Source organism: Paenibacillus caseinilyticus, from assembly GCF_027533645.1.
GTDB classification, from domain to species: domain Bacteria; phylum Bacillota; class Bacilli; order Paenibacillales; family NBRC-103111; genus Paenibacillus_G; species Paenibacillus_G caseinilyticus.
This window is the reverse complement of the sequence record NZ_JAQAGY010000014.1, coordinates 112,836-170,506: the sequence shown is the minus strand read 5'-3', so window position 1 is coordinate 170,506 and position 57,671 is coordinate 112,836. Positions and strand designations below refer to the sequence as shown.

Below are 57,671 nucleotides of genomic sequence, written 5' to 3'. Positions count from 1 at the left end.
CGTGTATGTAGAATTTTTCCGGGGAAGCTCCCTGCTGATTCAATTGTTCTGGCTCTACTATGCGCTGCCTTTCGTCGGCATAGAACTGCCCAAACTGGCGGCTGCGGTTCTCGCGGTGGGCTTGAATTACGGTGCCTACGGCTCAGAGATCGTCCGCAGTTCGGTCCAGGCGGTGCCCCGTGGACAATGGGAGGCCGCCATCGCCCTCAATATGAGTATTCGGCACCGCTGGACCCGAATTATCTTGCCCCAAGCGGTACTGCAGATGCTGCCGTCTATGAGTAATCTATTGATTGAGCTGATCAAAGCCACCTCACTGGTCTACTTCATTACGCTGACCGACTTGACCTATCAGGCAATGGTACTGCGCAACAATTACATGGCCTGGACCCCGCAGATCTTATTCATGCTGCTCCTGCTTTATTTTGCCATGGCGTCTGTTGTATCCTACGGGGTCCGCAGGCTGGAGAGCCGGATGGCGGCAGGGAGGGGATAAGAAGATGTGGGATTGGAATTATGCCGTAAGTATACTGCCGGAACTGCTGAAGGCTCTGCGCATCACCATTCTGGCGACCTTCGGGGGCTTCATCGTCGCCTGCTTTGCTGGTCTGGTGCTTGTAATGCTGGTCCGCTCTCCATGGCGGTGGGTCTCCTTGCCGGCCCGGTTCGCGATGGAATTCATACGAAGCACGCCGCTGCTTGTACAGGTGTTCTTCCTGTATTACTCGCTGCCGGGTCTCACTTCGATCAGCTTCTCCGCCATAACGGTAGGGATCATGGGGCTTGGGATCCACTATGGCACTTATCTCTCTGAGGTATACCGGTCCGGGATCGAAGCGGTGCCCCGGGGACAGTGGGAGGCCGGAACCGCACTGAACTTTTCGCGATTCTCCATTTGGACACGCATCATTCTTCCCCAGGCGCTTCCTCCGGTCGTTCCGGTGATGGGCAATTATCTTATCGTGATGTTCAAGGAAACGCCTGTCCTCTCGGCCATTACCCTGGTTGAGCTGCTCAAAACAGCCAAAAACATCGTATCGGAATCGTACCGGGTCTTCGAGCCCTATACCCTGGTCGGCCTCCTCTTCCTTCTGATCTCTTACCCGGCATCCCTGCTGGTACAGCGGTTGGAGAGACGGATGAAGATGCAGCAGGCAGCTCCCGCACGTTTCAGCCTGCGTGTTATGAGGCAGGCATGGCAACGGAAGGAGGAAAGCCTATGAGTTTGCATACGGTTACAAACCAATCGGAGGAGGTCTCCCATGCGGAGAATCCGATGGTGAAGTATTCCAAGATCTGCAAAAGTTACGGGGAGCTTCAGGTGCTGTCGGATATCGACCTGGAGATGGCCCCGGGAGAAAAGCTGGCCCTGATCGGACCGAGCGGTTCGGGAAAGACCACGCTCGGCCGCATGCTGATGACGCTGGAGAAACCGACGAGCGGGACCATCGAGGTCGATGGGGAGGGTTTGTGGCACCGCATGGTGAGCGGCCGCCCGGTTCCTCCCACAGCCAAGCACCTGCACCGGCTGCGGAGCAAGATCGGCATGGTCTTCCAGCACTTTAACCTGTTTCCTCACATGACCGTTCTCGGCAATGTGATGGAGGCCCCGCGCCGGGTGCTCCGCATGCCTCACGCCGAAGCTGAGGCTCTGGCAGTAACCATGCTGGGCAAGGTGGGTCTGGCCGATAAGCTGGATGCTTACCCCTCACGCCTCTCGGGCGGTCAAAAACAGCGGGTGGCCATTGCCAGAGCCTTGGTGATGAAGCCCAAGGTCATGGTGTTCGATGAAGTGACCTCTGCGCTCGATCCAGAGCTGGTCGGGGAGGTGCTTGAGGTCATTAGGGAAATAGCCTCCGAGGGCGACATGGCCATGATGCTGATCACCCACGAGATGGACTTTGCCCGTGATGTTGCGGACCGCGTCCTGTTCTGCGCCGATGGAAGCGTTGTCGAACAGGGGCCGCCCCAATCGATCTTCGGCGATCCTCAAACCGAGCGCCTGCAGTCGTTCCTTCGGCGTTTTCGCTCCATGTAATCTACAGCAAGGGGGAAACTGTGTGAATCACCATACCGTAACCATTCGCCTTCGCATGCCGGTGAGGGAGGACGGCGCCGCCGTCTGGAAGCTGATCCGGGATGCCGGCACACTGGATCTCAACTCGGCCTACTGTTATCTGCTGCTGTCGGATCATTTCCGCAGCACCTGCCTGGTAGCAGAGGATGACAAAGGAATATGCGGATTCATCTCCGCCTTCCGGTGCCCTGACCGGCCCGATACCCTGTTCGTATGGCAGATTGCCGTGGCGCCTTCCCGGAGGAGAAGGGGGCTGGGCCGGAAGCTGCTGAAGACGCTGCTGTCCGGGGCAGCCTGCCGGGAGATCCGCTATGTGGAAGCCACCGTCGGGCCATCCAATCTGGCTTCACGCGGATTGTTCCTGCGTACAGCCCACGAATACGGGACCGAATGCCGGCTGTCCGCCGGCTATCCGGCATCCATGTTCCCGGCAGACAAAGCACACGAAGAGGAGCTGCTCATCCGCTTCGGCCCGCTGCCCAAGCAGAGTGAGCGGGAGCATGATGAGAAGCGCGATCTGATCCAAACCACAAGGGGGAGTTCACATTGAAAACCGAGACGATGGAAAGACCGGCCCTGCATGTGTTCGATACACTCGAGTCGGAAGTCCGCAGCTACTGCCGCAGCTTTACCACCGTGTTCACAACCGCGAAGAACGCGCTGCTGTATGACCGCAGCGGCCGGGAATATATTGATTTTTTTGCGGGGGCGGGCGCATTGAATTACGGTCATAACAACGAGCGGATCCGCGCCAAGCTGATCTCGTATCTGCTGAGAGACGGCGTCACCCATTCCCTAGATATGGCCACGGAAGCCAAGGAAACGTTCCTGCAGAAATTTCACGAAATTATCCTTAAGCCCCGGGGTCTCAGCTATAAGATCATGTTCCCCGGCCCGACAGGGACCAACGCGGTGGAGAGTGCACTTAAGATCGCGCGTAAAGTAACCGGCCGCAAGTCGGTTGTCTGCTTCACGAACGCGTTCCACGGCATGACGCTCGGGTCACTTGCCCTTACTGGGAACAAATTCAAGAGGGAAGGAGCCGGTGTCGAGCTCGGCGGTACGGTATTCATGCCGTATGACGGTTACTTCGGGTCCCAGCTGGACACGGTGGACTATCTGGCCAAGCTGCTGCAGGATCCGGGCAGCGGTGTCTCGCTGCCGGCAGCCGTGATTCTCGAGACGGTTCAGGGGGAAGGCGGATTGAATGCGGCCGGAACCGCCTGGATCCGGCGCATGGCGAAGCTGTGCGACCTGCACGGGATTCTGCTGATCATTGACGACATTCAGATGGGCTGCGGCCGAACGGGAACCTTCTTCAGCTTCGAGGAAGCGGGGATCGAGCCGGATGTGGTCTGCCTGTCCAAATCGATTGGAGGCTACGGGCTGCCGATGGCCCTGACCTTGATCAAACCCGAATATGACGCATGGATGCCCGGGGAGCACAACGGGACATTCCGGGGCAACAATCTGGCCTTCGTCGCAGCCGCCGAGGCGCTCGAGTACTGGCGCAGCGGGACGTTCGAAGATGAAATCAGGGAGAAAGAAGCGGAGATCCGCTCCGCCCTCGAACGGATCAAGGCACGTTTCCCGCAGCTTCAGGTACACATCCGGGGGAAGGGCTTGATCCAAGGGCTCGCCTTTGCCGAGGAGGGCTTGGCTGAGGCCCTGTGCGGAATTGTCTTCAAGCATGGGCTGATCATGGAGACGTCCGGTCCCCGCAGCGAAGTGGCCAAGCTGATGCCCCCGCTGACGATCGGGATGAAGGAGCTCGCGGAAGGACTGCAGATTCTCGAAACGGGCATGGAGGAGCTGAGCAAAGTTCAAGCTGAGAGGCTGCAGCTTAAATAACAAGGAGGAATGAAAATGATTGTGAAGCACTTGAAGGAATTACTTGGTTCGCCGGATGAAGTGGATGCGCCTACCTGGACCTCGCGCAGACTGCTGCTGCAGAAGGATGGCATGGGCTTCTCGATGCACGATACGCTGATCAAAGCAGGCACGGAGACGTTGATCTGGTACAAGCATCATGTCGAAGCGGTCTACTGCATCGAGGGAGAAGGCGAGATTGAAGTCCTAGGGGGACAGACCTATGCGATCCGCCCTGGAATGCTGTACGCCTTGAACGGCCACGAGAAGCATCTGCTTCGGGCCCGAACGGAGCTGCGGTTGATCTGCGTATTCAATCCCCCGCTGGTAGGGCTGGAGATTCATGATGAAGAAGGAACCTATCCTGCAGCACAACCAACTCTAACGCGATAAGGAGCTGACGATTCATGCCAAAAACCTCTACTGCGCAAACAAGCCAAGGGACATCCCAGGATCACTATCCTTCACGGATTCAAGACCCTCCTTCGATGAAGGATCGCGTGGATCCCGTGGTCTATACCCCTTGGACTCCCGAAGCCCCGCTCAGCAAGCAGCAGTCGGAATTCTATGAGCAGAACGGATATCTGCTGCTTCAAGGGTTCTTCTCCGAAAGCGAAGTGGCCGCTTACAAGAAAGAGCTGGAGCGGCTATGGACGGAAGGGAGAGAGGTGCGAAGGGATGAGATCATCCGGGAACCGAACAGCGACGAGATTCGTTCCATCTTTGCCGTTCATGACAGCAGTCCCGTCTTTCAGAGCTTATCCCTTCATCCCCGACTGACAGGCATCATGGAATACCTGCTCGGCAGCCGGGTCTATATCCATCAATCCCGGATTAACTTCAAGCCGGGCTTTACCGGGAAAGAATTCTATTGGCATTCGGACTTCGAGACGTGGCATGTGGAGGATGGAATGCCCCGAATGAGGGCGCTCAGCTGCTCGATTGCGCTTGAAGACAACTATGCCTTCAACGGACCTCTTATGGTCGTACCGGGCTCCCATAAGCAGTTCGTCTCCTGCGTCGGTCGTACGCCTGAGGGACACTATAAGAATTCGCTTCGCAAACAGGAATACGGCGTCCCCGATCAGGACAGCCTGACGGCGATGGTCCGTGAAGGAGGAATTGAGACGATGATGGGCAAAGCGGGGTCCATTATCCTGTTCGACTGCAATACGATGCACGGGTCGGCCAGCAATATTTCGCCCTATCCCCGAAGCAATGTATTCCTAGTCTATAACAGCGAGGAGAACCGGCTCGTCGAGCCCTTCTCCGGTCAGGCTCCAAGGCCGGGCTATATCGCAGCACGTCTTTAGTGGCGGAATAAACAATAAGAAGGCATATATAGTATGCTAGGCAACTAATTTTTGGAGGTCTGATTTCAGGCCTCTTTTTTATTTTAGAATACTGGTATTCTGAAGATGGCCATAAGGCACAAAGCAAATGCTAAAGAAAACAGCAGCCCCGCCAAGGTTTTGTTATGATGCAGCGGGATGGCCAGAAACATCGCGAAGTAAAACAATACAGACCAAAGTATGCTCCAGCCATATTGATAGGCGATGAGATCCTGCTTATGCCATATTAATTCCAACAAACTGAAAAATATAACCCAGCCCAGGTAATAAAGCAGCCGTTTCATGGGCTGGCGGGGGAAGTAAACGAGAAATAGCAGAACGGTGCATGGCTGTAAAACGACCGTATTCACAAAATCCACCGCCCTGTGACTAAGCGGGAACTCAGATTGGAATTCCCATGGTCGGTTATTGGCAAAGATTAGATTATATAAAGCATTCACAAGCGGAACAAATAGCATTGTCGGGTAATATTCGCGCCAGCGGCGGTAAGAACGGGATATCATGACGATCAGGAGAAGAGAGAAGTTGGATAGCAGCACCATAAATTTAATGTCCTCCGGCGTTTTACAGGATCCATTTCCATCTTTCCCATAAAGTGCTGCGTATACCCTTGTTAAAAGCAAATATACATCCTGTCGGAGTGAGGAGACAACAGCAATTGGAAGTTGAAACCGGGAGAAAGCTTGAGTTAAGATAATTAGTAAGCGTGACAACAATTGATGTGCGGACAGTCGAAAGGGAGGCTTCCAACATGGGTGAGGAGCGGAAGAAGCACTACAACCTATATTTCAGCGTCGGTTGGAACTATAAACAGGCCTACCAAGAAGTGCTGTACCTGCTCGCGGAACATAAAAGCATCTCATTCACACCGTTTATATTTAGTCAACCGGAGCAGGATGCCAATGGAAGCAATAAGGAACTGTACCGGGCCGTTAGGCAGAAGGTCGGATTGTGTGATACCGTTATCTTGTTAAGCGGATTATATTCCCATCCGATGTATAGCAAGTGGATCGCCACGGAAATTATATCTAACCAAAGGGGAGTTTAGGAGGCCTGTTATTGCGTTGAAACGCTGCGCGGTTCTGAAATCCTCCGAGGTGGTGGCCTGCCATGCGGATGCGGTTGTGGACTGGGATGCGGAGCTCCTGACTGAAGCCATCCGAAGGTTAGCCTAGGGTCCGAACAAAGAAAACGTTTAAAAATGCCTGTATCGGTCTGAGAGGAGAGTGCTGGGGTGGAACACAGCTCTATTGGCAGCCTGATTCTCGTCGTGCTCATCTCCTTCCTGATTCCCATCCTGTTGTATCAGCTCAGGCTTAAAGTGCTTCCGGTGGTTGTTGCAGAAATCGCTGCAGGTATTCTGATAGGGAAGAGCGGGCTGCAGTTGGTAGGAGAAAACGATTGGCTGGAGATTCTCTCCCTGCTCGGGTTCATTTACCTTATGTTTCTCAGCGGGTTGGAGATCGACTTTTCCTCCTTCAAACCCCGATCTCCCAAGACGTCCGGGTCACTGCAGCCCGTTGTTGTTGCAGTGATTGTGTTCTCGGGCATCTTCCTCACCTCGGGTGCCCTTTCCACCCTGCTGTATGCTGCGGGATTGGTGAATCAAGTAGGCATGACGACGCTCATTATCTGCACGATTTCGCTCGGTGTAGTTGTCCCCGTGCTCAAGGAACGGAGAATGCTGTCAACCCCGCTGGGGCAGATTCTGCTGCTCGTAACGGTGTTGGCGGATTTGTTCACGATGGTGCTTCTGGCCGTGTACGTCAGCGCACGTTCCCGCAATATGGTGGACATGCTCATGCTCTGTCTATTCTTTGTTATCGTTTTCGCAGTGTATTATAGCATTCGGAAGCTGGCCTCGGGCAAATGGGTCAAAAACCTGCAGGGGAGCAGCGTTCAATTCGGTACCCGGGGAATCTTCGCGCTGCTGCTGGCCATTGTATTTCTCTCTGAATCATTAGGTGTGGAGAATACACTGGGAGCCTTTCTGGCAGGGGTTATGGTCTCGTTAATGAGGCCCAGCGTTTCATTCACCCACCAACTCGAATCGTTCGGCTACGGCTTTCTCATACCGATCTTTTTTGTGATGGTCGGCGTAAAGCTGGATCTTGCTCCGCTGCTGTCGGACCGCCGGATATGGATCTTAATCCCTCTGCTGCTTGTGCTCATGTTTCTGGCGAAGCTGATTCCTATGTTTTATTTAAAGAAGTGGTTCACTTCACGGGAGACGGTGAGTGCCGCGCTTCTGCTGTCCTCAAAGCTGAGTCTCGTCATTGCCGCGGCCACACTGGCTTTAGAGCTGAACATGATCGATGAGCGCATGCATGGAGCGTTCATCTTATCGGCTATCCTGAGCTGCCTTCTCTTTCCGGTGCTGTTCAACCGGCTGACGCCGCAGCCTGAGGTTTCTGTTCCGTCGGTTTCGATCGTCGGGATGAATCATATCACCTTGCCTGCGGCTGCCGACCTGAGGAGGGACAAAATCTATGAAATCCGCTTGTTCAGCGCGAGCGGCCGCAGTCAGGAGATACCGGCGGGTGATACAGCTGAAGAACGGGTCAGCGGTATGGAACAGGAGGAAGCGGACCTGGCAGCTTTGAACTCTGCGGGCGTATTTCATTCGGAGATCCTTGTGTTCGCCACCTCACAGGATGAAGTAAACATGAGGCTGGGCATGTACGCCAGAAACCAGGGAGGGAAACGCATCATCGTCCGGATCGAATCTCCTCATAAACAGCAGGAAGCCTTATCCCAGGGGTTCGAGGTGTTCTCGACGCTGTTCGCTTCAAGAATGGTGCTGCGGGCGCAAATTGAGAATCCGGGCGCCCTTCAGTTCATAGCCGAACAGGAGCCTCTTGGAGAAGTGACCATCCAAAGGATGATGTATTCCGGCTGGCTGCTGAAAGACCTTCCGATGCCCCCGAATCTCCTGGTTCTTCGAATCTACCGGGGGCAATCGTACCTCATTCCCCACGCTCATACCGAAATCCTCTTTGGCGACCGTCTGTTGGTCAGCGGCGAGGGTGTAAGCGTGGAGCAATTCAGGCAGATGGTGTCCAGAGCCTAGCACTTTGCCTACGGAGTTGAAAAATAGAATGAAAGGTTTATAATGCTACTAAGTGGAGAAGAAAACATAGATCAGAGGAGCATACATGGATAAACACCCTTCTGAACAGCTGGCCATTGTTTTTTATCGGGTAAACCGGACCTTCCAGTATCTGATGTCCCAGCATTTGAAACCATATGATATCACTCCGGAACAATGGAACGTGCTCAAGCATCTGCAGGAAAAGGATGGACTATCGCAAAAAGACCTATCTTATATGGCGGATAAGGACAAGACCACGATTACCCGGATCATAAACAGTCTTGAACAGCACGGTGCGTTAAGGAGGCAGGTTAATCCAAATGACCGCCGTGCCTTTCAAATTTTCTTGACCGAACACGGAAGGGAGCTCATCAAGCGTATCCAGCCGATTCCCGACAAGGTGAACCGGCAGGCAAGCCGGCTGCTCTCCCATGAAGAGCTCGTTGCACTGAAACAAATGCTTTACGCTTTGCAAACTCAAATCACACAAGAAATTAATCTGCTTCACGTCGATGACGAAACTGAATAATGCGTCAACAGCAGGTGGGGATCCTGCTGTTCTTTTTATTCCACCAGGGGAAGGAGAGATACCTAAATCCGGGGTACAAAAAAAGCGAAGGATAAAGCGGGCTTCGGCAGTATGACGGTCTGCTGGCATTGAAACCTGCTGCATTAGTCTGCTAGCATACTAATATACTAGCAATACTAGGAGGAACTAAAGTTGCAGGAGATCAACACCCTCATTCAATATATTCGAGCAAGAATGACGGAACTCAGCCGGCTCGAATCGGAATATAAGAAGTAGAACAACACAAGCGGTCGTCTAAATGTAAAAACAAGAAAAAAAGAGCTGCAACAGCTGTTGGAGTTTCTTCTTTCGGAAAATGAATATTCTGAAGGGGGAGAGAGAAGCCGATAACGAGCCCATGCCCATCCTTATAAATTGATTCTCTAAACTTAAACCATTTTAATAATGACATATCAGCAATCCATTACCATTCTTTTCTTCACGGCCGACAAACCATGTAATCTTTTTTTCTTAGCCGCTTAACCGATATTGTTGACAACATTTAATGTTCAATATAAATTTGAGTAGGTTAGCAGCCACAATGTTTAACAATTAAATACTTGTCTAACACCGGAGGAGCCTGTCACCAAGGCTCCTCCTTGTCTTATTTCAGATATCGCAGAACCTTGGTAGGTTCTTTTTTTATATCAAGAAAGGGGAAGAAAAATGATTAATTAGGGAGAGATAACCAACGATTTCCTATGCTAACGAAGTACTCACGTTTTAATAAGTACACACCAACCAATATTGGCCAACTTGCGTTTCCCAAAATAAACAGAATCATGTGTGTTATAGAAAAGTACCACGCTAATTATAAATACAAGCAATAAATCTTAAGGTTATGACGGATTGTAATATGAAGTGCGACAGTTAGAAAAAACAAAGAGGCCCATGTATGGATTCGTGTAAAATGGAAGTCACCACAACACCATTTACAAGGAGAACCCTACATGAGCTACTCCCATCTTAGCATAATTGAGCGTGGACAACTAGAGACATTGTATCGGCTGGGCTGGTCGACCCGTGCCATTGGCCGACAGCTTGGGCGACATCATGCCACTATTGCCCGTGAACTTAAAAGGGGCTTCAGTGGTCAGGACTACGCAGCTGAGTCTGCACAGCAGGCGTATCGTGAGCGCAGAACAACCAGCGTCCCTGCAGGCAAGTTTACTTCTGAACTTGCTGAAGAAATTGAGGAGAAATTGAAGCAAACCTGGTCACCCGAGCAGATTGCTGAAAAGCGAAGGTGCGAGGGGGAAGCCTTTGTCTGCTACAAGACGATCTACAGATGGCTCTATGAGGGGCGACTTAAGGCAGATGTGAAGGTTCTCCGGCACAAGGGAAAACGGCATAAACCCATGGAAACACGGGGGCGGTTTCTTGTCGGTACTCCGATCTGTCAGCGGTCCAAAGAAATACGCAAACGCACGACATTTGGCCATTGGGAACTGGATACGGTAGTGTCCAGCCGAGGAAAGAGCCGGGCTTGCGCGGGCACTTTCCTCAAGCGTAAAACGCGTCTGTACATGGCCGTAAAGATGCCTGATCGCACGGCGCACTCCATGGAGGTCGCCTTTGGTGTAGTCGCCAGCCAGTACCCCCAGGGGACCTTTCAGACGGCGACAACCGATCGTGGAAAAGAGTTTGCCTGTTATGCAAACTTAGAGGGCATTCACAACATTAAGGTTTATTTCGCGGATCCCTATTCCTCTTGGCAACGAGGTTCCAATGAGAATGGTAATGGGCTTCTGCGTGAATTCTTCCCTAAGGGTTATGACTTTGCTGATGTATCGGATGAGGAGCTGGCTGAAGCTATTCGCCTTATCAATCATCGCCCCCGTAAATGTCTAGGCTGGAAATCTGCTCACGAAGCATTCATGGTCGCACTTAGCTTGACAATCCGTCTTATAAATAAGCCCATCTATATTGAGCTAGTATTCCCCATCCAGTTGATCCATCTAATAAATACAGCCTTTCATTAATTGATTATTTTAGTATTCCCGCCTTTTGGTAAAAAACAAACTCCTGCCATCTGCATGCCAGGAGTAGAAGTAAACAAAGTTTTAATTTTCTTGGGGCTGCTGCCCTTGAATTACTGAAGCAATCGATGTTTTGGGTTCAACGGGAGAACTGTAAGGAATGGAACTATTTCGCGAACGACGAATACAAATTAACGCAATGGCAGCTATGATGATAACAATCGCAAGCAGCTGAGAAATACGAATATTTTTACCTGCTTCCATTGCACCCCACCCGAAGAAGCTCATTGGGCTCCATATGGCTTTCAGGAACGATGCCAGCCACTGAGGACCTTCAAAGACAAGACTGTCTGTGCGAACGCCTTCTACATAGAACCGACCGATCGAATACCAGATGAAATAACTTGCAAAAAGCTCTCCTGTACGGAGAAATGACATTCGACGAATCCAAAGCAGTAGCAGAAGCCCGGTAAAACTCCACATGGATTCGTATAGAAATGTTGGGTGGTAATACTGACCGTTAATGTACATTTGGTTGACGATGAAGTTTGGAAGATGCAAGGTATTCCGCAAGAAACTCTCCGATACAGGACCACCATGCGCTTCTTGGTTCATAAAGTTTCCCCAGCGTCCGATCATCTGTCCGGTTATTAAACCAGGTGCGCAAAAATCAGCAATACGCCAAAAGTCATATCCTTTTCGCCGTGTATAAATGACAGAAGCAAGAATTGCACCTATTAATGCACCGTAAATGGCTATGCCCCCGTGCCATATTGCTAAAACCTCAGTTAAGTTATCTTTATAGTTGCTCCATTCAAATGCTACATAATATGCTCTTGCGCCAATTATTGCGGATGGAAGTCCGATTAAAAGTAAGTCCATAAAAAAATCAGATGAAATACCAAATCGTTTGCCTTCTCGCATCGCAAGCATTAAACCAAGCAGAGCACCAAAACCAATAATAATTCCATACCAATGGACCTGAATAGGTCCTATAGTAATAGCAATCGGGTTAAACATTATTACACTCTCACATCCCTGATACAATATTAAATGCTCTATATATTATAACAAAAAAATGTCCCCGGCGGTTACTCCGCAGCCATGAACCAACTTTTATGCCTGGAAGGATATTTAGGCCCTTCTTTTTACTTTGGATCCCCATATCCTTTGCTCATGTCCACATCCTGCACATTTGATTGTTATCTATTAGATTCTTTGTTTGTACATTTGTCATATCCACATTTCGGACACACTTGCAGTATATCTTTTCAAACCTTCATCTACTAATCCTATGAGAAAGCATTCATTGCTACGTTGAAACAAGCGATGAGCGAAGGCTTGGAGAAGCTGAACTGGCAAAGTATTTGCGCGGCGAGCGGCCAGACTTTATAATGCTCCCATAGGTTGAGACACGGGAGAGTGAAAAATAAGTTATAATGAAGCTATGGAAAAACGGAACCGATATACCTCGGAGTTTAAGACGAAGGTTGTCCTGGAGGTCCTCCGTGAGGAGCAGACCGTAAACGAGATCGCAGCAAAGTACGAATTGAGTCCGGTCATGATTAGCCGGTGGAAGGCGGAGTTCCTCGAGCGTGCTTCCACGGTATTCGAGAAGAAAACCCAAGAAGCTGAAAAACTGAAAAAGGAATACGAGAGCAAACAAGAGCATCTGGAAAAGCTGGTCGGTCAACTTACGGTTGAGGTCGATTGGCTCAAAAAAAAAATCTGGTCTCAAATGAATCGCTGGAAGCCCGTAAAGCCATGGTGGAGCGTGACTGTTCCGAGATTACCATCAAGCGCCAGGCAGACCTGCTCAGCGTGAACCGAACAAGTGTATACCGTTCAGGTAAGGAGCAACGGGAAAGCGAAGAGAATGTGCAGCTCATGCACCGAATCGATGAACTGTATATGAAGCACCCTTATTTCGGTTACCGGCGTATGACAAATGTGCTTCGGGATCAAGGTTTTGAGATCAATCGTAAGCGCATACGCCGCTTGATGCAGCTGATGGGGCTGGAAGCGATCTATCCAAAGCCGAACCTAAGCAAACGCCTCCATGCCAAGTATACACGTCCCTATCTGCTCCGCGGCTTAACGATTGACAGGCCCAATCACGTTTGGGGAATCGATATCACCTATATTCGAATGGGCAAGGGCTTTATGTACTTGTTTACCATCATCGATTGGTATAGCCGCAAGGTGATCGATTATGAGCTGTCCAGCACGCTCGAGAAGGGCTTTGTAATGACGTGCTTAAAACGTGCATTCAAGCGCTGTAAGCCTGAGATCATGAATAGTGACCAGGGCTCTCACTTTACCAACGCGGACTATTTGGAGCTGTTAGAAAAAGAAGAGGTAAAGGTCTCGATGGACGGCAAAGGCCGGGCAACGGACAACAGCCGCACGGAGCGTTACTTCCGATCGCTCAAGTATGAATGTATCTTCCTGAATGAATTTGAAAACCCTCGTGCGCTGCGCAAAGGGATAGCTCGCTATGTCCAATTTTACAATGAGGAGCGCCCTCACCAGTCTCTTAATGGGGCTAAGCCTGACCAACACTACATGCACAAGATAGAGCAGATCGCATCCTAATTCAATAGACTACGAGATTGGAGGACAAAACTTATTCCTCAATAATTCGTGTCTTGACAATGGGGAGCATTACACTTCGCCTACCTGAAAAGCTTGTTTCAGCACTTAAGAACGGATCTCGAAATCGAGGTTCCAAAGTCATCCAAGAGGCTGCCATACGTACCAACAAAGGAAGAACTTAAGCGTTTTTATGAAGTAGTCTGGAAGTCGAAAAATTTCCAAGACATGATGAATTGGTATCCGCGTAAGCGAACTAATCAACATTCGTCTGGCGGATATAGTTAGATGCTGAATACAGATTCCAAATAGTTCAACCACTCCTCAAGTTTACCGAGATGTAGTTGACAACGTACAAAATTCATTGTAAATTTGAGTAAGTTAGCACCCAAAATTTTTAATAACTAAATACTTGTCTAGTCTAATACCGGAGGAGCCTGTCACCAAGGCTCCTCCTTGTCTTATTTTAGATATCGCGGAACCTTGGTAGGTTCTTTTTTTATGCCCAGAAAGGGGAAGAAAAATGAATAATAGGGAAAGCTAACCATCGATCTCCCATGCGAACGAAGTTAATTGAACAATCTAAGGAGGACACAATGGAACAACAAGCGCTTTGGGCTATTGGAATCTTTTTGCTTACGTATGGAATGATTATTGCTGAAAAAATTCACCGAACAATTATTGCAATGCTCGGTGGAATCTTGATGGTTGTGCTCGGTATCGTTGACCAGGAATCCGCATTGCACCATATCGACTTCAATACCCTTGGGCTGCTCGTCGGAATGATGATTATCGTAAGCATCACCGCAGAAACAGGTCTGTTCAAATACATTGCCTTGATCGCGGCAAAGAAAGCGAAAGGGGACCCGACTAGAATTCTTCTTTCACTTGTATTAATTACGGCTTTCGGCTCGGCATTCCTGGACAACGTAACGACCGTGCTCCTAATGGTTCCCGTCACATTGAGCATCACGCGTCAGCTGCGAGTTAACCCTGTTCCTTTTCTAATCACACAAATTATTGCTTCGAATATTGGAGGTACGGCAACGCTAATCGGGGATCCGCCGAATATTATGATTGGGAGCGCGGTCAAGGAGCTCACTTTCATGGCGTTCATCAACAACCTGGCCCCGGTTGCTATCATCATTCTACTTGTAACTATGCCGATTTTCGTTCTCTTGTTTCGGAAACAAATCCAAACCACGGATGAACTCAAGCAGAGCATTATGCGCATTGACGAGAATGAGGTTATCACTGACCGTAAGCTGTTAATCAAGAGTCTTTCTGTACTTGGACTCACCATCCTTGGTTTCTTCCTTCATCAGCTGCTTCACTTGGAATCAGCTACTGTAGCCTTGGCCGGCGCATTCCTCCTGCTTCTCCTGACCGGAGAGCACGCAATGGAGGAGGCCTTAACTAAGGTGGAGTGGACAACGATCTTCTTCTTTGTGGGATTGTTCGTCCTGGTTTCCGGTTTGGTTGAAACAGGGGTCATCTCCAAACTTGCGGCACAGGCCATTGAATTGACCGGCGGGGATCCCGTGGCGACCTCCATGTTGATCCTATGGCTTAGTGCCATTGCTTCCGCATTTTTGGATAATATCCCCTTTGTGGCTACCATGATTCCGATGATACAGGAAATGGGCAATATGGGGATAGAGAACTTAGAGCCTTTATGGTGGAGCTTGGCTCTGGGGGCTTGTCTTGGAGGTAATGGTACCTTGATCGGGGCCAGCGCGAATCTCATTGTTGCCGGTATGTCTGGGAAGGAAGGGTATCCCATTCGATTTGTTACATTCATGAAGTACGGTTTTCCTCTGATGCTGCTTTCTATCCTGATTAGCACCGTTTACATGTATCTTCGCTATTTGCTTTAACTATTAGGAGGAGAAGTTTATGAAGCTCTCTTACGATTGGAACCCGAGTGTAATCGAGATCAAGATGGTCGAAGCTGTCATGAATGACTATGAATTTTCCATTACTATTCTGGAACCGTCCTTGTTTGATACGATGAAACAAATTCAGAAAATGTTTGAGGGAAACCATGTGCTGACCGATGTCTTTGTGTACACCTATGCTAACCATGAATACCGGGTTGTTGTCCGCAAGGATTACTATGGTGACTTTATTCTGCAGCTATTCAAATACGGCCTATTAACCAAGGTGGAATGGAAAGAGGAACCTCCCGTCTAGGGAGCCTCTCATTTAATCAATTACCTTTCCAGTTATCGAATGGATTCTCAGAACGGCCGGGCGTCCCTCCTTCTCATAATGGACAACATAGACCAGGGGGACGCCAGCCCTTTCGGGCAGGTAACATGCACCGACGTGCAGGGAGCCGGCGTTTCGAAGGTCCGGGGCAAATGCAGCTGCAATTCGTTTGGCTCCATCAACGGTTACTGCTGGATACATGGGTCTACCCAAACGTTTCTTTTCGAGCAAGGCATGCAGTGTTCCTTCAACCCTATGTATACGGCCTGATTGATCCATCTCAACAGCAATCCGATCCCCGCAAACAGGCTTCTTAAAGAATTCACGCTGCAACCATACGGTATATCCGCTCTCGTTTTGATCAATTCGCTGAATGATTAGATCTTCTCGTACCCGTTTCAACCCATATAGACTTTTTATCCGATTGAGGTATTCGTAAGCGATCCAACCGGGCGAGTGATTGGACGGGGAAGTAAGAACACCATACAGCAGGGAGGGAGATTGAGCCGAGGAGTTCCACTGAACAGTAAGCGTATGGTTGCTCTCAGTTCTTATGCGCTGCAGCAAAGCCTCTGATTCCCGAGAGATTTGGGGTACGCTTTCAATTGGCGTAAGACTGAACAATGAAACCGCGGCTGATAACAGGGTGATTTTAATATACAAGCAAACACCTCCTATCCTTATTATTCCAAATAACCACCTCATTTATTCTGTATAGGAAGTGAAGAGGACTTGAAGAGTAAGCCCGACCTGCACTCCGGACGCCAGAGCAAGATCTACAAAAGCCCTGAAGGTAAAAATATACTATTGCAACGGTATGAATCCTATCTTAATTCACTTCAAATTCCATTACATAGAGAGTACATACAGACTCGATATGGGCTTGTACACATGCTGAACACGGGTCGTCATAACGGCAAACCGCTCTTTATACTCCAAGGGGGCAACTGCATCAATCCCATGACGTTATCCTGGTTTGCGCCCTTACTGAAACATTACCGTGTCTATGCACCGGACACCATCGGACACCCTGGCTGCAGCGCAGAAAATCGAATTTCTGCGAATGATGAGAGCTTTGCTCACTGGATCATCGATCTTATGGACCATTATAAGATTCCCCGCAGTGCTTTTATAGGTCCCTCGTTTGGTGGAGGAATACTTCTGCGTCTAGCGGAGTCTAGACCCGAGAAAATAGCCTGTGCTGTCTTAGTATGCCCTGCAGGTTTTGGGATGGGCCCCATGCTGTCTATACTGCAGCAAATCGTGCTGCCGATGATCTGGTTCAAGCTCTCAGCTTCAGAAAAATCATTGAAGAAGCTGACGGATGCCATGTCAATGCAGAGTATGAAAGAACTGGATCGTCAAATCATTGGGGAAATCTTCACTCATATGAGACTGGAGAAGGGGATGCCTAGACAAACAGAAAGAATTAGACTTACGGGCTATCATGCCCCTACATTGATTTTTGCAGGCAAAAAGGATGTCTTCTTTCCAGGAGATCAAATTACAAAAAGAGCAAAAGAACTGATCCCTCAAGCGAATACTGTTATCTACAATGGGGGGCATTTCCCCTCGGAGAAACAACTTCAGAGCATGAATGAAGAGATCATTCAATTTCTTCACACAAATTATTAACCTGAATTTCGGAAGCCCATATCTCAATGATCTTGGTGCCATCTACGAGATTGAGCATGTAAGAACGTGTTGGATTATACAACCTTCACTCCAATTGCGCCACTCTCGTTTCAATTCGTTTCCAGGTATATCGGCCTGCGAAGTCTTTCATCAGTTTTAACTTGACGGATGGGCTGTGCCATATGAGGGTCGCCGCACAATGAAAGAATTCCAGACGGAACCGGGCAATGGTATATCCCCGGTGCACCGGATCTCAGCCGTCATGTTTTAAGCGTTCGAACAAATTGTATGTGAGCAGCTTAACCCGCAAATCCAGTTCATTAGATTTACTATCACACGTCGCGATCTGATCGATAGGGAAGCCTCGCTTACGCTTCCTTGATAAAATTCTCCATGCAGCAGCGTTGGTTATAAAAGCGCCACAGATCGAGGGGCTCCCATTCGAGATTCGTCACGGTATCCAATACAATACGGCTTTGTCCGTCTTCGAATCGTTGTGCCTTGCGGATGATCGCTACCCGGCGCGCTTTTTTCCAGGACGTCGCTTTGTAAATCAAGGTTAGGCCTTCGATGACCCATTCCTCGTCAACGTAACGGGTCCAATAGCGGCAGGCCTGAACTTCGCTTGCAAGCCGCTGGGGCCATTTCAATTTGCCGACATTAACCGATGTTCTTCTGTTCCCACAAGCTGTAGAAGTCCTCGCCGCCATGACGCGAATAAGGTAGACTTTTTCATGAGGTCGCCTCTTTTCGGTGTTTGTAGGAGTACAAACATTTTACCGAATTGGCGGCCTTTTTTCTACCATTTACTGGTTAATTAACACTCCTGAGCTGATACATAATTTTTTTTTTATTAATAAACACTAACGTAGCAAGAATGCATAAGCTAAGCTTGGCTTGCCTTGTGATTCGCCTATCCCCGCAGCAGACTCTACGGTGTGCCATATAGACCATTTAGCTGTGAATACGTTGCTATCCGCAGATAGTTGAAATGAAACGAAGGGAGGGGTAGGGGGCTTAATTGTTCTTCACCAGTGCAACCGAGTAGATCGTGTGGTGGTAAAATTAATAAATAATTTAAAAAGGAGTTAACTTAACCCCATGTTAAAAATTTTGATATTCATTGCTTTAGCCGTGTGTGTAGTTTCACTTTTCATTTCCATCATGGTTATAAAACGGCAACAAAATAAGATGCTCGATAAAGGAACAAGCTTAACCACAGTAAAACATCCTATCATAGCTAATCCCATACTTATTGTATATGTGCTATTTCCGATAGTACTAATTTTAGGTGGGGTTCTTTGGATGTACTATTATTAATTCACAAGGAGGTTGAGCTATGGAACGGAAAAAATATTATGTATCAGTTCAATCCAAAACCATAATGGAAAACCAAGGCGATGCTGCTTACGAGTTGGAAATTGAGGCAACAGAAGAACAGATCCTTCAACTTCTGGATTTGTTTGAAGAAGAGGAGGACTTTGAGCTAGATACCTTCATAAGGGCTCAAATTCCAGGGGTTCCCTATCATCACGATAGTGCAAACGACGGATATGATATCGTTCTAAAAGACATTTATCGAACAATACACAACTTGGGAACAGAGGAAACTAAACAGCATATAGAAAAGATGCAAATATTGAATTAAAGCTAAAACATGCTTCTTACCAATTATGCTGATTCGATCCGAACGGAGACTGGATCGGTGTCGGAGGACAAGAAAATTCATTAAGAGCCGCATATGTTGCGGTTCTTTCTTTTTAAGGATATATGTTCTTGTCAAAGCGTTATGACAAGAACACGCGTTCATTGCCGTATAGCTCAAAAATTCTCGGGTGGTCGTTCAACTATCCGCTTCAGCCTAACTATGGGATGAACTGAATAACTCTCCGGGATCTAAATTCCAGGGCAGGATATCTCCAATATGTCTATGATCAAATGACATTTCTAAGCGGAGATGCTTATGAATCCTGTTTTGAATTTGACTCAACGTTTGTACACTGGTTAAGTAGTATATCCTGAAAGTCTCGCTTTAAGGGTTATAAGAAAATATGCAAACTTCTGGGGGACAGCATGAAAGAAGTGCATGAATTAATTTCGATGGATGAGGTAGAAGTATTTCTTGATAAGAATAGGCTAAGCTCTTTATATATTTCCAGGCCGGACTGTTCTGTTTGCCATGCGCTATTACCGAAATTGCAAAGCTTACTAATGAACTATCCTAATATTCAATTGGGGCACATTAATGCAGACCAGACTGAAGAAGTGGCAGCTAAGTTCTTCGTGTTTTCAGTCCCAACCATTCTCTTTATGAATCATCAAAGGGAATATCTCCGAACAGACCGATTTGTCCGATTGAATGAATTGAGCGACAAAATCGGAGAACTCTATGACCACATTTTTGGCGACAATACCTGATACGTTAGATATTAAAACAACAAACCAGATCGAATTCTCAAGGTTAAAAAAGTCAACTCAGTCACATGAGGCTTCAGTCGGCATGATGAACTCAACCCGTCAAGTAGACAGTTCTGTTCTAAATATGAATATAACCATTACACGGCCTTAGTCCGGAACTCCATCGGGACTAGGTCGTTTATTTTTGCCTGTAATCTCTTCGCCCATTTAAGGTACCCCAGAATGATTGCGTAAGGCTGTTACCGACCATGTACCATAGGCACGTTAACCGAACACAGGCATATAATGCATCCTATAATCCTGAGAAGGGAATGACCTGCTATGTATAATGTTCCTAATACCTCTTATCCGTACTATGCCTATTATCTTAATAAACCAATGTATTATGCTGATTTTAGGGCTAGAAACCATGTATTTACACAATACATTCCTGTCCAACACACATTTTGGGATACTCCATGCATTAAAAATGAGACACTCGTTCGTTCTAGCCATGGAGGAACAGTAAAAGATTACGGAAACCAACCTTTTGTCGTAAATATTGACGCGGCTACGAAGCAAAACAATACTTACCGTACGGCTTTATGGTCTGGAAAACATTTGCAAGTGACTTTGATGAGTATTAATGTTGGAGATGACATTGGTTTAGAAGTTCATCCAACAACGGACCAGTTCATCCGGATTGAAGAGGGACAAGGACTTGTCCAAATGGGAGACAGTAAAGATATATTAGACTTTGAGGTAAAGGCATATGAGGACTTCGCCATTATGATCCCTGCAGGAAAATGGCACAATATAACCAATAGAGGATCTATACCGCTGAAAGTTTACGCTATATATGCTCCGCCTGAGCATCCCTTTGGCACCGTTCAAGTAACGAAGGCAGCTGCTATGGCATCTACAGAACATAATTAGGTTTATGGCGTTGAAGGAAAACATTCTGCCGGTCCGAACGGAGACGTTCAACAGGATCGGCATTTTTCATTTTAATCTGTAATTTACATCACAGTCTAGAGCCAGCGATCAGTGTAAGATAGCCCCATAAATACCCCACAGGGTATATAAGAAAGGGAGATTGCGATGAACAAGAAGATCCTTATTGTCGGTGGTGTTGCAGGAGGAGCTTCTCGCTGCAGCAAGGCTAAGAAGATTGGATGAGCATGCATCCTTCGCCAATTGCGGCCTTCCTTATTACATTGGAGAGACGATTACAGAACGTTCAAAACTGTTGGTACAGACTCCTGAAAGCATGAAGACGAGATTCAACCTTGACGTTCGTACAAGAAGTGAGGTTGTCAAAGTAGACACCAAGGCAAAGAAGATAACAGTCAACAGTCGCGATAAGGGTGTATATGAAGAAGCGTTCGATTACTTGATCATGTCCCCAGGCGCAAAGCCAATCAAGCCTCCAATACCAGGAATTGAAAGCAAGTTTATCTTCACGCTTCGTAATATTCCGGATACGGACCGTATTAAAGAGTATGTCGATCACAAAGACGTGCAAAGTGCCATCGTTATTGGAGGAGGCTTTGTCGGATATGCAAACGAATTGTGATGGGATTTATGCAGTTGGTGATGCAGTACAAACAACAGATTTGCGGGGGGTAAAAACTGCGGTGCCTTTGGCGCATGTTCTGTAATACTTGTGAGAATGGAGAACACTCCTTATCTTCGATTGGTGTTGACGAAGAAAATAAAATGCGTTATAGTATCAACATACCCATACGGGTATATGTATTAATAGTAAATAAGGTTACATCTTATAAATCATATTCAAGAAAGGGAAGTGGTCAAACTACAACAACTCTAATCTTTTTTTAGAGATGAGGAACAACCCATTTTTTTTACTCAAAATTATACCCCATTGGGTATATGGAATGTCAAATAATGAACAAACTACATGAATACCCAAGAAAGGAGTCCCTATGGATATCGGTTGGATTATTACGCTGTTCGTAATTGGTTTTATCGGTTCCTTAATTTCAGGAATGGTCGGTATCGGCGGATCCATTATCAAATATCCCATGCTGCTGTATATCCCGCCGGCATTAGGTTTTCTAGCCTTCACGGCTCAAGAAGTTTCGGCGATCAGCGCAGTACAAGTTTTTTTCGCAACATTAGCGGGAATGTACGCTTTCCGCAAAGGCGGCTACATTAATAAATCCTTGGTAATATCTATGGGTATCGCAATTGTTATCGGAAGCTTTGTTGGAGGATATGGTTCTAAATTCCTGCCGGACGAAGTAATCAATCTCGTATATGCCGTCCTTGCGCTTATTGCGGGCATTATGATGTTTCTGCCGAAGAAAGCCAACGAGGATACTGATTATACAAAGCTGCAGTTTAATAAGCCTCTCGCAGCCATACTGGCCGCCATTATCGGCATCCTTTCTGGAATTGTCGGCGCGGCGGGGGCATTTATCACGGTTCCGGTGATGTTGGTCATTCTAAAAATACCGACGCGTGTGGCCATTGCCTCATCGCTTGCTATTACCTTCATTTCATCGGTCGGTTCCACGGCTGGTAAGTTTATGGGGGGCCACATGCTTCTGATACCGTCCATCGTCATGGTCGTGGCCAGTACGATTGCTTCACCAATCGGGGCAAAAATTAGTAAGAAATTAAATACGAAAGTTCTTCAGTGGATATTGGCCGCTCTTATCGTGGCTACGGTCATCAAAATATGGATTGATATTTTAACCTAGTGGAGGAGATACCATGCGTGAACAATCACCTCATGAAGTGGCAGAAAGAATCAAAAAAGGAGAAAAAATCGAAATCTTGGATGTACGGGAACATGAAGAGTGGGAATCTGGTCATATTCCCGAAGCGAGGCATATTCCTTTGGGCGAGTTGGAAACCAGACATAGCGAGTTGAATAAGGAAGAAGAGATGGTTGTGGTTTGCCGCAGCGGAAACCGTAGCGGGATGGCTTGTGATTATCTCACAGCCTTGGGGTACAAAGTAGTAAATATGCCGGGCGGGATGTCGGTTTGGCCTGGGCAAATCAAATTGGGTAAATAATTATAACCTGGAAAGGATGGTGTAACATGAGCACCTTACAAGCAAATCAAACGTTGGAATGTGAAGGCTTGGCTTGTCCCATGCCTGTGGTTCGTACCAAAAAAGCAATAGAAGGGTTAAATACTGGTGAAGTTTTGGAGGTAAGAGCAACAGATAAGGGTTCCGTAGCCGATCTTCAAAGCTGGGCAAAGCGCACTGGGCATCAGTATATCGGATTAAAGGAAGAAGGCGAAGTGTTCCGTCATTTTATCCGTAAATCGGATCCGTCAGAAGTAAAAACCGAAACCCAATATCCTCATACAGCATCACTTGAAGAGATGAAGTCGAAAATAGCAAGCGGTGAGGAAATAAACATTTTGGACGTCCGTGAACCGGCTGAGTTTGCGTTCGGACGTCTGCCAGGAGCTAAATCCATTCCTGCAGGCGAATTGGAGCAGCGAATCCACGAGTTGAATCCGGATAAAGAATATTTCGTTGTATGCCGTACCGGCAGCCGCAGTGATATGGCATGTCAAACCTTAGCTGAAAAGGGCTTTACCAAAGTCAAGAATGTCCTGCCTGGAATGACGGAGTGGACAGGGGAAGTAGAAAAGGATTAATCAATCATTCAAAAAAATGGAGGAATAAAATCATGGCAAACAAACTCGCAATCATCGCAAGCAATGGCGGCTTATTCGATGCATATAAAGTATTCAATATCGCGACAGCGGCAGCTGCGACAGATGCGGAGGTAGCGATCTTCTTTACTTTTGAAGGCTTGAATTTGATCCATAAACAAGCTTACCAACAGCTCCAGATGCCTGCAGGTAAAGAGCATTTTGAGCAAGGCTTTAAAGCGGCTAATGTTCCTTCCATCCCTCAATTAGTGGAGATGGCTCAGGAAATGGGCGTCAAGATCATTGCCTGCCAAATGACGATGGATGTCATGAACTTAAAGAAAGAAGACTTCATTGAAGGTATTGATGTCGGCGGGGCTGTTACATTCCTTGATTTTGCTCAAGATGCCAATGTTACGCTCACATTCTAATAACAAGTGGGGGGGTTCCAAGATGACAACATACATGATTCAAAAGATAAATGCCAAAGAAGTAGCTAAAAAAGTTCTGAATAATCAAGAGTTATTTATCCTTGATGTGCGGAACGAGACGGATTTTATGGATTGGAAAATCGAAGGCCAAAGTGTTGAGGTTATCAACATCCCGTACTTTGACCTCATCGATGGAGTCGATCCGGCACTTGAACAAATTCCGGATGGAAAAGACGTGTTGGTGGTTTGCGCCAAAGAAGGCTCATCCAAATTTGTTGCTGAACAAATTGCCGAAGCAGGGAGAAGCAATGTGTCTTATCTTGAGGGCGGCATGAAATCATGGAGTGAGTACCTGGAACCCGTGAAGGTTGCCGACCTGTCCGGCGGAGGAGAGCTTTATCAATTTGTTCGTATTGGCAAAGGCTGTCTCTCCTATATGGTGCTCTCAAAAGGCGAAGCCGCCATTATCGATACGAATCGGATGATTGATCAGTATGAGAGCTTCCTCAAGGAAAAGAATGCGAAGCTTATTCACACCATTGATACACATCTTCATGCTGACCATATCTCTGGTGGGCGCGCATTAGCGGATAAATATGGTGCAACTTATCACTTGCCTCCAAAAGATGCGACGGAGGTTACATTCAGCTATGAACCATTGGAAGAGGGGAACAATATTTATGTCGGCAATGAAACCATTGTTGTTCAGCCTATCTATTCTCCTGGTCATACAATCGGTTCCACGTCCTTCATCATTGACAATAAGTTCCTCCTCTCCGGCGATATTCTATTTGTAGAATCCATCGGTCGTCCAGATTTGGCTGGCCTTGCTGAAGACTGGGTCGGTGATCTTCGTAAGACCCTCTACAGCCGCTATAAGTTTTTGTCTGAAGATCTGGTTGTTCTTCCAGCCCATTTCGGAAAAGTAACTGAGCTTGAAGCAGGCGGACTTGTATCCGGTCGTTTAGGTGATCTCTACAAGAATAACCCGGGCTTAAACATTCAGGATGAAAGTGAGTTCCGTAAGACTGTGACGGAAAATCTTCCTCCTCAGCCAAATGCATATCAAGAAATCCGTCAAACCAATATGGGCAAAATCAACCCCAATGAAGAGGAACAGCGCGAGATGGAAATTGGTCCGAACCGCTGTGCCGTTCACGATAAATAAGGAGGAATTCGAAATGGATAGTCATAAAGTATTGGATGCTAAAGGGTTAGCTTGTCCGATGCCTATTGTAAGGACAAAAAAGACAATTGATGAATTGGAATCCGGGCAGGTTTTAGAAGTACATGCGACAGATAAAGGGGCTAAGAATGATTTGGCAGCCTGGGCGAAAAGTACGGGGCATGAGCTAGTTCAAGATACGGAAGAAAATGGAGTTTATAAATTCTGGATTAAAAAGGCCTAACAGAAAAAGGAATGACATTACGTTGTCATTCCTTTTTTGAAAACACATCGTATTAGTCTAATTTCCTTGTATGGGTAGAGGGGGAGTCATGTGTCAATGGAAGAAAGTAAAACCCTTGACTCAAAATATATTCAGCAGCATCTCGCTAATGAAAGAACTTTTTTAGCTTGGGTACGCACAGGAATTGCAATTATTGGTTTGGGATTTTTAGCTGCTGGCGTGGTGTTTCGTTCTACTTCTCCGCAGCATATCGGGCATTGGATTGCAGCAGCCATTGGAATAGGAGCCGTGTTTCTTGGAGCTATTATTATGGCTTGTGCAACAAAGGAGTACTTGCATAAACAAAAAGGAATTAATAATGAAACATTTCTGTCCCCCAGGTTATCGGTGTGGATCACCTTTGCAAGCTTAGGTTTAGTAGATATCTTTTTACTGGCGTTAGTGATTATCTTGCTTTTTTACTGATGTTGAGGTGAGAAACTACTATGGAAGATCCGAGAGTAATAATCTTCGCCTCCTACGAAGAAATGGAATCTGTTTACGCACCGTTGAATACGGCTGTTACTGAGGCGACTACAGGCGCCAAAGTTATCTTAGCACTTTCGTGTAGAGGGGCTGCCTTGCTGAACTATGGCAGCTCGTCTGCCATTACCGTGCAAGAACAAATTCCTCTGTCATCAATTATGATACTCAAGCAGCTGGCGATTCAATATGGAGTAACTTTTGTTGTACCCTATTCTGATTGCAATGAAGAATACAAGGACATTCCCATCAAGAAAGTATCGCTGGATTGGATGGATAAGGTAGCAACAACGGCTAAGCTTGTTGTCAGGGTATAAAAAAGGAATAAAATTACACTTGATTAAATACCCCATGGGGTATAAAATAAGGACATACCCTTTGAACGAAGGAGGGCATGCGATTGAATTGGTTTCTGTATTCATTAGTGTTAGCACTCATGGTTTTCTCCTACAAGAGAATGAAGCCGGTAAAGGGCCTTAGGCCTATTCATAACGAAACACTTCTGTTTGAAAAAATGAAGAACCAAAAAGTGAAAGTGCTCGATGTCAGGGATCCTGTGGATTACTATAAACAGCATATCCCCGGTGCCATCAACATTTATGTAGGCAGGTTGCCGCATGTAAGGAAGAACGAGCTGAGCTCGGCCGACGAGATTGTTATCGTCTCTTCATCAGAATACAAAATTAAAAAGGCGGCAAGGAATCTTCTTAAATCAGGGTTTACAAATTTATCTAGCTATGTATGGGTGGACACTACTGGACATTAATGGTCCATTATTTTTTCAAATTAATAATACCTATACAGGTATATGTATCAAAAAATGAATGGGGAGATGTTCACGTGACACAGAAAGAAAAATCTACAATTGTACTCTTTAGTGGAGAATTGGATAAGGCGATCGCCGCCTTTATTATCGCCAACGGGGCTGCTGCCTACGACCACGAGGTAACGATATTCTTTACCTTCTGGGGCTTGAATGCTCTAAGAAAAGACGAACCGATTGCTGTAAAGAAAGGTTTCCTGGAAAGAATGTTCGGCAAAATGATGCCGCGCGGTGCGAATAAGCTTGGTCTGTCAAAGATGAACTTTGCCGGAATGGGTCCACAGATGATTAAGCACGTAATGAAGAAGCATAACGCGCTGAGCTTGCCTCAATTGATCGAATTGGCGCAAGAGCAAGGGGTTAAGCTTGTCGCTTGTACCATGACAATGGACCTTTTGGGTCTGCAAGAAGAAGAGCTGCTTGATGGGATCGAATATGCCGGTGTTGCTGCTTATCTTGGAGATGCATCTGAAGGGAAAGTAAACTTGTTTATTTAAGGCTAAACCTTTATTCACTCCTTTCTTATTGTTAGCTGCGAATATTCAAGGCTATAATATACCCATACACGTATAAGGAAAGGAAAGGGTGATTGAATTGATTTATGATGATGATGTGAAAAGAAGATTGAAGCGGATGGAAGGCCAAGTGCGGGGGGTTCTTAATATGATGGAGGAGAGCAAGAACTGCAAGGATGTTGTAAGTCAGCTCTCCGCGATTCGCAGCGCGGCTGATAAAGCCATCGCATATATAGTAGCCGTCAACTTGGAGCAGTGTATTCTAGAGCAAAAAGAAGCAGGAAAAGATACCAGCCAGGTAGTCAAAGAAGCCATGGAGCTCTTAGTGAAAAGCAGATAACGGCATGGGGAGAGTGGGAAGTGGACACGACATCCATTATTAAGATTGTATTGGTTATTGTGGCGGTATGGTTTCTATACAAAAGGTTAGCTCCGACAAAGGGATTACGGACGCGGACGTTAAGCTACAAAGACTTCGGACAAGAGCTTCAGAACCAGAAAAACCCGATTCTTATTGATGTTCGGGAGGCCGGAGAGTTCAATACAGGCTATATTCCTGGCGCAATCAATATTCCTTTGTCACGGCTGAAAAATAAAGTATCTGAAATTCCTAAAGATAAAAATGTCTACATGTACTGTCGAAGTGGGATGAGGAGTGAGTAAGCAGGCAGCCGCCATACTGAGTAAACAGGGTTATACGCAGATGGCTCATCTCCATGGCGGTATCATGGCGTGGCAGGGGAAAATAAAGAAATAATGAGAACCATCAGTTGATGAAACTGATGGTTTCTGTTTCTAAATTTCCCAACATAGTTATTCATACGATTGGAATACTAAATTAGGAATTCAACTTTTCTTTTGACGGGAAGATGGCTCTTGTCGGAGGACAAGAACATATATTCATTAAGGGCCGCATAAGTTGCGGTTTTTTCTTTTTAAGGATGTATGTTCTTGTCAAAAGTGCATGACAAGAACATACATCCTTAGCCGTAAATGACAAGAACATGTATTCATTGCCGTATAGTTTAAAATTCTCGGGTGGTCGTTCAACTAACGGGCAGGTTAGTTACAACAACGATGTTATACTTGGATTAGTTATTAAGTTCACCATAGCTGCAGCCGTGCTTCCAGTATCTTAGTCATCTGTTCGACCATCTCTTCTGGCGTATACGGCATGGATTCGACGATCCACCACTCAATCAACCCCGTAACGGAAATGGATAAGAATTGCGCCAGCACATCTCGATGGATACCCGTTTCCAGATTCATGTGGTTTACCACCACGGTAATATTTCCCCTAATGAACTGTGTCATACGATGTCTGAAAGTTGGAATGCCTTTGTTGGTTATCAACACACGGTAGATCGATGCATGCTCCTTCAGATACGTGAACGCACGAATCAGCAGCTCCCGGGATAGTTCAGTGGCTGATTCTTCCTCCTGTAAACAGCTGTCAACAAGCATCATCAGATACGTCTCCACGCTCTGTTCCATCAGGTCATATTTGTCTGTGAAATGCAAATAGACTGTTCCGCGGTTGACATTGGCCCGATCCGCAATCCCTTGAATGGTGATCTTCTCAAAATCCTGCTCCTCCAACAACCCGATGAAAGCATGCATAATCATTTGTCTTGATCGCTCGATGCGTCTATCCATGTTTTTCCCCTCATTCCTGAACACATCCAGCTTTCGTTGTTCATTTCTCAACAAAAGCAGTTTCGATTAACCATTGCGCTTGCTTTAGTTCCAATGATACCTTGATTGTAGTACACAGGCGTTATATATTCAACATCTGTTTATTACATGGGGAGGGGACTGCATTGAACATACTTGTGTTCGGAGCAGGTGTGCAGGGAAGCTATTTAGCGCACGTCCTAGTACAAGGCGGTCATGATGTGACCGTGTTGGCAAGAGGAAAGCGAGCGGAGGAATTGGAAGAGAAGGGAGTAGTCATCCGGCATTACGTTCAGCGCAAGACAACCTTCGATCCGGTTCGTGTGATTCGTACACTTGAGCCGGGTGACTTGTATGACTTGATCTTCGTCATGATGAAATACTCGGACTTTGGGGCTGTACTGCCGATCCTCGCAAACAACGAAAGCCGCAATATTATACTAGTTGGCAACAATATGGATACTTATTCTATGCAGGACTATTTGAAGGCTGGACGGTCACCCAAGCAGGTCGCTTTTGGATTCCAGACTACCGCAGGAACTCGTGTCGATGGGCAAGTCATTTGCATCCGTGGCGGCCACGGGCAGATGGTCATCGGGGGATTGAACAGCCCTATTCCGTTCCGCTCCCTGCTGGAGCAGGCATTCAAGCGAACCAAGTACAAGCTCAACTATCATAATCAGATCGATGCCTGGCTAAAAAATCACATGGTGTTAGTCGTGCCCATGACCATGTTCATTCTGTTCCATGGCTTCCAAATGAAACAGGTTGTTCGTGACGATAAGAGATTGCGTCAGTTGGTGGCGGCGATGGGGGAGGGCTTTCACGTACTGGATTCATTGGGTTATCCGCTGACCCCTGTGGGTCAAGCATCTTGGATTATCAGGTATCCACGCTTAGTTCGCTGGGCCCTAAAACTTTTCTTCTCACTCCCGATTAGTCGGCTGATTGATGGGACGGATGTGGAGCTTAATGCGTTGAATTACACATTCGCCGAGTTGAGGACCAGTTCGAATGTGCCTACGCCGAACTGGGATGCTTTGGAGGCGGAGCGGCGGATTATCCAATCGTAGTTGCTACGATTTGCTGCCTCGCTATTGGAGGAGGAATCGAATAGATACAAGAAGTTAATTAGAAAAAATTCGTGATGCTCAAAGAAAAGAACTAAGTATACCGATTCGAAGCAAGCCCTAAAAACACAATTGAACTCCCTCGAAATGATTCAAAATTCTCACTCAAGCTCATGAATTCGCAGGATTACACCATAGCTAGTTGTTCAACAGAATGGTACGTGTGGAGCCGGTAGCCTGGAAAGGTCTTAAAAGGGCATGCAGGAACAAAGGTGAAGTAGGTGTCACCCAAATCATTCCATATCCTGCACGTCTCCATGCTGCCCTTAGCGATTTTCACTCCCACATCTCAACGGGTCATCAAAGCCCTCTCATTCCTTCGTCACATCTAGCTAAGGGGTGGAGGTCGGTTTTTCTAACTGAATGGGTCCGAGCCCTTTTGCGCAACGCATCCCGATACTCCGTGCTTCTTTATCCTGCGAATACATCAACCGGTGAGAAGTGCGATTTAAGCCGCCTGTGGAAATACTTTGGCGGAGCTGTAGGCTTCGCTGCTTTTAGCCAGGCCAACAAGCATTCTTGCTACCTTGCCGCACAATTTCATAATGGATTTCATTTTCTTCAGCTTCTTTTCTCGGACATTGTGTTGATGCAAGGCCTTCACATCCGGATTGGTCATCACCATACACATTGTCATGAGATAAAGGAAGCGCCGAAGCCGAGGGCGGCCGCGTTTACTGAGTACCATTTTTCCTTTCCATTTTCCTGAACTGGCTTCCGCCAGGTTCAGACCTGCATGACGGAGAAGGACATTACCATGAGCAAATCCACTTAGATCGCCGGATTCACCGAGTACGCCGGCTAAACTGGTTGCATTCACTCCCCGAATCGCAAGCAGCTTATTGGCATAGGGAATTCGTCCAAGTACGAGTCTGAGCTCATTTTCAATTAACTCAAGCTGGCGAGTGGCCAAGTCGTATTCTTCAAGCAGCTGACTCAGGTGGAGCTTGTAAGCATGCAGGGCTTGCACAGCACCAACGCTGCGCTTTGCCAAGGCAATTAGCTGCTCAGCCCGTCGTAAACCTGCATGACGCTTCACATACTGCTTCCAACCGGAAATTACTTGTTCAGGAGTTAGCTTACTAATCTCCTTCGGTAGAGCAAACAGCCTCAAAGTGGCGATGGCACTGATGCAGGTAAGGACTTTGAAGACCTGCCGAAGCTCAGGAAATACGATATCCACCCAGCGATGCAGCTGGTTCACGGTACTGTTCAGTCTTTTCGTGACCGTATCCCGGTTGGCCATGAGGATCCGCAGTTCTTCGTATGCCTCTGAGTTAAACCGTACAGGCGAATAGTAGCCGTTTTTGACCATGTCGGCGATGACAAGAGCATCCTTGCGGTCGCTTTTGGATGGTGTATTGTCGCGGTTTTCCTTGTTCTTTTTGACAAGATGGGGATTGACGAGAACGGCTTCAATACCTTTAGCTTGAAGCCACCGGGCCAGACTCAACCAGTAATGAACTGTTGGTTCCATGCCGATAATGACCTTGTTCAGCTTGTAGGACGTAAGCAGATCTTGAATCCAGCGGCTGAAGAGACGAAAACCTTCGTCGTGATTACCAAAGTCGATTGGAGCTCCAAGTGCAGTGCCCCTGTAGCTGACTGCACGGGCTACATGGGTCTCTTGCGCGATATCTACGCCAACTACAAGGTGGGTAGAGGAACTATGCGAATGCCATTGGCGTCGATTTTGAGAACGGCAAATTTCACGTTTACGTACACCAATCCGTAGCGAAGACGGAAGGGCAGAAGCCCGTTATTCCGACGCTTAAGGTCAATAAAGACGCGTGGTCCCCTTAAAAAGGATACAGCAGGGCACACTTATACGTACATATGTATAAAATACGGGTTTTGTGCAAATGTTTTCAGTTCAGTCATATAACCGCAAACAGGAACAGGTTTGTGTTTGTTCAGTTCAGTCATAGCGATGATGTGATGTCTATTAATTTTATTATTGCTTGTACACAGTTCCCTTAAATTGGCAGTAATAAGTTTGCCCACTGTATCCGCCGTAAGGACACCCGTTTGTGTGTCACCGGGGCGCAGTGTCAGGTTTGTGTTTAGCCCTGCACCCGTTGTGTACAACTGCAATAGAAAAAAACTGCACCCGTTTGTGTGTCACGGGCGCAGTTCAGTTCAGTCATAGCGATGATGTGATGTCTATCAATTTTATTATTGCTTGTACACAGTTCCCTTAAATTGGCAGTAATAAGTTTGCCCACTGTATCCGCCGTAAGGACTCCACCCATTGCCGTTGTACAAATATACAGTTCCACTATAACCCTGAGCATCAGAATAATAAGTGCTGTAACCGCAAACATCTCTCCAAATCCCAATATCCACAGTTTTCGATTCTTGTGCAAAAGCAGATACGGGGATGCTTAGCGCCATGGCCAGCGCGCCTAAACCAAGTATGGATTTTTTGAATATTCTCATACGTTTCACCTCTGCCCTATAATTTGTAATTTATTCTATTTCATGATCAGAATAGCATTAGCATCCAAATGGAGTCAATCCCCCACAAATTATTTAACTATTACATGACTTATGCACTTGGTCCCCTTTAAACCGCCTGCTTCTGCTGCTCCAGCTTCTTGGTGATCGACATGAACGGGATATGGACCACGATTTTCAGCGTCATGCCAATCCCGAAGAATATCACAGCGTATGCCAGGGAATTCAGGCTGAACAAGTAACCAAAAATCAGAAATCCTATCAATCTACCCAGCCCGTTCAGCACCATCATGCCCGCTCCATACCGGCCGAACAGCTCCCTCGGAACCACCGTTTGGTAAAAGGAAGCAAAAAAGACCAGGTAAAAACTGAATGCGAGGAACAGCAGAAAGGAGATCAGACCAAAAAACAACACCGGGTAATAGGAATTCCCCTTCAACAGCTGAATGAAATCCGGATTCCCCAGGAACAGCAGCGGAATGACAGGTACACACATACCCAGAATCCCGATTCCAATATTGTTCGCCACTCCGAATTTCTTCATGGGAGGCACCGCGAAGATCGCCAGGATCGATCCAATGGTAGAAATACTCTCCACCATCCCATAATCGGTTGCCTTCCCGCCAAGCACCGTAACAATGATATAAGGAAAGCCCAGCAGGATAAAGGGATACATAAAGAAGTGCGTCAGAAATGCATTGGCCACGATCGAAGTGATTCGCTTATCCATAAAAAACACCTTGAAGCCATCCCACATATCTCTGAAAATACGGATCTGCCGGGCCGCTGCACTCCCCGCCTGGGGAATCACCATGAATAAGATGGCCAGGGCCGAGATCAAAAAAGTCATTCCGTTCACGACCAGCACCGGCCCTATTCCTGCGAGACTGTAGACCAGGGTTCCGAGAAAAGGGGCCAGAATCTTCATGGTTTCATTGATTGTCTTTTCAAATGAATTGGCATTAACCAGCTCCTCCTCCCGGACCACACTCGGCAGCAGAGAAATAAACACTGGGCCGTAGCAGATTTCGCAGGTGGATATAAACAGGACCGTGAAATAAATCAAAGGCAGCGTGATCGTCCCCGTCAAGCTGAAGACGAATAATCCAATACACAGGATGCCCCGCAGTATATCCAGCAGGATCATCCATTTCTTCTTGTTAAACCGGTCTGCGAGCACCCCGGCAAAGGGGCCTACGATGAGATACGGAACCATCCCCAGCGCCAGGATGGACGCAAACTTCTCGGGTGACCCTGTCAGCTTCAATACATACAGGGCGAGTGCCGCATTCAAGAAGTAGGTGCCGAATAAGGAGGTTGCCTCCGACACAATCAATAACGCAAAGCTGCGCTGTCTGAACAACGAGAAATCCATCTATTCACCATCCGATCTTATCAAGAGCTGCATGAAGTATTGCGGCCCGCTCATCCCTTACTAGGTTCAAGCTGCTCCACCAAGGATTCGATGACCTGTACGTACTGCTGCATCATTTCCGTAATTTTCGCTTTGTTGAGCCGGGCATTGTACATACACTCCACATATATCTGTGCCGGATGCTCGTGGAGTACGATCAGCAGGTCACACTTCTCTGCGAACCGCATCTCCAGGGTCGAAGCGCCTGTGCACATGAAGCCCGGAACCAGTGCCTGCTCCCTCCTCGCAAATCTCATGAAATCGAGATCCATGAGCCCCGCGTGGGCAGCAGCCGCATCTTTCAACTGGACCCGTACCATGCGGAACAGGTCGGAAATCTGCTCAATCCTGCCCATATCCAAGGTGACCAGCTGAATCTTACTGGTCCGCCCGGCAATCACTGGCATCGTAATCTGCTCCTGTTCCGTCAGCTCCGCCTGCAGATACAGAAACAGCGCGAGCATGATCTCCGGAGCCTTCAGCTGCAGGCTCTGGGTTGCTTCCTGTATGGAAGCCAATAGCTCCCCTTCCAGGTTGAAGCTTAATGTGCCGCCGGATTGCCCTCTGTCCGCCGCGAAATATTCCGCCGCATAGGGAATGGCCTGCACTACAGGAACCTGCTCCTGCTGCGTGGTCTGGCGAATAAACTCCGCCAATCTCGAAATCGACGGATAAGCGAACAAATGGGTCACCGTCACGCAGGCGTACATGGGTTCGATGAGAACGTGCATACGGATCAGGGACATCGAGTTCCCGCCGATATCAAAGAAGTTATAATGCGTTCCCACGCCCTTGGTACCCAGGATCTGCTCCCAGATCTCAACTAGATTCTGCTCTACTTGATCCATAGGGGCGGTTGGCTCCATCCCCAAGCCCGCGAATCCCTCGATCTCAGGCAGGGAGCGCCGGTCCGCTTTGCCATTGGGTGTCAGCGGGATCTCATCCAATACGGCAAACTGGGCCGGAATCATATAGTCAGGCACCCGCCGTGCCAAATAATCCCGCAGTGCAGTGAGGCTGACCTCTTCCTCTGCGACAATGTAGGCCGCCAGTGATTGGCTGTCCTTGCTGATAACGGCCGCCTGACGAACCGCCGGATGCAGCAGCAGATGGCTCTCGATCTCTTCCAGCTCTACCCGGTAGCCGCGAATTTTAACCTGATGGTCCGCTCGGCCGAGAAATTCAATGGCTCCCTCCGGCAGCAGCCGCGCGATATCGCCGGTACGATACATCCGCTCCCCAGCCGCAAACGGATTGGATATGAATCTCTCCCCGGTCAGGTCAGGACGATGGAGATAGCCTCGCGCAAGCCCTGCGCCGGAGATAAACAATTCACCAGGCACACCTGCCGGCACAGCTTGAAGCGCCGAATCCAGGATGTATGCTTTCGTATTGTGAATGGGTGTGCCAATGGGGACGCTGCCGCGGCCGGCCAGCTGCTGTGGACCGACAAACCCGGCGATGGCACCCACGCACGTTTCCGTAGGCCCGTAATGGTTGATAACCTGAACATGCGGATGGGTTTGCAGGAAGCCGCTCACCTCCTCCGCATGCATGGGTTCACCGCCCAGTACCACCAACCGCAGGGCATCCCCCGCCCTGCGCCAAAGCTCCGGAGACGCATGCAGCATCATGCGGAACAGCGATGGGGTTCCTTTGATATAGCGAATCCCATGGTCGCCCATATAGGCTAACAGCGTCTCCGGATTCCGTACCAGGTCCACATCGGCGATATGAATCTCGCCTCCGCTCAGCAGGGAGGAATACAAGCTCGTGTACCCCAAGTCAAAGGCATAGGAGGACAGGAGGATCGTGCGGTCATCCGCCTCCAGCTGCGCCATCCCGCTAAACCAGGTGACATAGTTGACCATGCTCCGGTGCTCCAGCATCACGCCCTTGGGATTCCCGGTACTGCCCGAAGTATAGATGACATACATCACATCGTCCGGCTGGGACCCGCTCTCCGGATTGGCTGTTGGCTGTGCACCCAGCGCCCCGTCATGAATATCTACGACCCTGCCGCTGTATGGGAGTTGTCCCATCAGACTGGCCTGGGTAAGGAGCACCTGCGCCCCGCTGTTGTCCAAGAGATAACGAACCCGCTCCGCCGGTAGCTCCGGATCTACCGGGACGTACGCTCCGCCTGCTTTTAATATCCCCAGAATGCCGACAACCACTTCGAGGGATCGCTCCACCATCAATCCGACGATCGTATGTGCCGTGACCCCCTGCTGACGAAGCAGCCAAGCCAGCTGATTGGCCCGTTCGTTCACCTGAAGATAGGTCAGGCCAGCCTCGCGATGAACCACAGCCGTGCGGTCTGGCGTCCTGCGCGCCTGCTCTTCGAATAACTGATGAACGGTCCGGTCCGCCGGAGCCGCTGCCCCCGTAGCATTGAAGTCGAAGAGAATCCGCTGCCTCTCCTCTTCGGTGATCATGTCGATCCGCGCCAGGCTCTGCTCCGGCTGAGCGATCAGGGACTGCAGAATTCGCATATAGTGCGCCGACATCCGCTCCATCGTGTCCTGTGTGAACAACCCTGCTGCGTACTGGAAAGTAAACCGCAGCTGCCCATCCATCTCCTGCGCGTACAAAGTAAGATCAAACTTGGCAAACGGATACGGCGTTTCGAAAGGCTCAAAGCGGATTTCATCCGTGCGGCCCTGGGGAATCTCAGGATATTCCATGGAAAACATGACATCAAACAACGGATTTCTGCCGGGATCCCGCCTTACCTTCAATCCATCCACCAACGCTTCGAACGGGAACTCCTGATGGCTGTACGCCTCCAGTGCGGTGGATTTCACCTCATCCACATACTGCAGAAAGGTCTTGTCCCCGCTGGGGTTCGTCCGAAGCGCCAGCGTATTGATCAGCAAACCGACCATGTTCTCGACATCGGCATGGGTTCTGCCGGCAATGGGCGTGCCGATGATGATGTCATCCTGACGGCTGTATTTGGCCAGCAGGATCTTGAAGACCGCCAGCACGATCATGTAGTTCGTCGTGCCGGTGGATGCCGCCAGTTGTCTTACCCCCGCCACTACTGCAGCATCCGCAGCAAAGGACACGGCGTCTCCATCGTAGGATTTCACGGCAGGACGCTGAAAATCGGTTGGCAGCTGGAGTACCGGCAGCTCTCCGGCCAATTGGCTAAGCCAGTAGGCTTCCTGCTCCTGCATGCTCCCGGACTGCAGCAGCTGATTGTGCCAGGCTGCATAGTCTCTGTACTGTATCCCGGGCTCCGGCAGCGTCCGGCCTTCATACAAATCCATGAGCTCCCGAAGGATAACACCGATAGAAGCTTCATCCGAAATGATATGATGCATGTTCATGACGAGGAGGAAGTCCCTCTCCCTGTCCGTACGCTCAAGTACGGCTGCCCGGAATAAAGGGGCATGGCTGAGGTCAAATGTCTCGCTTACCAGCTTCTGGATCCATGCCTCTTCGGTTTCCTCCGAGACTGGAATAAAATCGACCTGCAGCGCTGCCGGCGGACGAACCCTCTGAACCACTTCCCCCTCGATGAGCTCAAAGCGGGTACGCAGGGATTCATGCCGCTCTACCAGGGCCTGCCAGCTGATCTGGAATCGCAGCGGGTCTACTTCCCCCACGATCCGAACGGCGATAGGAATGTTATACAGCCGTTTGTTGTCCACGATCCGATCCAGCATGAACATGCGTCTCTGGGCAGCGGATGCCGGGTAGAACTCCCGCTGCTGGACCGCCGGAATGGAGCTCATCTGCCGCTTCTCGGCCTGCATCAGCAGCTGAGCCAGCTTTTCCACCGTCGGATGGGTGAAGATGTCCTTGATCTCCAGATCCACCTGCAGCTCTTGGCGCAGTTTACTGACCAGAATGGTCGCCTTCAAGGAATGGCCGCCCAAGGCGAAGAACGAATCCCTTACACTGAAGCGCTCCAGCCCCAGCACATGCTGCCATACCCCGGCAAGCCTGGTCTCCCATTGCCCGCGCGGCGCGATCAGCTCCTGCTCCCCATAATCTCCCGCCTGCGGAGCCGGTAATTGTCTTCGGTCGACTTTGCCATGCGCGGTCAGCGGGATCTGCTCCAGCTGGATAAAATAGCTCGGGATCATATAGTCAGGCAGGGATTCGGCAGCATGCTCGCGCAGCTCCTTCACGGATAACGGCTCCGAGCCAATCACGTAAGCGCACAGGTATTTATCCTGCTGCTCGCCTCTGGCGATGACTACGGCTTCTTTTACTTTCTCAAGCTGCAGCAGCTGGTACTCAATCTCGCTGAGCTCCACCCGGTAACCGCGGATTTTCACCTGCTGGTCGATCCGCCCGAGGAACTCGAGAACGCCGTCCGGGAGCCAGCGGACCTGATCTCCGGTTGTATATATTCTTTCTCCGGCCTGAAATGGACTCGGGACAAACTTCTCCTGCGTCATCTGGGGCTGATTGAAGTAGCCCCGGGCCACACCGTCTCCTCCCACCCACAGCTCGCCGGGTACGCCAACCGGGCGCAGCATGCTGCTCTTCGAATCCACGACATAAGCAGTGGAGTGCCGCAGCGGCCTGCCAATAGGCAGGGAAGAGTCATAATCCCGGTTCACATGATAGGTTGTCGAGAACGTCGTATTCTCCGTGGGTCCATACGAATGAATCACCTTCAGCTGCGGGCAGTGCTTTCTCACCAGGTTCACATGACTTGTGGAAACCACATCGCCGCCCACCAACAACGTCTGTACCGTGGAGAACATCTCCGGATTCGCCTGCGACATTTGACTGAACAAGGGGGAGACGAGATGAACGATATCAATGCGATGATCCACCAGCTCCCGCTCCAGCTTCCTCGGATCCAGCAGCTTCTCCTTATCGAGCAGATGCAGGGTCAGCCCGTTTAATAACGGGCCCCAGATCTCCAGGGTGGAGATATCAAAGGCGAAGTTCCCTGTCATGAGCAGGCGGCGGCCCGGCGAAAAGTCAATGAAGTTCTGCCTGATAACCAGACGAAGCACACTGCGGTGCTCGATCATCACGCCTTTGGGCTTTCCGGTGGAGCCTGATGTATAGATGATATACGCCAAATCCCCGGGCTCGTTGATAGGGGTTAAATTGTGCCCAGGCACAGCCTCTTCAGGAAGATGGCACAAATCAATCACCTCGCCTGCATAGCTGCAGCGCCGGATCCACTCCGGTTTGGTTAACAGCCAGGAGGTCCTGCTGTCCTCGAGTAAATATTCAACCCGCTCGGCAGGGTACTCCGGATCGATAGGCAGGTAAGTCCCTCCCGCCTTCAGTATGGCCAGCGTACCGACAGCCATCTCGATGGAGCGTTCCACCATGATGCCGACGATGGACTCCCGTACGACTCCCTTGGCCCGCAGCAGATGGGCGAACCGGTTGGCCGCTTCATTAAGCTCCCGGTAGGTCAGCTGCTTTCCTTCGTATACGACTGCGGCTTGGTCCGGGGTAATCGCCGCCTGTTCCTCGAACCACTGATGGATGGTCCTGGTGCGCAGCAGCTCCCTCTCGTCCGTAGACCCGGGTTCGTTGAATACCGTCAGGATCTGGGCCTTCTCCGCAGGGGACAGTAAGTCCAGCTCCTCGTAGCGTGCCTCGGGATCCCCTATTATGGCTTCCAATGCATTCTCGTAATACCCCCATATCCGCTCCATCTGCTCCTCACAGAAGCGGGCCTCGTCCCACTGCAGCAGCAGCTGCAGGTGACCTGATGGATCCACTATAAACTCGGCGGACAGCGCGAAGCTGTTGTAGGTTCTCTCGGAGAACGCCAACACGTGAAGTTCATCCCACTCCTGCAGGGAATCCAGAACATGAAAATGAGTGAAGTTAAAAATCACTTCATATAATGGACTGCCGCCGAGGTCCTGCTGCATCTGTGCCAGAGGGTAATGGCGATACGGCAGATACGATTGTTCCTGTTCGAATAGTGTATGGATGAGCTCCGTCCAGGTTCCACCGGATAAAGTAACCCCGAACGGCAGCGCATTGAGGAACAGACCCAGCGTTCGCTCGCCGTCATATCCTTCCGTTCGTCCATTGAACGGCACGCCTGTCATGACCTCAGGCTGACCGCTCGCCATCTGCAGCACACGGAGGTGGGCAGCGAGCAGAATGCTTTTCAAAGGCACCTTCAGCTGGCTCGCCAGCTGTTTGAGCGCCTGGGATACAGCAGCGGGCAGCTGCTCTATCCTCTCGCGTATGCGATGCTCCTGCCGGGATTTGGAAGGCTGCCAGCCGGGAATCTCATGGAATGGGGAGGAAGGCAGGCGCTCCTTCCAGAACCGCTGCTGCTCCTCCGACCGCAGGGCCTGCGCTTCCATCGCCACATAATCCCGGAACTCCGCCTGCGGGGCCGGCCAATGCTTCTCCTCCCCCTTCAGGAAAGTCATATACAGACGGAATGCCTCGGCAAATAAGGAGGCCACGCTCCATCCGTCCAGGATCGCATGATGCTCGATGCAGGTAAACTGGAAGGTCTCCTCCGTGCGCAGATGAATCACGATCTTAAACAGCGGAGCCTGGGTCCAGTCGAAATGCAGGGTTTCCTTCCTCTGCTGCCACTCCGCGAGCCGCTGCTCCTGCTCTTGTATCGACAGATGGCGCAGATCGACTACTTCCAGCGGCACCTCCACCTGCTCATGCACCAGCTGCAGCGGCTGCGTATAGCCGGTCAAATCAAATGATGTACGCAGCACGGGGTGGTCCGCCATTAGACTTGCAACAGCCTTCTCCCACGCCTGTGCGCGAAACGGCGCCTGCAGGTGGTACGAAGACACGTTGAGGTATACCACGGAGTCTTGATGGAAGCTGCTGTGAAACAGCATCCCCTCCTGGAGCCTGGTCAATGGATAGGCATCCATGACTCCAGCAGGCAGACGGCTGCGGTCCTCGTCCGCGATCAGCTGGAAGGGGACGGTTATGAGCAGCTGTTCTTCGGCAGCTTGCGGCGCGCTCTCGATCATCTGAGCCAATTCGCGTATGGTCTGGAACCGGAACAAATCCTGCACCTTCAGCGGATAACCGAGCTTGCGCACCTCACCCAGAATGCGGATGCTCAATATGGAATCTCCGCCCGCTTCAAAGAAATTGTCATCGGCTCCAATCGGCTGTATGCGCAGCACCTGCTCCCAGATGGAAGCCAGTTTCTTTTCCAGGTCGGTCCGGGGGGCGGCATACCTTCCTGCAGCATGCGTAAACTCTGGTACCGGTAAAGCGGCGTAATCTACTTTCCCGTTATGGTTGAGCGGAATGGAGCTTACTTCCATCAGAGCAGCAGGCTCCATATAATCGGGCAGACGTTCCCGCAGATAGACACGCAGACCGTCCACCCCTGCGGACAGCCCGCCCTGACCTGCCGCCACATAAGCTGCAATCCGTTTGCCGGCTTGCGGATCATCCTTCACGGCTGCAGCAGCCCCGCGAACTCCCGGATACTGCAGCAGGAGCGATTCAATCTCTCCCAATTCGATGCGGAAGCCGCGGATTTTCACCTGCTGATCGATACGTCCATGATATTCCAGCTCGCCATCCGGCAAATAACGGGCCATGTCTCCTGTCTTGTACAGCCGTTCTCCGGCTCTACCCGTGATGAACCGCTCGGCTGTCAGTTCCGGCCGCCTCAGATACCCGCGAGTAACACCGGCCCCGCCCACATACATCTCGCCGACTACCCCTACAGGGACAGGCTCCAGATGCCGGTCCAATACGTAAACCTGCAGATCGGGAAGCGGGATACCGATTACATTTCCCTTGCCCGCCTGCAGGTCCGCCATAGTAATCGGACGATAGGTTACATGAACCGTGGTTTCCGTAATCCCGTACATATTCACCAGCTGCGGTGTCTGATCTCCAAACCGCTCCAGCCAGGGGCGCAGGGACTGCAGCTCCAGCGCTTCACCGCCGAAGATGACATAACGCAGGGCGGACTTCGACCCGGACGAGTCCCCTGCAGCAGCTTCGATCAGCTGCCGGAACGCCGATGGCGTCTGGTTCAGCACCGTCACCTGCTCCCGGAGCAGCAGCTGATAGAAATCCTCTGGCGAACGGCTGGTCCAGTAGGGAACAACCACCAATTTCCCGCCGTACAGCAGAGCTCCCCACATCTCCCATACCGAAAAATCAAAAGAGTACGAATGATACAGCGTCCATACATCCTGATCCGTAAAGCCATACCAACCATCCGCTGCGGCAAACAAGCGCGTCACGTTGCCATGCTCCACAAGCACCCCCTTGGGCCTGCCCGTGGTCCCTGACGTATAGATGACATAAGCGCTCTGATGCGCAGACACCGGCAGCTCCAGGTTACGGCTGCTGTGCTGACGGATCGACTCCCAGTCCGTATCCAGTTGGATCCGCGTCGCGGTCTGCGGCGGCAACCCGCCGCTTGCTTCACTCTGTGTCAACACGATGCCGACCTGCGAATCCTCCAGGATCAGCTGCAGCCGGTCCGGGGGAAGCTTCGGATCGAGCGGAACGTAGGCCCCTCCAGCTTTGAGAATGCCTAGGATGGCAGCCATCATATCCAGGGAACGCTCCATGCAGATCCCTACAAGCGAGCCTGCGCGAATTCCCCGCCGAACCAGCTCACGAGCCACCTGATTGGCCCTCTCATTCAGTTCCCGGTATGTATACTGCTGCTCCTCGAATACAACCGCTGCGGCATAGGGGGCACGGGCCGCCTGCTGTTCAAATAATTGGTGAATTCCCTGCCCCGTAGGAAAGCTGTGCGTATTGCGCTTCAGCCCGGCAAGCTCCTGCTCTCTCTCCTCCGGGGTGACCATCGGCAGGCGGGTCAGCTCCTGATCCGGAGCTTCGGCCGCATAGGAGAGCAGCCGCTCGAAATGCCGGGCCATGCGCTCTATCGTTGCTTCCTGGTACAGATCGCTGTTGTATTCCAGGGAGCATGCCAGTCCACCGGCCTCTTCGGCCAAGGTCAGGGTAAGATCAAACTTGGCGGTCCGGTTATGAAGTACAGCCGGCGTACAGGTAATACCCGGCAGCTCCCATGCCGCGGCAGGAGCATTCTGCATGACAAACATCACCTGGAACAGAGGGGAATAAGCCGCGCTCCGCTCGAGCTGCAGTGCTTCCACCACGGTCTCCAGCGGCACATCCTGGTGATCATAGGCATCCAGCGTCACATGGCGAATGTGATCCACCAGCTCTCTGAAGGACCACCCTTCCCTAATCCGGCTCCGCAGCGCCAGCGTATTCGCCATGAAGCCAATCAGATCCTCCGTCCCATCCTGATTGCGGTTCGCGATGGTGGTCCCCGTCACGAGATCATCCTGACCCGAATAGCGGTACAGCAGCGTTTGGAACGCAGCGAATAAGGTCATGAACAAGGTGACGCCTTCCGCTCTGCTGAACTGCCCTGCAGCCTCCGTCAGCTCCCGGCCGATAGAGAAGGAATAGACAGCCCCCCGGTAGGACTGCACGGCAGGGCGGGGCTTGTCCGTTGGCAGCTGGAGGAGGGCCGGGCTGCCCTGCAGCTGCTCCTTCCAGTAAACGATCTGATCTGCCAATGCACCCGACTCCATCCGCTCCCTCTGCCACTCGGCGAAGTCCGCATACTGCAGCCGGGGTTCAGGCAGGCTGCCGGGCCGATCCTCTACGAATTGACGGTACAAGTCCAGCCATTCCCTGATGAAGACAGCCATGGACCAGCCATCTGTAATGCTATGGTGCATGGTGATGACCAGAGCATGCTCCTCCTCCGTGATCTGTAGGAGATGCACGCGGAGCAGGGGGCCCTGCTGCAGGTCAAACAAGCGGCAGGACTCTTCCACTGCCCAGGCTTGAATCCGGCTTTCCAGGCCGCTCCCGGAGGAAGAATCCATGCGGGAGACTTCCAGGGAAATCTCCCCTTCTTGAGCAATCCGTTGAACCAGCTGATTCTGCTCCATCCGAAAGGAAGTCCGAAGGGATTCGTGCCGGGCAACGACGGCCTGCAGTCCCTTCTCCAGCGCCTGTTGATTCAGGGAGCCCTGCATGCGAATCAGATAGGACAGATGGTACAGCGGACTCTCCGGAGCCATCTCATGGAAAAACCACTGGCTGTGCTGGGCATACGATGCCGGAAATACATAATAGGTCTTTGCATCTGCCGGAGCCTGCTGTTCTGTCTGCTGGCTTGTTTCACTCATGATTGGACCGCTCCTTCTCCTTGAAGTTTCCGTGCAGCCCGGGCTCTCGGGACGATAGCGGGCGCAGTGGTTTGGCGCTCTCCCTGCTTCCTGGCCTCCGCTATGACCTGCGCCTGCTCGGTGATCGTGGCTGCTTCGAACACCTGTCTTACCGTCAAGTCAATTCGGAACTGGGCACGCATCCTCACCAGGATTTGAGTGGCCAGAATCGATTGTCCCCCAAGATCCAGGAAATGATCTTCCACGCCTACGGCTTCCAGCTGCAGAACGTCCCGCCAGATGGCAGCCAGCTTCTCTTCGATTTCATTGCGGGGAGGCGTCCGTGTGCCTTGCAATACCTGCGGCTGAGGGAGGGCCTGACGATCCGTTTTCCCGTTGGCCGTCAAGGGAATGTGTTCCAGGGGTACAAAATAGGACGGAATCATGTAGCCGGGCAGCCTCTGCTGCAAATATCCTCTGATCTCTCGGATCCACGCGGATTGCTCTGCCGGGTCCCGCCGGTTCTCCAGCTTCGTCGTAAAATAGGCCGCTAACCGCAGATCAGCGGGGTTACATTCTCTTGCCACCACGACGGCATCCTGAATATCGGGGTGCCTAATCAGGACGGATTCAATATCCCCCAGCTCAATGCGGAACCCCCGCAGTTTGATCTGGTGATCGATTCGGCCCAGGTATTCCAGATTGCCGTCCGCTGTATAACGCACCAGGTCTCCCGTGCGGTACATCCGTTCACCAGGCCGGGGGCTGAACGGATTCGGAATAAACTTCTCTCGGGTCAGCTCCTCCCGGTACAGATACCCGCGCGCTAACCCCTCTCCACCCAAATACAGCTCGCCGGACACCCCGACCGGCACAGGCTGCAGATGCTTATCCAGCACATAAGCCTGGGTATTGTGTATGGGCCGGCCGATCCATACGGGGAGCTCCGGCCCCCGGCTTACATGAATGTAGGTGGAGTACACCGTATCTTCCGAAGGGCCATAGAGGTTGATGACCTTCTCCACGGTATCGACTTCGTAGATCTGCTCGACCAGAGCACGCTTCAAGGGCTCGCCGCACAAATTCACTGTACGCACGGAAGCGGGAATTCCCTGCATTCGCACCAGCTCTCTGATCGCGGACGGCACGGTATTGATCAGGGTCACCTCACCGGCTGCCGGAAGAAGAGGGAGCTGCAGGGCATTCTCGGCCAGAATCAGGCTCCCGCCCATGCTCCACGTAACAAACATTTCAAAAACGGACAGATCAAAATTGATGGAGGTGGAGCCGAGGACACCGGCCATCTCCTCCGCTGTGTAGACCTCCTGAGCCCACTGTACCAAGGCGATGACGCTGCTGTGTTCCACAGCCACCCCCTTGGGTTTCCCGGTCGAGCCGGAGGTATACACCACATACGCCAAGTGATCGCCGCGAATGGGAGGTGGCGTGCGAAGAGGCTGGCGGCCTGCCTCCATCATGGCCTCCCGGTCCCGGTCCATGTATACCAGCTCCACCGCGCGGCCGCCAAAGGAGGCGGCGAGCGACTCCTGTGTAAGTAGGACGGGAGCTCCGGCATCCTCCAGAATATAGGAGAGCCGCTCCGTCGCATACGCGGGATCCAGCGGAACATAAGCTCCTCCAGCCTTCAAAATGCCCAGGATGGCGACCACCATATCGATAGTCCTCTCCAAGTGGACACCCACGAGGGCTTCGGATGTTATCCCTTTTTGCAGCAGATATTGGGCCGTCTCCTTCGCACGCTGATCCAGCTCCGCATACGTCAGCCGTTCCTCCCCGCAAATGACCGCTGCCGCATCCGGTGTCCGCTTCACTTGGGCTTCAAACCAATGCGGGATGGATGGATTCTCCGGGGGCTTCGTGCTTGCACGATTCCAATCCACCAGCATCATCTCGGATTCATGCTCCGTAAGCAGCGGAATTCGATCAATGGGAAGCTGCCCTTGACGGATACAGCCAAACAGCAGCTGCCGGAAGTGCTCCAGCCTGCGTACCATCGCCGCCTCGTCCTCCTGGTCTTCATAGAGCAGCGAAGCGGTCCACGATGCCGGTGATCGCAGCATTTCGAGCGTAAGGAGTCCCTTCGGCCACGGCTGGCCCAGTGCAGGAAGATCAGAGTCCGCGGGCGCAGACGCCGTCTCCTCCCGCATGACAAATCCGGTGTGGAGAACCGCGGGCTCCGCCTCCTGAGCTTCACTGTATGGCCCAATCGGCGCCGATTCCCGGTACTCCTGCAGCAGCTTGTGAACCGCTCTGACTTGATCCCCAAAGGAACTCATTACCGAAAAATCAACGGTCAATGGAATGACCGTCTCCTGGCTTCCTTCCATCTTCACTCCGGCAGTGACTTTCTCCTGTCCCGTATACCGGTGGTGCAGGCTGACCCACGCGGCCAGCAGAATCACATGAACCTCTGCTTGTTCCCGCTGACCAAACGAAATCAGCTCTTCAGCAAGCTCACTTGACAATGGTACGGATAGGCGTTGGCCTTTCGTTGTCGTTACCATGTTTCCCTCCCCATAAGAACCTGACAAGTATCCACGCACGGTTACATGGATTGCCTCCACAAGCGGCTACACATGTCTCTTCACCAACCGGGATAACCTCGCGATTCCCTCTTCAATCTTGTCCTGGTTGTTAAAGGAGAAATTCAGACGGATCGATGAAGACGCCGCCGGGCTCTGGTTCACCGCAAAAACCGTACCTGGAAAAAAGGTAACCTTCTCCGTTGTGACCGATTCTCTGAATAGCTCCATCGCGTTGATGGTTGCGGGAAGCCGCATCCAGATAAACATCCCGCTCGAAGGAAGGGTCCACTCTCCAACCCCGCCGAGCTCTTCCGTCAAATGCTCCAGCATGCAGTCTCTCCGTGAAGTGTACTCTTGACGCAAATGCATCAGGTGGCTCAAGAACGCGTCCTTCTGCAGAAAATTGGCGGCGATCCGCTGCGTCAGCGTGCCGGTATTAATATCTGCCGCTTCCTTGACAATAGACAGCTTCTCCATGATCTCCTCGCTCGCAATAATCCATCCCAGTCTCAAACCGGGGGCAAGAATCTTGGAAAAGGACCCGATATAAAACACCCACTCGGATTCAAAGGACTTGATCGCCGGGATGCCCGCATCTTCATAGGCGAGGAACCCATAGGGATCATCCTCGATCAGCGGTACTTCGTATTGGGCTGCCAGCTCAGCCAGCCTCTGCCGCTTCTCTCTGCTGAGTGTATAGCTGAGGGGGTTGTGGCCGCTCGGAATCACATACATACAGGCCGGACGCTCTTCGCTCTGCAGCACTCTCTCGACCTGCTCCACGTCAATCCCTGACACCGGATCGGTGGGCACAGTCAGCATCCGCGGTTGATAAGGCTCCAGCACCTGCAAAAAGCCCGTATAGGTCACTTCTTCGGTCAACACGGCCCGGCCGGGCTCGAGCAGGAGACGTGCCAGTAGGCCGATTCCCTGCTGCGCCCCCGCAGTAAGAAAGATTTGTGAAGTACGGCACTCCACGCCGCGCTGTCTCATCAGGAGCTGAATTTGCTGCTTCAGCTCCTCCACCGGAGGAGCATACTGCAGAGGGTTCGACTGCCCCAGCAGCACCTCCGATGCCGAGACCGCCAGCTGCTCTAGCGGGAAACACTCCGCATTCGGCAGCCCCAGCCCAAAGGAAATATATTCAGGACCGCTCGTCAGCTCGAGCATATCCTGCAGTGCGGAACGCTTTGTAAGCTGCGTCCAGGCTGCCAAGCGGTGGGCCGCCCCCGTCTCTCCCGCTCTCATAGGTTCCCTCTCTTCAACTGCTCGCGTTCTATCGCTTCAAATAAAGCCCTAATATTCCCGTTTCCGAAGCCCTTGGACCCTTTGCGTTGAATCACTTCGAAGAAGAGCGTAGGGCGGTCTTCCATCGGATGGGCGAAAATCTGCAGCAGGTATCCTTCCTCGTCCCGGTCAACCAGGATGTTGAGCTGATTCAGCCTGTCGACAGGCTCCTCAATCTCGCCAACACGGCCAGGCAGCAGCGTATAATAAGCATCGGGCGTGTAGAGAAACTTCAGCCCGTTCTTCTCCAGATTCTCTACAGACTTGATGATATCGTCGGTTTCCAGCGCGATATGCCCTACTCCCTCTCCCCGGTTATAATCCAGAAACTCACGGACCTGCGATTTCTTTTTGCCTGGAGCAGGCTCAACGATCGGGAACTTCACCCGTTCCGTGTCATTTTGCATCGCCTTGGTCATCAGGGAAGAAGATTCCGAGCTAATATCATCCTTATCGAATGAATTTAACAGGTGAAAGCCAAATACGCTCGCGTAGTACTGGGCCCATTCGTCCATCGATTCGACATTAATGGCCAGATGGTCGAAGCGGGTTAAGCAGGTGTCATAAGCCGAAACGCTTTCATTTACTTCCTTGAAGCCCGGCAAAAACAATCCCTTATATTCCGTACGTTCCACTAACGTATGAACCATTTCCCCATAAGCGCCAATCCGGGCTGTTTTCAATTTCCCGTGCTCATCTTCCACCGTCTGCGGCGGTTGAAGGGGAATACCGCCATTTTCGATGGCCGTCTGATAAAGCTTCTCGATCCCTTTGACACGGAAGGCAATATCCTTGACTCCATCCCCATGCAGATGGACAAACTCGGCGATCTCATGCTCCGGCTCGTAGGCCGAGGTGAGGACGATATGAATCTCGCCCTGCTGCAGCAGATAAGAGCAAGCATCGCGGTAACCCGTTTCCAGCCCTTTATAGGCCGCGATCCGAAAACCGAACAGCTTGCTGTAATAGAAGCACGCCTGCCTGGCATTGCTCACAAAAATCTCTACATAATCGATATCCTCGATCGGGAATACATCGCTGACAAACTGCTCTGCTTTTAACTCCATCTTGGCATTGCTCATCCTGCTCATCCTCCACTGGTTAAAAGATTTTTCCCGGATTTAAAATCTGCTGCGGATCAAATACATCTTTCATTTTTTTCATCCACAGCAGGGCATCTCCGTGTTCTTCACTCAGGTACTTTCTTTTGCCAAGACCGACGCCGTGTTCTCCGCTGCAGGTTCCCCCATGCTCCAGCGCAAAGCGGACAATCCGCTCATTTATTTGCCCTGCCTTCGCCGCTTCTTCGGGATGGGAGGGATCGATCGGAAACACCGCATGATAATTCCCATCGCCAATATGCCCAAGAATAGCCCCCTGCAGGCCTTCCGCCCGCATGGCCTCTCTGGCAACCATAACTGCCTCCGGCAAAATGGACAGGGGAACACATACATCGGTGGTCATCAATCTCTTCCCCGGTGCCGAAGCCGCAATGGCCAGAGCCGCATGCCGCCGGGCATCCCATAATTGATCGCCGAACGCCTCATCCAACGTATGGCTCCACGCCTCCGCGCCCTCCGACTGAAGGATTTCTTCCACTCGTTCCCATTCTGCCGTCACCGTGCTCTTCCATCCGCTTAACTCCACGAACAAGGTTGGTTTTACCTCATAGTTCGTCTGCTTGTAAGCGTTGATCGCCTGTATCGTATATTCATCCACCAATTCAAGCTTACTGGGCTCAATCGAACGGTACAGCATCCGGTTCGCTGCCTTACAGGCTTTTTGCAGGTCGGGAAAAACGGCTTTTGCATAAAGAAAGGACTCGGGCAGCCCGTATACGCGCAGGGTCAGCTCCGTAAATACGGCGAGCGTTCCTTCGGATCCGGCCAGCAGGTGGGTTAAGTTATAGCCTGCTGATGATTTCCTGGCCAGGCTGCCCGTCTGAATGATAGAACCATCCGCCAAGACGGCTTCCATCCCCAGGATTTGATCTCTGGTCATTCCATAACGAACTGCGCTGCAGCCGCTCGCATTGGTGGCGGCCATCCCTCCGAGCGTGGCATCCACGCCAGGGTCAATGGGGAAGAAGAGCCCATGCTTCTTCAGCTCCTGATTCAGCTGAACCCGTGTCACCCCTGGCTCCACCCGAACCGCAAAGTCCTCTTCCCTGATCTCCAGGATCCGGTTCATAAGGGAGAAATCCAAGCTGATGCCTCCCCGGACGGGAACCACTTGTCCTTCCACACTCGTTCCCAGCCCAAACGGCACGATGGGACACCCTACGCGGTGGGCATAAGCGATAATCCCTCGTACCTCTTCCTTGTCCTTCGGGTAGAGAACCATATCGGGAAGATACTCCGCATGATACGAAGTCAGATCCTGTCCATGCCGCTGACGCTCCGTCATCCCCGTGCGAATCCGCTCAGGATCACGGATGATATTCATTAGATGGTCTGCCAACGCTTCCCTATTCTCCTCCCGCTGCGGTCCCGTCAGATGAACTGAACCTCTACACAGTGATCCAGTATTTTTTTCAACTGCTCCGGGTCCGGCTTTCTCCACACCAGTCCAAACTGCTGCAGCAGCCACTCCGTCCTGCCTGAGAGCATGACCGAGTGGGTCCGCTCCTCCTCCTGCCGTTCCTCAAAGAAGCCAAAATGAAGCAGCAGATGATGAATATGGGGACCCATCTGTTCATCTCCGTAGTTCGCGCTCATAAAGTCGATAAACTCTTCATAAGGAGCCACGCTCACAGGCAAACCGGATGCCCTCGCGGCCTCTCCCAACTCAAGGAAGCTGGTTTTATCCAGGTTCATCAGATGAAACGTTTCATTACTTAGGTGCTGCCGGTTAAAGAGCAGACATATACTGCGGCTGACATAGTCAATATAAGTAAAGTCGATCTCCCCTTGGGCGCTGCCTGGGAACATGCCCATTTTGATCATCGAGCGGATTATGGTATACAGTCCGTTGTCTTCCATGTTCTCCTGGAACCTGCCTGTTACGGAATGCCCCATAATATTGCCGACCCTGTAGATATGACAGTTCAGCCCCTGGCTTCTCGCTTCCACAACCAGCTTCTCCGCTTCCAGCTTGCTCTCCCCATAGGGATGGCCTATGTCCTGACCGAGATCATGATCGTATTCCGTAAATACGACACAGTCGCGATCCTGTATTCTCCCTTTGGAGACAGCGGTAGTCGAAATAAAGTTGATCGCTTTGGGAGCTTGCTCCTGAGCGAACCGGATGATTCGTCTCGTGCCCTGGACATTTAACTCTTCGAACTCAGAGTAATCCCCAAAGTGCTTCACGATCGCCGCAGAATGAATGATGCAGTCCACAGTCTGAGCGAGCGCGTCATATATTTCATCTGCCAAACCGAATCGGTCCTGCACCAGATCTCCACGGACTATGGTGACCCTGGCCCGGTCCAAAGCCTGAAATCCAAAATAATAGATCCATTTATCCGCGAGACGCGCTTCGGCTTCTTTCTGCGTCTTTCCTCTGACGAGGACATGAATATGACTGTTGGTCTCTTTCAGCAGGTCACTCAGCAGATGAATACCCAGGTAACCCGTTGCGCCTGTCAGGAGAATGTGAGCATATTCCGTCTTCTGAAGCAGGTCGATGTGCTCCAATTCCTTGCAGCGCGCCTCATACTTTCCGGTTTCTTCCTGAATATACTGCTGCATCGCCGCTGATATCTCGGAAGGGGCTTGTGCGCTCTTCTTCAGCCTCTCCAGCTTCGCTTCCGGGGTATCCCCTTGTTCCCGGAGGTTCTTCGCCAGCAGATGGACCGTCCGGTACGTGAAGATATCCCCCAGAGCCACTTGATAGGCTGAGTGGAGCTTTGATACAAATTGAATGGCCGTGAAGGAGTCTCCACCCCGCTCGAAGAAATCCTCATGAATGTCCACCACCTTCGAGCCCAGGATCTTCTGCCACACCACAGCGATTTCCCGCTCTTTTTGGGTGTAGCTGCCATCCGCCCTGCCCGTCAGCTCGACGGTGGATGAAGATCCTTGAGACTCGCCCGGCAGCAGCCTCCTGCATGCATCCAGCCACTTCTCCAGCTTAGACTGGTCTGTTGGTTCTGTTGGGTCTGCTGCATCGTCGCCCGCAAGGCTCACCCGTTCTTCCAGATAAGCAGCGATTTCCCGGAAGGTCTGCAGCATCTCCGGATGTACGGCGCCTCCCGCGGAGGCTTCCGGAATATCGATCCAGCAGGGAATACGGTCGAATGGATACGTGGGGAGAGACACTTTGCGTGCGGCTTCCCTGCTGTACAGCTTGTCCCAATCGGGATCGGCCCCCCGTACATACAGTTCCGCCAGCTTCTTCAGCAGGTTCACTCGCCCTTCGTCTGCATCAAGAACCCGTTCCACAAGGAGCCCCGCTTCTTCGCTGTCATATGATGGACCTGCATGCTGGTAATACACGTTCTGCCGTGGTACTTCCCACCCTTCCCGGGCCAATCCGAGCAGCTTGCTATGAAGATCCCGCATATCCTCCGCAACCATGGCTATGCGGTGAGGATAATGCTCCCTGCCTGTGCTCGCCGTGTAACAGATATCTCTCAGACTTGGCGGTTCGCCCTGTTGGCGGGTGAGATCACGCACATACTCCGTGAGCAGCCGGCGCAGTGCGGTTTCTGTTTTGGCTGAGAGGACGAGCACATGAGGGCCTTCCTGTACAGGCGGAGCCGCTTTCCTCGGCGGAGCCTCCTCCAGCACGATGTGGCAGTTGGTTCCGCTCATGCCAAACGAGCTTACGCCGCACAGACGGGGCCTGCCATCCGATTCCCAGTCTGTCAGCTGATCGTTGATATAGAGAGGGGATTCTTCGAACGAGATATTGTGATTCGGTTTATCAAAATGTAGGGAGGCAGGAATCTGCTTATGCTGCAAGCTGAGCGCCGCCTTGATGACTCCTGTAATCCCGGCCAGACTATACGTGTGAGCATAGTTGGATTTGACGGAGCCCACAGCACAAAATTGCTTCTTATCCGTGTAGCGCTGAAAGGCTTTGGTCATACCCGAAATCTCAATGGGATCTCCGAGCTGGGTTGCTGTTCCATGTGCTTCCATGTAAGAGAGGTGCTCCGGATCGATTCCGGCATCTCTCCACGCATCGACAATAACGGCCTCCTGGGTAATCGGGTTGGGAGCCGTGATGCTGATCGCGCGTCCATCATTGTTGGAAGCGCTCCCTTTGATCACCGCGTATATATGATCTTCATCCCTCACCGCTTTGCTTAACGGCTTCAGGATCAAGGCCGCAGATCCTTCGCCCATGGCGGTGCCATCGGAGTTATCCGAGAAGGTTCGCGTCCGCCCGTCTGAGGATTCCATCCCCACACGAGATCCGGTATCGACCGGGAACAGGTTGAGCTTGATCGCGCCCACGATCGCCTGGTCCATCTGACCGCTGCGCAGCAGTTGAACCGCCGCATTCACCGCGCTCAGGGAAGAAGAACAGGACGTGTCAATCATCATCGTCGGTCCGTGCAGATCCAACAAATAAGAGATGCGGCTCGCGGTCATGGGACCGGAATTCCCCGGATAGGCGAGATAGGTGGACTCCGGTTCCACCTCCTGGATGATCGTTTGGTAGCTGAGCGGCTTGGCCCCCTCACTGCTCACAATCACACCGGTTTTGGATCCGACCCACTTTTTACCGCCGTACCCCGCGTCCTCTATTGCTTTCCAGGCCGTTTGCAGGAACAATCTCTGGTTCGGGTCCATGAGATCAGCTTCTTTGGGGGTGATCCCAAAAAAGGCATAATCGAATTCATCGATCTCCTCCAAATAAGTCCCGCGAAAATAGGTAACCGGTTCCGTGAGAGTGCCCTTAAACCGCAGGTAAGCCTCGATGTTTTCTCTGCGCTTTTCCGGGAATTCTCCTGAACAATCCAGTTCATGAATCAAATTACTCCAAAACTCATGCTGATTTGCTGCTTTGGGATAGTGCATCGCCATACCGATGATGGCAATTTCCTTTGTCGATACTTCGTTAATAACAGCTGAGGTCGATTCCGTTTTGCTTTTTTTATCAAAGCTCAGAAGCTTGGCCATGTGATGTCCCCCTGTTCCGACAGCATTAACTCAGCTGCGAGCGGCATACGGAGTAAGGGCTTCAGCCGTTTTTGCTGCTCGATGAGCGGTACCCTTTTGGTTTCGAATACAGAACGCAGCATCAACAGGGCGGTAACCATCTGCTCCCGGGTCGGCTCCTGCCTGGTTTGATCCAGCTGCCTTACGATGCTCTTCACCTTCTGGTAAGGTTCAATGACTCCTTTGGCATAAGCGCCTGGATCCTCATTGCGATTTTTGGTCGCGACGGCGATCGCCAGGCATTTTCCGATCAAAGAAGGCTGCGTGTTCTCTCGGTTGAGCACACTTCGAATCTCTGGAAGATCCTCAGCCTCACCCAAAGACACGGTCCGTATGTTCTCTGCATTCGTTTTCATCAATTTCTGCAGCACCTGCCCCGGCCCAAGCTCAATGGCCAGCTTCACATTCTGAAGCTGCAGATACTCCATCGATTCCTGCCAGCGAACGGGCTCCGTCAGCTGCCGGGTCAAGAGCTCCACCCGATCCTCCCCATCATGCGGAAGTGCCGTCACATTGGAGATCACAGGGAAGTCTCCCGGACCCAAATCATACTGGGAAAGGATCTCTTGGAACTGTCCGGCAGCTGGCTCCATCAGGGGGCTGTGGAAAGCGGAACTCACCTTCAGGGGGGTGATGACGGCGTCCGCATGCTTGCCGAGCTGTTCCGCCGCCTGATGCACCGCCTCTGGATGACCGGACAGCACGAACTGCCGGGGGGCGTTGCGGCAAGCGATCACAACCGGTTTTTCCTTTGACGAAATCCGCATACATATCTCCTGGGCATGCTTGAGATCCACGTGCCCAACCGCCAGCATGACGCCCTGGCCATCGGGATCAGCCCCCTGCATGAGCAGCCCGCGCTGCCGTACCATCTGCAGAGCATGCTCGAAGGATATCGCTCCGCTGCAGGCTAAGGCAGTAAACTCCCCAAGACTGTGCCCGGCAGCAAACACGGGCTTAAGGCCAATCTCGTCCATATAGACACGATATGCGGCTACACCTGCTGTCACTAATGCAGGCTGTGTATATTCCGTTTGTGCCAGCTTCAGCCGTTCGCCCTCAAAACACAAGGAGGACAGCTCGAACTTCAGGATGTCATCCGCTTCTTCAAACGTTCTTCTGGCAATCGGAAAGGTGTCAGCCAGACTTTTCCCCATCCCTATGTACTGGGAGCCTTGGCCGGGAAATAATAGAGCAATCAATCATTTGACCTCCTAGATTTTTTTAATTGCGCAGTACGTTGAAGACCACCCCCTCCAAAAAGTTAAGAGCTTGCTGTCCCTTTTTAGACATAAAAAGACAAAATATTCTGACATTTAGAACGAAAAAAATGAGCCTCTTTTCCAATCACTTGCTGGGCGGCGAAAAAGGCTCTACTGATTTTAAAGCTGGGACTATGCGATTGGGATGAAGGCGGCCTGCCTAATAAACGATAACATGGTTTTTTTAGGGGTACAAGGTAAATATTTACTATGATTTTTTTCGGCTTACATAAAACCATAGCCCTATGAGAATCCCCCAGTTATTCGGTTTCTAATTGGTATTTTTACCAGCATAAATCGCTGTCTGCCCCAATTATTTTTTGTACCATGGTTAGTGAAATCCTATGGACCATCTACCCTTTAGCCGTCCATGATCACCCATTACTTTTCAAATTGAAATGGTATATTTTATCGGTTGGAATGCGGGCTGCCCTCCTCAGAGGAAGTCGTTTCCTGAAGAATCGTGTAAAACATGCTGTGCTAAAACGGCACCTCCTGTTATTTCATTCAACAATATTCTCAGAAAAATGCGTTTAGTTTTTTAGGGGGTTGGAGCACTCCTTACGATTTGTTTTGACTCTTTCCAAGAGTTTTGGGGCTCTGTAGAAAATGTAGAACGCTCTATATTTTTATCGTAGGTTATTGAAACCATGTTCATTTCATAGACAGGTGCGTTTTTTTCATCAGATAGGATCATCTTCATCATTACCCCTGTAGCGGTATCAACCCAGTATTTGAAATGCGAGGCTCCTTGTTTTTCTTTTATGTTTAAGCTTAGTTTACCTTCCAAAACTGTAACATCTCTATCAAGCATTTTGATGTGTTCTGTTTCTTGATATTCAGGTTCCATGCTTATAGGATTAACCATCCAAAATGCAAAGGTTTGCGGGAAGATCATTTCGGCATGTTCAGCCCCTGCTAAATCTCCTCTCTTTTCCCAATAAGCGTTTCCGTTCTCTTTATAAAATCGCGCCTCACTTTTATTCATATTTTCGAAATTAATTTTCTCTTTACTATAACTAATCTGCCCATCCTTATCAGGAACGATCTGCATTCGATATTCCCCATCATTTATAACAATTAGGGATTTACTCATAGGAGAGGTACCTTTCGTACTTACATAAGAACTGGGAGTTTGTCCTTCATCGATCCAACATTCTACAATATGTTCAACATTTGAACGAATATCTTTTACAATATAAGACCCATGTACTGTTTTAAAATAGTCCATGGAGTTGAGCATTTTGTCAAATATGCTAACATGTTCAACTTCTATTTTTTGATGTACAATTGCGTTTGAACTAGTTGTATCGATGACAGAAGCAACCGTATCTAGAGAAGTTAATTGCTCTTCTGATTTGGGGTTAGTGAAATAGAAGAAAAGCGCAGCCACAGCAGCTGCTATTAAAACCCCACTACTTCCTAAAAGTCGACGGGATTTCTTTAGGGATCTTCCTTTTCTAAGTTCACTTTCTACATTCTGAATATTCTTCAAAGTAAATGTTTTTCTATAGAACGGTTCTTTTTCCATTCTCTTATACCAAGCCGGTCGTTGTTCCATTACTCATCTGTCCTCCAATTCTAACTGTTTTGCCACAATGATCCTGGCTCTATGTAATCTTGATTTTACTGTTCCTAGAGGGATATCTAGGAACTCGGAAATCTCTTGGAGTTTCATATAATGTACAACGTCTAATAATAAAACTTCTCTTAATTTTAACGGAAGTGTTTGAACTATAGACCATATATCATCGACGGTCTTCTCAGAAAAATACTCTTTTTCTGCCGATGGGCTTGTACCAATCTTATTGACAACCTCCATTAAAACAATCCTTTTAAAGAAACTTTTCTTTCTATAGTCATAGGTTAGGTTATGAGCAATTTTTAATAACCAAGTTTTTAATGAAGAATTACCGCGAAAGGTATTTAGAGATCTGTATGCCCGTATGAATGTTTCTTGCGATATATCATCAGCTACATCTGATTTTCCTGTAAGGAAATAAGCGTAGTTCCAAATATCCTGGCCGTATGACTCCATGATCCCTCTAAAATCTGCTAAATCCATTTTGCTTACATATTTTATTGTTTCATCCACAATCAACCTCTCCCCCCGTATAATTAGACTGCACCAGAAATGATAAGGTTCCCTTAATAAAGACAAAAATGAAACCCTTCCAGATTTCCCTCAGGGAGGACACGGACAGGGACAGTTCTCTTGGCCCCGCCGCTTGGGGTAAAGGTTATATTGACTAATATTGTAAATTTCTTCATAATGTTGTATACAGGTACGCATCAAGGAGGGTTGTACTTTATGACGAATTTCAAGAAAATTGGCGTTATTTGTGTCGCTAGTGCTATCACCGTTTCTGGTCTTTGGGCAGCAAATAGTTTTGTTAGTAGCCATGGCTCAAATACATCAGCTAACCAATCATCCGGTGGTGAAATTGTTCCATTGACCCCTCAAGATTATGAGAATCGAAAGACCTCCGTTGCCGAGATACATAATAAATACGGTGTCTTCAAACGGGCGGCTCAACCTGGGAACTTTAAGCCGAGTG

Annotated in this window: 47 protein-coding genes and 6 pseudogenes (2 of these 53 cut by a window edge); 33 read left to right on the top strand and 20 right to left on the bottom strand. The window is 50.2% G+C overall.

The genetic code is table 11. The features are described from left to right. The 7 genes in view from ehuC to thpD are tightly spaced (at most 22 nt apart) and all read left to right on the top strand, a layout consistent with a single transcriptional unit that may run on beyond the window. Positions 1 to 496: the 3' portion of an ectoine/hydroxyectoine ABC transporter permease subunit EhuC gene (gene ehuC / locus O9H32_RS20560; RefSeq protein WP_269868005.1), read on the top strand. The gene continues 158 nt to the left of window position 1, outside the view; only the last 496 of its 654 coding nucleotides appear in the window; the start codon falls outside the window, past its left edge; the stop codon is at positions 494 to 496. A gap of 4 nt (positions 497 to 500) precedes the next feature. Next, complete coding sequence (gene ehuD / locus O9H32_RS20555; protein WP_269868004.1) at positions 501 to 1,223, top strand: ectoine/hydroxyectoine ABC transporter permease subunit EhuD; 723 nt, start codon at positions 501 to 503, stop codon at positions 1,221 to 1,223. Then, complete coding sequence (gene ehuA, locus O9H32_RS20550; protein WP_269868003.1) at positions 1,220 to 2,038, top strand: ectoine/hydroxyectoine ABC transporter ATP-binding protein EhuA; 819 nt, start codon at positions 1,220 to 1,222, stop codon at positions 2,036 to 2,038. The genes ehuD and ehuA overlap by 4 nt, the downstream gene beginning before the upstream one ends. Positions 2,039 to 2,060: 22 nt before the next feature. Then, positions 2,061 to 2,627, top strand: coding sequence for a diaminobutyrate acetyltransferase (gene ectA / locus O9H32_RS20545; RefSeq protein ID WP_269868002.1), 567 nt, complete (start codon positions 2,061 to 2,063; stop codon positions 2,625 to 2,627). Continuing rightward, positions 2,624 to 3,928 carry a diaminobutyrate--2-oxoglutarate transaminase gene (ectB, locus tag O9H32_RS20540; RefSeq protein ID WP_269868001.1) on the top strand — a complete coding sequence of 435 codons (1,305 nt, stop codon included), beginning with the start codon at positions 2,624 to 2,626 and terminating at the stop codon, positions 3,926 to 3,928. Before ectA ends, ectB begins: the two co-directional genes overlap by 4 nt. Before the next feature lie 15 nt (positions 3,929 to 3,943). Beyond that, the gene (locus O9H32_RS20535; RefSeq protein WP_269868000.1) at positions 3,944 to 4,339 is read left to right on the top strand and encodes an ectoine synthase; all 396 of its coding nucleotides are present in this window, start codon (positions 3,944 to 3,946) and stop codon (positions 4,337 to 4,339) included. Positions 4,340 to 4,353: 14 nt separating this feature from the next. Then, entirely contained in the window at positions 4,354 to 5,259 is a 906-nt protein-coding gene (gene thpD / locus O9H32_RS20530) for an ectoine hydroxylase (protein WP_406627355.1), read from the top strand. Positions 5,260 to 5,342: 83 nt separating this feature from the next. Here thpD and O9H32_RS20525 read toward each other — a convergent pair whose 3' ends face one another. Beyond that, the gene (locus O9H32_RS20525) at positions 5,343 to 5,840 is read right to left on the bottom strand and encodes a CBO0543 family protein (protein WP_269867998.1); all 498 of its coding nucleotides are present in this window, start codon (positions 5,838 to 5,840) and stop codon (positions 5,343 to 5,345) included. Positions 5,841 to 6,049: 209 nt separating this feature from the next. On the opposite strand from O9H32_RS20525, the gene O9H32_RS20520 reads away from it, so the two are divergent. The 4 genes and pseudogenes from O9H32_RS20520 to O9H32_RS20505 all read left to right on the top strand — a co-directional run. Beyond that, complete coding sequence (locus tag O9H32_RS20520; protein ID WP_269867997.1) at positions 6,050 to 6,346, top strand: TIR domain-containing protein; 297 nt, start codon at positions 6,050 to 6,052, stop codon at positions 6,344 to 6,346. 186 nt (positions 6,347 to 6,532) lie between these two features. Next, the gene (locus tag O9H32_RS20515; RefSeq protein ID WP_269867996.1) at positions 6,533 to 8,368 is read left to right on the top strand and encodes a cation:proton antiporter domain-containing protein; all 1,836 of its coding nucleotides are present in this window, start codon (positions 6,533 to 6,535) and stop codon (positions 8,366 to 8,368) included. Positions 8,369 to 8,453: 85 nt separating this feature from the next. Next, positions 8,454 to 8,918, top strand: coding sequence for a MarR family winged helix-turn-helix transcriptional regulator (locus O9H32_RS20510; protein WP_269867995.1), 465 nt, complete (start codon positions 8,454 to 8,456; stop codon positions 8,916 to 8,918). A 989-nt stretch (positions 8,919 to 9,907) separates the two neighbouring features. Next, a pseudogene (locus O9H32_RS20505) lies at positions 9,908 to 10,849 on the top strand (IS30 family transposase); the annotation flags it as partial. A gap of 171 nt (positions 10,850 to 11,020) precedes the next feature. Here O9H32_RS20505 and lgt read toward each other — a convergent pair. Next, entirely contained in the window at positions 11,021 to 11,956 is a 936-nt protein-coding gene (gene lgt, locus O9H32_RS20500) for a prolipoprotein diacylglyceryl transferase (RefSeq protein WP_269867994.1), read from the bottom strand. Between the two features lie 427 nt (positions 11,957 to 12,383). Between lgt and O9H32_RS20495 the strand changes: the two genes are divergently transcribed. The 3 genes from O9H32_RS20495 (at position 12,384) to O9H32_RS20485 (ending at position 15,721) form a co-directional block, all read left to right on the top strand. After that, a protein-coding gene (locus O9H32_RS20495) for an IS3 family transposase (RefSeq protein WP_455072792.1) occupies positions 12,384 to 13,531 on the top strand; the annotation gives its coding sequence in 2 pieces (ribosomal slippage) (positions 12,384 to 12,654 and positions 12,654 to 13,531; 1,149 coding nt in all). A gap of 593 nt (positions 13,532 to 14,124) precedes the next feature. Continuing rightward, a complete protein-coding gene (locus O9H32_RS20490; protein ID WP_269867992.1) occupies positions 14,125 to 15,405 on the top strand; it encodes an ArsB/NhaD family transporter in 1,281 nt (426 codons plus the stop codon). A gap of 19 nt (positions 15,406 to 15,424) precedes the next feature. After that, positions 15,425 to 15,721, top strand: a complete 297-nt coding sequence (locus O9H32_RS20485; protein ID WP_269867991.1) for a hypothetical protein — start codon at positions 15,425 to 15,427, stop codon at positions 15,719 to 15,721. 12 nt (positions 15,722 to 15,733) lie between these two features. Here O9H32_RS20485 and O9H32_RS20480 read toward each other — a convergent pair whose 3' ends face one another. Further along, positions 15,734 to 16,402 carry a hypothetical protein gene (locus tag O9H32_RS20480; RefSeq protein ID WP_269867990.1) on the bottom strand — a complete coding sequence of 223 codons (669 nt, stop codon included), beginning with the start codon at positions 16,400 to 16,402 and terminating at the stop codon, positions 15,734 to 15,736. A 69-nt stretch (positions 16,403 to 16,471) separates the two neighbouring features. On the opposite strand from O9H32_RS20480, the gene O9H32_RS20475 reads away from it, so the two are divergent. Beyond that, the gene (locus O9H32_RS20475; protein WP_269867989.1) at positions 16,472 to 17,374 is read left to right on the top strand and encodes an alpha/beta fold hydrolase; all 903 of its coding nucleotides are present in this window, start codon (positions 16,472 to 16,474) and stop codon (positions 17,372 to 17,374) included. 85 nt (positions 17,375 to 17,459) lie between these two features. Here O9H32_RS20475 and O9H32_RS32930 read toward each other — a convergent pair. Then, positions 17,460 to 18,082: pseudogene (locus O9H32_RS32930) on the bottom strand (transposase); the annotation flags it as partial. A 631-nt stretch (positions 18,083 to 18,713) separates the two neighbouring features. Here O9H32_RS32930 and O9H32_RS20465 point away from each other — a divergent pair. The 16 genes and pseudogenes from O9H32_RS20465 (at position 18,714) to O9H32_RS20390 (ending at position 27,775) form a co-directional block, all read left to right on the top strand. Then, the gene (locus O9H32_RS20465; RefSeq protein ID WP_269867987.1) at positions 18,714 to 19,022 is read left to right on the top strand and encodes a hypothetical protein; all 309 of its coding nucleotides are present in this window, start codon (positions 18,714 to 18,716) and stop codon (positions 19,020 to 19,022) included. A 425-nt stretch (positions 19,023 to 19,447) separates the two neighbouring features. After that, positions 19,448 to 19,792: a thioredoxin family protein gene (locus tag O9H32_RS20460; protein ID WP_269867986.1), complete on the top strand. Its 345-nt coding sequence runs from the start codon at positions 19,448 to 19,450 to the stop codon at positions 19,790 to 19,792. Between the two features lie 321 nt (positions 19,793 to 20,113). Beyond that, on the top strand, positions 20,114 to 20,707 hold the full coding sequence (locus O9H32_RS20455; protein WP_269867985.1) for a cupin domain-containing protein: 594 nt from the start codon (positions 20,114 to 20,116) through the stop codon (positions 20,705 to 20,707). Between the two features lie 165 nt (positions 20,708 to 20,872). Continuing rightward, positions 20,873 to 21,329 (top strand): annotated as a pseudogene (locus O9H32_RS20450) (FAD-dependent oxidoreductase); the annotation flags it as partial. 388 nt (positions 21,330 to 21,717) lie between these two features. Then, positions 21,718 to 22,497, top strand: coding sequence for a sulfite exporter TauE/SafE family protein (locus tag O9H32_RS20445; RefSeq protein WP_269867984.1), 780 nt, complete (start codon positions 21,718 to 21,720; stop codon positions 22,495 to 22,497). A gap of 13 nt (positions 22,498 to 22,510) precedes the next feature. Then, on the top strand, positions 22,511 to 22,816 hold the full coding sequence (locus O9H32_RS20440) for a rhodanese-like domain-containing protein (protein ID WP_269867983.1): 306 nt from the start codon (positions 22,511 to 22,513) through the stop codon (positions 22,814 to 22,816). A gap of 26 nt (positions 22,817 to 22,842) precedes the next feature. After that, positions 22,843 to 23,415 carry a sulfurtransferase TusA family protein gene (locus O9H32_RS20435; RefSeq protein WP_269867982.1) on the top strand — a complete coding sequence of 191 codons (573 nt, stop codon included), beginning with the start codon at positions 22,843 to 22,845 and terminating at the stop codon, positions 23,413 to 23,415. Positions 23,416 to 23,447: 32 nt separating this feature from the next. Then, on the top strand, positions 23,448 to 23,843 hold the full coding sequence (locus tag O9H32_RS20430) for a DsrE/DsrF/DrsH-like family protein (protein WP_269867981.1): 396 nt from the start codon (positions 23,448 to 23,450) through the stop codon (positions 23,841 to 23,843). 22 nt (positions 23,844 to 23,865) lie between these two features. Beyond that, entirely contained in the window at positions 23,866 to 25,011 is a 1,146-nt protein-coding gene (locus O9H32_RS20425; protein WP_269867980.1) for an MBL fold metallo-hydrolase, read from the top strand. Between the two features lie 13 nt (positions 25,012 to 25,024). Then, positions 25,025 to 25,252, top strand: coding sequence for a sulfurtransferase TusA family protein (locus tag O9H32_RS20420; protein WP_269867979.1), 228 nt, complete (start codon positions 25,025 to 25,027; stop codon positions 25,250 to 25,252). Between the two features lie 96 nt (positions 25,253 to 25,348). Continuing rightward, a complete protein-coding gene (locus O9H32_RS20415) occupies positions 25,349 to 25,717 on the top strand; it encodes a YidH family protein (protein ID WP_269867978.1) in 369 nt (122 codons plus the stop codon). Positions 25,718 to 25,737: 20 nt separating this feature from the next. Continuing rightward, positions 25,738 to 26,091 carry a hypothetical protein gene (locus O9H32_RS20410; protein WP_269867977.1) on the top strand — a complete coding sequence of 118 codons (354 nt, stop codon included), beginning with the start codon at positions 25,738 to 25,740 and terminating at the stop codon, positions 26,089 to 26,091. A gap of 83 nt (positions 26,092 to 26,174) precedes the next feature. Continuing rightward, positions 26,175 to 26,540: a rhodanese-like domain-containing protein gene (locus tag O9H32_RS20405; RefSeq protein ID WP_269867976.1), complete on the top strand. Its 366-nt coding sequence runs from the start codon at positions 26,175 to 26,177 to the stop codon at positions 26,538 to 26,540. A 74-nt stretch (positions 26,541 to 26,614) separates the two neighbouring features. Next, positions 26,615 to 27,094, top strand: a complete 480-nt coding sequence (locus O9H32_RS20400) for a DsrE/DsrF/DrsH-like family protein (protein ID WP_269867975.1) — start codon at positions 26,615 to 26,617, stop codon at positions 27,092 to 27,094. A gap of 91 nt (positions 27,095 to 27,185) precedes the next feature. After that, the gene (locus O9H32_RS20395) at positions 27,186 to 27,452 is read left to right on the top strand and encodes a metal-sensitive transcriptional regulator (protein ID WP_269868026.1); all 267 of its coding nucleotides are present in this window, start codon (positions 27,186 to 27,188) and stop codon (positions 27,450 to 27,452) included. A gap of 20 nt (positions 27,453 to 27,472) precedes the next feature. After that, complete coding sequence (locus O9H32_RS20390) at positions 27,473 to 27,775, top strand: rhodanese-like domain-containing protein (protein ID WP_319946945.1); 303 nt, start codon at positions 27,473 to 27,475, stop codon at positions 27,773 to 27,775. A gap of 441 nt (positions 27,776 to 28,216) precedes the next feature. Here the strand turns inward: O9H32_RS20390 and O9H32_RS20385 are convergent, their stop codons facing one another. Next, positions 28,217 to 28,768 carry a TetR/AcrR family transcriptional regulator gene (locus O9H32_RS20385; RefSeq protein ID WP_016362395.1) on the bottom strand — a complete coding sequence of 184 codons (552 nt, stop codon included), beginning with the start codon at positions 28,766 to 28,768 and terminating at the stop codon, positions 28,217 to 28,219. Between the two features lie 164 nt (positions 28,769 to 28,932). On the opposite strand from O9H32_RS20385, the gene O9H32_RS20380 reads away from it, so the two are divergent. Next, positions 28,933 to 29,859, top strand: a complete 927-nt coding sequence (locus O9H32_RS20380) for a ketopantoate reductase family protein (protein WP_269867974.1) — start codon at positions 28,933 to 28,935, stop codon at positions 29,857 to 29,859. A gap of 505 nt (positions 29,860 to 30,364) precedes the next feature. Here O9H32_RS20380 and O9H32_RS20375 read toward each other — a convergent pair. From O9H32_RS20375 to O9H32_RS20320, 15 genes and pseudogenes are all read right to left on the bottom strand, one after another. After that, positions 30,365 to 31,624: an IS110 family RNA-guided transposase gene (locus O9H32_RS20375; protein WP_269868025.1), complete on the bottom strand. Its 1,260-nt coding sequence runs from the start codon at positions 31,622 to 31,624 to the stop codon at positions 30,365 to 30,367. Between the two features lie 467 nt (positions 31,625 to 32,091). After that, the gene (locus tag O9H32_RS20370) at positions 32,092 to 32,355 is read right to left on the bottom strand and encodes a hypothetical protein (protein WP_269867973.1); all 264 of its coding nucleotides are present in this window, start codon (positions 32,353 to 32,355) and stop codon (positions 32,092 to 32,094) included. A gap of 127 nt (positions 32,356 to 32,482) precedes the next feature. Then, complete coding sequence (locus O9H32_RS20365) at positions 32,483 to 33,748, bottom strand: MFS transporter (protein ID WP_269867972.1); 1,266 nt, start codon at positions 33,746 to 33,748, stop codon at positions 32,483 to 32,485. Positions 33,749 to 33,798: 50 nt separating this feature from the next. Beyond that, entirely contained in the window at positions 33,799 to 34,635 is an 837-nt protein-coding gene (locus tag O9H32_RS33020; protein WP_455072794.1) for a phosphopantetheine-binding protein, read from the bottom strand. Between the two features lie 60 nt (positions 34,636 to 34,695). Then, positions 34,696 to 37,731 (bottom strand): annotated as a pseudogene (locus tag O9H32_RS33015) (amino acid adenylation domain-containing protein); the annotation flags it as partial. Between the two features lie 108 nt (positions 37,732 to 37,839). Continuing rightward, positions 37,840 to 39,189: pseudogene (locus O9H32_RS33010) on the bottom strand (amino acid adenylation domain-containing protein); the annotation flags it as partial. 141 nt (positions 39,190 to 39,330) lie between these two features. Then, a pseudogene (locus O9H32_RS33005) lies at positions 39,331 to 43,926 on the bottom strand (amino acid adenylation domain-containing protein); the annotation flags it as partial. Further along, the gene (locus O9H32_RS20355) at positions 43,923 to 46,430 is read right to left on the bottom strand and encodes a non-ribosomal peptide synthetase (RefSeq protein WP_269867970.1); all 2,508 of its coding nucleotides are present in this window, start codon (positions 46,428 to 46,430) and stop codon (positions 43,923 to 43,925) included. The pseudogene O9H32_RS33005 and the gene O9H32_RS20355, both read right to left, overlap by 4 nt. A gap of 66 nt (positions 46,431 to 46,496) precedes the next feature. After that, entirely contained in the window at positions 46,497 to 47,699 is a 1,203-nt protein-coding gene (locus O9H32_RS20350) for an aminotransferase-like domain-containing protein (protein ID WP_269867969.1), read from the bottom strand. After that, positions 47,696 to 48,820: a 4-hydroxyphenylpyruvate dioxygenase gene (gene hppD, locus O9H32_RS20345; RefSeq protein ID WP_269867968.1), complete on the bottom strand. Its 1,125-nt coding sequence runs from the start codon at positions 48,818 to 48,820 to the stop codon at positions 47,696 to 47,698. The genes O9H32_RS20350 and hppD overlap by 4 nt, the downstream gene beginning before the upstream one ends. A 19-nt stretch (positions 48,821 to 48,839) precedes the next feature. Next, entirely contained in the window at positions 48,840 to 50,183 is a 1,344-nt protein-coding gene (locus tag O9H32_RS20340; RefSeq protein WP_269867967.1) for an FAD-binding oxidoreductase, read from the bottom strand. A 47-nt stretch (positions 50,184 to 50,230) separates the two neighbouring features. Continuing rightward, the gene (locus O9H32_RS20335; protein WP_269867966.1) at positions 50,231 to 53,812 is read right to left on the bottom strand and encodes a thioester reductase domain-containing protein; all 3,582 of its coding nucleotides are present in this window, start codon (positions 53,810 to 53,812) and stop codon (positions 50,231 to 50,233) included. Then, a complete protein-coding gene (gene fabD, locus O9H32_RS20330) occupies positions 53,797 to 55,053 on the bottom strand; it encodes an ACP S-malonyltransferase (RefSeq protein WP_269867965.1) in 1,257 nt (418 codons plus the stop codon). Before fabD ends, O9H32_RS20335 begins: the two co-directional genes overlap by 16 nt. Positions 55,054 to 55,654: 601 nt before the next feature. Beyond that, positions 55,655 to 56,674, bottom strand: a complete 1,020-nt coding sequence (locus O9H32_RS20325) for a hypothetical protein (RefSeq protein WP_269867964.1) — start codon at positions 56,672 to 56,674, stop codon at positions 55,655 to 55,657. 3 nt (positions 56,675 to 56,677) lie between these two features. Next, entirely contained in the window at positions 56,678 to 57,208 is a 531-nt protein-coding gene (locus O9H32_RS20320; protein ID WP_269867963.1) for an RNA polymerase sigma factor, read from the bottom strand. A 216-nt stretch (positions 57,209 to 57,424) separates the two neighbouring features. Between O9H32_RS20320 and O9H32_RS20315 the strand changes: the two genes are divergently transcribed. Then, positions 57,425 to 57,671 carry the 5' portion of a hypothetical protein gene (locus tag O9H32_RS20315; RefSeq protein WP_269867962.1) on the top strand. 86 nt of this gene lie beyond the right edge of the window, so 247 of the gene's 333 nt are visible here — the first part of the coding sequence; its start codon is at positions 57,425 to 57,427; the stop codon falls past the right edge of the window.

Bases quoted from the DNA above. Each gene is read 5' to 3' on its own strand.
- O9H32_RS20410 (WP_269867977.1), top strand. From the start codon at position 25,738: ATGGAAGATCCGAGAGTAATAATCTTCGCCTCCTACGAAGAAATGGAA.
- O9H32_RS20460 (WP_269867986.1), top strand. From the start codon at position 19,448: ATGAAAGAAGTGCATGAATTAATTTCGATGGATGAGGTAGAAGTATTT.
- O9H32_RS20385 (WP_016362395.1), bottom strand. From the start codon at position 28,768: ATGGATAGACGCATCGAGCGATCAAGACAAATGATTATGCATGCTTTC.
- O9H32_RS20485 (WP_269867991.1), top strand. From the start codon at position 15,425: ATGAAGCTCTCTTACGATTGGAACCCGAGTGTAATCGAGATCAAGATG.
- O9H32_RS20435 (WP_269867982.1), top strand. From the start codon at position 22,843: ATGAGCACCTTACAAGCAAATCAAACGTTGGAATGTGAAGGCTTGGCT.
- O9H32_RS20440 (WP_269867983.1), top strand. From the start codon at position 22,511: ATGCGTGAACAATCACCTCATGAAGTGGCAGAAAGAATCAAAAAAGGA.
- O9H32_RS20445 (WP_269867984.1), top strand. From the start codon at position 21,718: ATGGATATCGGTTGGATTATTACGCTGTTCGTAATTGGTTTTATCGGT.
- O9H32_RS20465 (WP_269867987.1), top strand. From the start codon at position 18,714: ATGGAACGGAAAAAATATTATGTATCAGTTCAATCCAAAACCATAATG.
- O9H32_RS20430 (WP_269867981.1), top strand. From the start codon at position 23,448: ATGGCAAACAAACTCGCAATCATCGCAAGCAATGGCGGCTTATTCGAT.
- O9H32_RS20355 (WP_269867970.1), bottom strand. From the start codon at position 46,430: ATGGTAACGACAACGAAAGGCCAACGCCTATCCGTACCATTGTCAAGT.
- O9H32_RS20420 (WP_269867979.1), top strand. From the start codon at position 25,025: ATGGATAGTCATAAAGTATTGGATGCTAAAGGGTTAGCTTGTCCGATG.
- O9H32_RS20325 (WP_269867964.1), bottom strand. From the start codon at position 56,674: ATGGAACAACGACCGGCTTGGTATAAGAGAATGGAAAAAGAACCGTTC.
- ehuA (WP_269868003.1), top strand. From the start codon at position 1,220: ATGAGTTTGCATACGGTTACAAACCAATCGGAGGAGGTCTCCCATGCG.
- O9H32_RS20455 (WP_269867985.1), top strand. From the start codon at position 20,114: ATGTATAATGTTCCTAATACCTCTTATCCGTACTATGCCTATTATCTT.
- thpD (WP_406627355.1), top strand. From the start codon at position 4,354: ATGCCAAAAACCTCTACTGCGCAAACAAGCCAAGGGACATCCCAGGAT.
- O9H32_RS20340 (WP_269867967.1), bottom strand. From the start codon at position 50,183: ATGAATATCATCCGTGATCCTGAGCGGATTCGCACGGGGATGACGGAG.
- O9H32_RS20335 (WP_269867966.1), bottom strand. From the start codon at position 53,812: ATGGCCAAGCTTCTGAGCTTTGATAAAAAAAGCAAAACGGAATCGACC.
- O9H32_RS20510 (WP_269867995.1), top strand. From the start codon at position 8,454: ATGGATAAACACCCTTCTGAACAGCTGGCCATTGTTTTTTATCGGGTA.
- O9H32_RS33020 (WP_455072794.1), bottom strand. From the start codon at position 34,635: ATGGATCAAGTAGAGCAGAATCTAGTTGAGATCTGGGAGCAGATCCTG.
- O9H32_RS20365 (WP_269867972.1), bottom strand. From the start codon at position 33,748: ATGGATTTCTCGTTGTTCAGACAGCGCAGCTTTGCGTTATTGATTGTG.
- O9H32_RS20350 (WP_269867969.1), bottom strand. From the start codon at position 47,699: ATGAGAGCGGGAGAGACGGGGGCGGCCCACCGCTTGGCAGCCTGGACG.
- O9H32_RS20425 (WP_269867980.1), top strand. From the start codon at position 23,866: ATGACAACATACATGATTCAAAAGATAAATGCCAAAGAAGTAGCTAAA.
- O9H32_RS20525 (WP_269867998.1), bottom strand. From the start codon at position 5,840: ATGGTGCTGCTATCCAACTTCTCTCTTCTCCTGATCGTCATGATATCC.
- lgt (WP_269867994.1), bottom strand. From the start codon at position 11,956: ATGTTTAACCCGATTGCTATTACTATAGGACCTATTCAGGTCCATTGG.
- O9H32_RS20370 (WP_269867973.1), bottom strand. From the start codon at position 32,355: ATGAGAATATTCAAAAAATCCATACTTGGTTTAGGCGCGCTGGCCATG.
- ehuD (WP_269868004.1), top strand. From the start codon at position 501: ATGTGGGATTGGAATTATGCCGTAAGTATACTGCCGGAACTGCTGAAG.
- hppD (WP_269867968.1), bottom strand. From the start codon at position 48,820: ATGAGCAATGCCAAGATGGAGTTAAAAGCAGAGCAGTTTGTCAGCGAT.
- O9H32_RS20520 (WP_269867997.1), top strand. From the start codon at position 6,050: ATGGGTGAGGAGCGGAAGAAGCACTACAACCTATATTTCAGCGTCGGT.
- O9H32_RS20415 (WP_269867978.1), top strand. From the start codon at position 25,349: ATGGAAGAAAGTAAAACCCTTGACTCAAAATATATTCAGCAGCATCTC.
- O9H32_RS20490 (WP_269867992.1), top strand. From the start codon at position 14,125: ATGGAACAACAAGCGCTTTGGGCTATTGGAATCTTTTTGCTTACGTAT.
- O9H32_RS20535 (WP_269868000.1), top strand. From the start codon at position 3,944: ATGATTGTGAAGCACTTGAAGGAATTACTTGGTTCGCCGGATGAAGTG.